Source organism: Pseudomonas sp. SDI (genome assembly GCF_003105155.1).
In the GTDB taxonomy this organism is placed as follows: domain Bacteria; phylum Pseudomonadota; class Gammaproteobacteria; order Pseudomonadales; family Pseudomonadaceae; genus Aquipseudomonas.
This window is the reverse complement of record NZ_QETK01000027.1, coordinates 1-56,064: the sequence shown is the minus strand read 5'-3', so window position 1 is coordinate 56,064 and position 56,064 is coordinate 1. Positions and strand designations below refer to the sequence as shown.

Below are 56,064 nucleotides of genomic sequence, written 5' to 3'. Positions count from 1 at the left end.
ACTCGGTGTCGGCGTTCATTGCGCTGTTTCAGCGGCATTATGGAAAGACGCCGGGGGTGTATGCGGCGGGGTTGGCCGGGCAGGCCTGAAAACCAAAAAACCGCGCATCGGCGCGGTTTTGTTTGAAGCTGGTGGGCCCACACGGACTTGAACCGTGGACCAAAGGATTATGAGTCCTCTGCTCTAACCAACTGAGCTATAGGCCCCAGTGGTGGCGGATTATAACGAGGGTTTCCAGGCTGTGCTATCCGAAAGATCCGAAAGTGCTATGCGCAAAAACGTCGCGGCGAACTCCTGAGCCGGCAGTGGCAGGCTGACGATATACCCCTGGATCTGCTCGCACCCTTCGGCCGCCAGGAAGCGCTGCTGCGCCTGGGTTTCCACGCCTTCGGCAATGATCGTCAACTGCATGCTGCGGCCCAGGGCAATGATCGCCCGGGCAATCGCTGCATCGTTGGGATCGTCCGGCAGGCCGCGGATGAACGACTGGTCGATCTTGAGGATATCCAGCGGCAAGCGCTTCAGGTAACTGAGCGAAGAGTAACCGGTACCGAAGTCGTCGATCGCCAGTTGCACACCCAGCCGCTTGAGTTGGTGCAGGATCGCCAGGCCTTCCTCGGCCTGGCTCATGATGAAGTTTTCGGTAATCTCCAGCTGCAGGTCGCCGGCCCGCAGTTGATAGGCTCGGAGCAACTGCTCGATGCGTCGCACCAGCCCCGGCTGACTCAACTGCGCTCCGGCCAGGTTCACCGACAGCGGGCCGAAGGCATGGTACTTCTGCTTCCACGCCTGCATCTGCCGGCAGGCCTGATCCAGCACCCAGTCGCCCAGTTGCAGGATCATGCCATTCTCTTCGGCCAGGGGAATGAAGCGTTCGGGCGGCACCTCGCCGAAGATCGCGTTGTTCCAGCGGATCAGCGCCTCGGCACCGACCAGGCTTTGCGTCTTCAGGCTGAACTTGGGCTGGTAGCTCAGGCTCAGTTCGTTGCGCTCGATAGCCCGGCGCAATTCATGTTCCAGGGCAATGCGTTCGCTGGCCTGGGCGGTCAGGTCGCGGGTGTAGGACTCAACCCGATTGCGGCCCTTGGCCTTGGAGCGGTACATCGCCGCGTCGGCGTTACGGATCAACGACGCGACATCGCAGCCATCCTGTGGATAAAGGCTGGTACCGATGCTGGCGCTGGTGAAAAACTCGTGCTCGCCAGCCTGGAATGGCGCACTGAAGCAGGCCAGCAACTTGTTGGCGATGTGCTCGGCATCGCTGGCTTCATGCAGCCCAGGCAGGAGGATGATGAATTCGTCGCCACCCAGCCGCGCCACGGTGTCGATATCGCGTACCTGCTCCTTGAGCCGATGGGCGATCGCCTTGAGCAGCAAGTCGCCGACCGGGTGGCCGAGGCTGTCGTTGATGTGCTTGAAGCGGTCGAGGTCGAGGAACAGCACGGCGCCCTGACGGCTCGGCTCCTGCGGGCAGTTCAGCGCCGCCTGCAAGCGGCTTTCGAATAGTGTACGGTTCGGCAGGCCGGTCAGCGGGTCGTGATGTGCCTGGTAATCGAGCTTGGCCTGGGCATGCTTGAGGCTGGCGATATCGGCGAACACGGCGACGAAGTGACTGATTTCGCGTTCGACATTGCGCACCGCACTGATGGTCAGCCAGGCCGGGTACAGTTCGCCGTTTTTACGCCGGTTCTGGATCTCGCCCTGCCAGTGGCCTTCGGCCGTCAACTGATGCCACATGGCCGCATAGAAGGCACTGTCGTGTTGGCCGGAGGCGAGCAGGCGTGGCGTCTGGCCCAGGGCTTCCAGCTCGCTGTAGCCGGTGATTTCGCTGAAGGCCCGGTTCACTGCGCTGATGTGCTGCTCGGTGTCGGTGATCAGCACGCCTTCGGCGGTGTTCTCGAACACGGTGGCGGCCAGTTGCAGTTTTTCCTGCATCAGGTGGCGTTCGGTGATGTCGCGGGCAATGGTCAGTATGCAGTCGACGCCGCCGATCGGTAGCGGCCGCGCCGACAGTTCGCAGAGGCGGATCTGGCCGTCGCGGCGACGGATATGGCAACTGTAGTCGCGCACGAAACCGTCGCGCTTGAGCAGTTCAAGCATGCGCTTGCGCTCGTTGAGGTCGACCCACATGCCCATTTCCAGCGTGGTCTGGTCCAGCGAGCTTTGCGTGTCGAAGCCACTCAGGCGGCCAAAACCTTCGTTTACTTCCAGCAGCAGCCCGTCGCTCTGGCGTGACAGCAGCAAGCCGTCAGGCGAGGCGTGGAAAGCCTTGGCGAACTTTTCCTCGGAGATCTGCAACTGTGCCTGGGTTTCCTTGAGCTGGCTGATGTCGCGCACCGCCACCACCAGTGCCGGGGTGCCGTCGAGGTCGAAGGTTTCCGCCGAGGTCAGCCCGGTGAACACCTGGCCGTTACTGCGCCGGAAGGGCATCTCCAGGTTGCGGATGCTGCCGGCTTGCAAGCGCTCCAGCGTGCTCGGGCCCATGCCCTCGACGCCCCAGATGTTCAGCTCGGTGGCCGTGCGGCCGATGACCTCGGCCGGGCTCAGGCCGATCTGCTCTTCGAAGGCTTCGTTCACTTCCAGCAGGCAACCGTCGCTGACCCGGGCGATGACCAGGATGTCCGGGCATTGCTCGAACACCGAGGCGAATTTTTCCTCCGACAGGCGCAAGGCCTGCTCGGTGTGCTTGGCCTCGCTGATGTCGATCATGATGCCGCGCATCACCGGGCGGTGCCCATGCTCGATCAGGCTGACGATGTCGCGCACCCAGATCGTCCGACCATCGGCATGGAGCACCCGGTAATCCAGACTGTGATCGCGCCCGGCGGCGGTTTCGCTGTCGCAATAGGCCTGGGCCCAGAGCGCGTCGTCGGGGTGCAGGATGGTGCGCCAGAAGCCGGGCGTGAGCCACTGGCTCAGTGGATAGCCGAGCAGGTCTTCGGCGTGCGGCGACACATAGCTGTAGGTGAAGTCGTTGGCGTCGGCTTCCCAGGCAATCGCCGACAGGCTCTCGACCAGGCCGCGGTAATGGTATTCGCTGCTGCGCAGCTCCTGCTCCAGGGCAATGCGCCGGGAGATTTCCGAGCTCAGCCGGCGGTTGACGCGAATCATCGCGGCGAGGATCGCCACCAGCAACAGTACCGCCGGCAGGCCGTAGATCAGCAAGTCATACCACAGGGTACGGTGATCGAGCACCTTGCCAACCCAGCGCTCCTGAATATTGCTGACTTCCTCGGGGCTCATGTCGGCCAGTACCTTGTCGAGGATGCCGACCAGCACTTTCTGTTCGCGCGGCACGCCCATTGCCAGTTGATAGCGATAGGGCGTCTCGCCGCTTACATACAAGCCTTCCAGTTTGAGCTGGCGCAGGCTCCAGACGCTGGAGGCAAGGTCACCGACCACCGCGTCGACCTCGTCGGTAGCCAGTGCCTGCAAGGCCGAGCTGACGTTGGGCAGGGCCACCAGGTTCAGGTCCGGGTGATGGGTGCGTAGCAGTTCATGCGGCGCGTAGTTCTCGACCACGGCCACCTTCAGCCCGTACAACCCATTGAGCGTGCGCGGCTGCGGGCCGCCCTCATGGGCAAGGATGACAATCGGGAAGTCCAGGTAGGGACGAGTGAACGCCAGGTAACCCTGGCGTTCCGGGGTCGACATGATGCCGGGCAGCAAGTCGAGCTTGTTCTGTTTCGCCTGTTCAAGCACGACGGTCCAACTGCTCGGCTCGATCGGCTTGAAGGCCACACCCAGGCGTTCCTGGAGCAATGCGATGTAGTCGGCGGCCAATCCCTGGTAGCGGCCCTCCTGATCCCGGTATTCGAAAGGGGGCCAGGAGGCATCGACGCCCAGGCGCAGCTGCGGGTGGGCGCTGAGCCAGGCTTGTTCTTCGTCGGTCAGGGTCAAGGCGCCGGCCGTTGTGCTGCACAGCATCAGCAGCAACAACATGAGGGCCGGCAGTCTGGGCATAGCGGCCTCGTCACACAGGTGGATTGCTTCGAGTGTAGACGGGCCTTTCACCCATGGGCCAGTGGCGAAAGTCTTAAAGATGGGCGGCCAGAAAAGAAAAACCCCGGCGGCTGCCGGGGTTTGTCGTTACTCGTCGAGGAAGGAGCGCAGATGCTCGCTTCGCGTCGGGTGACGCAGCTTGCGCAGCGCCTTGGCTTCGATCTGACGGATCCGCTCGCGGGTCACGTCAAACTGCTTACCGACTTCTTCGAGGGTGTGATCGGTGTTCATGTCGATGCCGAAACGCATACGCAGCACTTTGGCTTCGCGGGCGGTCAGGCCGGACAACACGTCACGGGTTGCTTCCTTCAGGCTTTCAACCGTGGCCACATCGATTGGCGACTGCATGGTCGAGTCTTCGATGAAGTCGCCCAGGTGCGAATCTTCGTCGTCACCGATCGGGGTTTCCATGGAGATCGGCTCTTTGGCGATCTTCAAGACCTTGCGGATCTTGTCCTCAGGCATCTCCATGCGTTCACCCAGCTCTTCCGGGGTCGGTTCACGGCCCATTTCCTGCAGCATCTGCCGGGAAATACGGTTGAGCTTGTTGATCGTTTCGATCATGTGCACCGGAATACGGATGGTGCGCGCCTGGTCGGCGATCGAACGGGTGATGGCCTGACGGATCCACCAGGTGGCGTAGGTCGAGAACTTGTAACCACGACGGTATTCGAACTTGTCCACCGCCTTCATCAGGCCGATGTTGCCTTCCTGGATCAGGTCGAGGAACTGCAGGCCGCGGTTGGTGTACTTCTTGGCGATCGAGATCACCAGACGCAGGTTGGCCTCAACCATTTCCTTCTTGGCACGACGAGCCTTGGCTTCACCGATCGACATGCGACGGTTGATGTCCTTGATCTCGGCGATGGTCAGGCCGGTTTCGTCCTGCAGGTCGATCAGTTTTTGCTGGCAAGCGACGATGGCGTCGTTCTTCTCGCCCAGTGCGGCAGCCCACTTGGTGCTGCGCTTGGACAGATCGCCGCTCCAGGTCTGGTCAACTTCGTTGCTCGGGAACAGACGCAGGAAGTCGGCACGCGGCATGCGTGCATCACGCACACACAGCTGCATGATGGCGCGCTCTTGCTGGCGCAGACGATCGAGGGCGCCACGAACGCGCTCTACCAGTACTTCGAACTGCTTCGGTACCAGCTTGATCGGCATGAACAGCTCGGCCAGCTCAAGCATCGCCTTGAGGCTGTCCTTGTGCTCGCGACCGTTCTTTTTCAGGATCTTGAGGGTGACGTTCAGTTGATCCTGGACGGCACCGAAGCGCTGACGCGCCACTTCCGGGTCGGGACCGCTCTCGGTCTCTTCCTCTTCGTCGTCGCCTTCTTTCTCTTCTTCGTCGTCGTCAGCGTCGGCAGCGGGAGCCGCTTTGGTGTCGACAGGCGGTGGCACTTCGGCCGGCGGTGCAATACCGTCGTCCGGGTCGATGTAACCACTGAGAACGTCCGACAGACGGCCGCCTTCGGCGGTGACGCGGTCGTATTCGCTGAGAATGTATTCGACAGTACCCGGGAAGTGGGCAATAGCGCCCATGACTTCACGAATACCTTCTTCGATGCGCTTGGCGATTTCGATTTCGCCTTCGCGGGTCAGAAGCTCGACGGTACCCATTTCACGCATGTACATGCGCACTGGGTCGGTGGTACGACCGATATCGGTCTCCACAGCCGCCAGCGCGGCCGCAGCTTCTTCAGCTGCAGCTTCGTCGGTATCGGCTTCGGCCAACAAAAGGGCATCCGCATCCGGAGCACTCTCGAATACGTTGATCCCCATGTCATTGATCATGCGGATGATGTCTTCCACCTGCTCCGGATCTGAAATATCCTCAGGCAGGTGGTCGTTGACCTCCGCGTAAGTCAGGTAACCCTGCTCACGACCACGGGTGATCAACTCTTTGATGCGAGACTGCTGTTGCGCTTTTCCGGACATAACACCCTATCCACTGAAGGTCTTGGCGGGCAAAAAACAAGCCGAGGATTATACCCGAGCATGGACCTCACGCGCCAGTTGAGGTCGGGGTTTGTGCGGGAACATTTCGGCTTAGCAGGTCGCGCAGCTGATTTTTTTCCTCTGCGCTCAACTCACTTTGACGTGCTTTCCTGAGCAGATGTTCCAGGCTGCGCTCGCGTTGGCGAGCGGACAAGCTAGTTATAGTGTCGAAAAACTGTTGTTCAAGGTTGTCGGCATCGATCAACCATTCCTTTTCCGCCAGTGCCCGCAGCAGGCGCCCTTGCTCGGTGCCGTGCCAGCGTGCGATCAGCTGTAGTGAGCGTAGCTCAGGATTCTTCTGCAACGCCTCGAGCAGGGCGATCAACAGCTGGGCGTAGACGTGTTCTTCAGCCGCAAAGTGGCTGGCATCCTCGACCTTCTTGGCCAACTGCGGATGGTGCAGCAGGGTGCGCAGGGCGCTGAGCGTTGGCGGCTCGACCGAGGTCGGCACGCGCGGTGGATGGAACTCCTGGCGCTTGCCATTCTTGTCCCACGGCTTGCCCTTGCGGTTCTTGTCCCAGGGTTTGTCTTCCCACTTTTTCTTCTGCCCACCCTGCGCGGGCGTCCACGCCTGTTGCTGTGGCTGGAACGACTCGCCGTGGTGGAAATCGCTGTAGTCCGGGCTGTAGTCGGGGATCGCGTCGTAGTCGATACCCGGGTCGTAGGCCGGCGGCATGTCGCTCGGTGCGCTGTGGCTCAGTTGCTCGACCTGCTGGTTATCCAGCCCGGTGATTTCCTTGAGACGGTTGCGCATCAGCGCGCGCAGGTTGGCGCCGGGGACCTTTTCGATCAGCGGTGCCGCTAGCGTGGCCATGTGCGCCTTGCCTTCGAGCGAGCGCGGGTCGGCCTCTTCGGTGAGCTGCTGGAAGAAATAGTCGGCCAGCGGCTGCGCATGCTGGTTGATCCGGGCGCGGAAGGCATCGGTGCCTTCCGCGCGAACCAGGGTGTCCGGGTCTTCGCCTTCGGGCAGGAACAGGAAGCGCGCCTTGCGCCCGTCCTGCAGGTTCGGCAGGGCGGCCTCCAGCGCGCGCCAGGCGGCGTTGCGGCCAGCCTGGTCGCCGTCGAAGCAGAACAGCACACTGGGCACTACGCGGAACAGCCGCTTGAGGTGTTCTTCACTGGTGGCCGTGCCGAGGGTCGCCACGGCATTGCGCAGGCCCTGCTGGGCCAGGGCAATGACGTCCATGTAGCCTTCGACGACGATGATCTCGTCGAGGTTGCGGTTGAACTTGCGCGCCTCGTACAGCCCGTAGAGCTCCTGGCCCTTGTGGAATACCGGGGTTTCCGGGGAGTTCAGGTATTTGGGCTTGTCGTCGCCGAGCACCCGGCCGCCAAAGGCGATGACCCGGCCGCGGCTGTCGCGGATCGGGAACATCACCCGGTCGCGGAAACGGTCGTAACGCTTGCCGCTGTCGGCGTTCTCGATCAGCAGGCCGGCATCGATCATGGCCTTTTGTTGCAGGGTGTCGCTGCTCAGGTGCTTGAACAGGTTGTCCCAGCCGGGCGGAGCGAAACCCAGGCCGAAATCGCGGGCGATCTCGCCGGACAGGCCGCGGCCCTTGAGGTAGTCGACCGCCGATTTGCGTGTGGGGTGGCTTTTCAGCGCTTGCCGATAGTACTCGGCAGCGGCTTCCAGGAGCGGGTACAGCGGCGAGTCGGTCGGTTGGCGGGGCTTGTGCCCGCGCCCGCTTTCCTCGCGCGGCACTTCCATGCCGGCGGCCTTGGCCAGCTCCTCGACGGCCTGGGGGAAGTCCAGGTTGTCGTGGTCCATGATGAAGCCCAGCGCGTTGCCGCCGGCGCCGCAGCCGAAGCAGTAGTAGAACTGCTTGTCGGGGCTGACGCTGAAGGAGGGGGTTTTCTCCTTGTGGAACGGGCAGCACGCGGTGTGGTTCTTGCCGGCCCTTTTCAGTTGAACGCGCGAACTCACCACATCGACAATGTCGGTACGGTTGAGGAGGTCGTCGATAAAACTTTGGGGGATTAGCCCGGCCATGGCTCTCTCATCATCAGGCGAACAGAAAGTGTAATCGCTAATGCTGCGGGAACGGCTGCGCATTCGAACGGTGTCGAATGGCGTAACACAGAATTCGGAAGGGTGTGCTCGTCTGCAGCCGGTTAAGGCTCGTCAGGGTGACGTGCACTGCTGGCGTTGAGGCCAGTTCTGACGATTTAGGCAGGCTTGTCCTTGCTGGCAAGCAGCATGGACGTCTCTGACAAGCGACCCGAAGGTCAGTTGTCGGAGAAAACAGCAACATCTGCCGGCAGCCCGGCTTTGGGCCGGGCAAGGCAGAAGCTTGCGACGCTAGTCTGTATTAGTACAGACGAACGGCGCGGCGCTGTTCGCGCTGAACTTTCTTGGCGTGACGCTTAACAGCAGCTGCTGCTTTGCGCTTACGCTCAGAAGTTGGCTTCTCGTAAAATTCGCGGCTACGAACTTCAGCCAGTACACCGGCTTTTTCGCAGGAGCGCTTGAAACGACGCAGAGCTACGTCGAAGGGTTCGTTCTCTTTAACTTTGACGGCTGGCATCCAGAGCTACCTTCATTCATTACCGGGGTCAACGAACTCGTGGCAAAAATGTGCACTGGAGAACGTCGGTTTTTAAGGGTTGCGGATGTTAACCCTTAGCCAGCCGGAATGCAAAGCCTCTGATCGAAAACCGCTGGTCGGCACCGGGAGCGAGGACTATCATGCGCGCCTTCGAATTCAGCCTAAACAAGGCGCAGACCCATGCTAGTACTGGGATTGGAAACATCCTGCGACGAAACCGGCGTCGCATTATACGACAGTGAACGCGGCTTGCTGGCCGACGCATTGTTCAGCCAGATCGACCTGCACCGCGCCTATGGCGGGGTGGTGCCGGAGCTGGCATCGCGTGATCACGTCAAGCGCATGCTACCCCTGATTCGTCAGGTGCTGGCCGAGGCCGACTGTGTCGCCACCGAGATCGACGCAATCGCCTACACCGCGGGCCCCGGCCTGGTCGGGGCGCTGCTGGTCGGTGCTTCGTGTGCCCAGGCGCTGGCGTTTGCCTGGGGCATTCCAGCCCTTGGCGTGCACCACATGGAAGGCCACCTGCTGGCACCGATGCTGGAAGAGACGCCCCCTGAGTTTCCGTTCGTCGCATTGTTGGTGTCGGGCGGTCATACCCAGTTGGTGCGCGTCGACGGCATTGGTCAATACGAGCTCCTCGGCGAGAGCCTCGACGACGCCGCCGGCGAAGCGTTCGACAAGACCGCCAAGCTGATGGGTCTGAATTATCCGGGCGGGCCGGAAATCGCCCGCCTGGCCGAAAAAGGCGTGCCGGGTCGGTTTGTGTTCCCGCGGCCGATGACCGACCGTCCGGGCCTGCAATTCAGCTTCAGTGGCCTGAAAACCTTCGCCTTGAACACCTGGCAGCAGTGCCAGCGTTCTGGCGACGACGGTGAGCAGACCCGTTGCGACGTGTCGCTGGCCTTCCAGCAGGCGGTGGTGGAGACTCTGACCATCAAGTGCAAGCGTGCGCTCAAGCACACCGGCCTCAAGCGCCTGGTGATTGCCGGCGGCGTCAGTGCCAACAAGGCGCTGCGTGCTTCGCTGGAAGACATGCTCGCCGGGCTCAAGGGCAATGTGTACTACGCGCGGCCACAATTCTGCACCGACAACGGTGCGATGATCGCCTATGCCGGCTGCCAGCGGTTGCAGGCCGGGCAGCAGGAAACCCTGGCCATCAGCGTCCAGGCGCGCTGGCCGATGGAGCAGTTGCCGGCGCTCTGAAGCTGAGCTCGGTTCCTGCGTACGCATCAGAAATGCCGTTCGCGTCCGGCAAAAAGGTCGCGTAGATTGCCGCGATGACGCCAGACGATGAGCACCGTCAGCACGCTCATCGGCAGTAGTGCTTCCGGCTCGCGCCAGGCCAGCAATGGCAGGGTGAGCGGCGTGGCGATCAATGCGGCCAGTGAGCTGGTGCGGGTCAGGTAGAAGGTCAGCAGCCAGGCGCCGATGGCCAGCAGTGCGGCGGGGGGATACAGGCCCAGCAGCATCCCGGCGGCAGTGGCCACGCCTTTGCCGCCACGGAAACAGAAGTACAGTGGGAACAGGTGGCCGATGACGGCGCACAGGCCGATCCAGGCTTGCTGTTGTTCGTCGAGGCCGACCAGGCTGGCGACCAGTACCGGCAGCAGGCCTTTGAGCAGATCGCCGAGCAGGGTCATGACTGCCAGTTTCTTGCCTGCCAGGCGCAACATGTTGGTCGCGCCGGCATTGCCTGAACCGCTCATGCGCGGGTCGGGGCTGCCGTTGAGGCGGCTGAGGACAATGGCGAAGGACAGCGAGCCAAGCAGGTAGGCGAGCAGTGCCAGTAACCAAAACATGCTAACTATTCCGGGCGAGGACGCCCTGATTCTAACGGCGCTCAGCGCCCTTGTCGTGCTGTGGAGAGAAGTGCTTGGACAGAGTGTTCATCGAGGGGCTGGAAGTCGACACCGTGATCGGCGCCTACGATTGGGAGCGCGGTATTCGCCAGTGCCTGCGGCTGGACCTGCGATTCGCCTGGGATAACCGCCCGGCTGCGGCCGGCGATGACCTGACCCTGGCGCTCGACTATGCCAGCGTTTCGGCGCGGGTCCAGGCGTTTGCCGAGCAGGCGCAGTACCAGTTGGTCGAGACCTTCGCCGAGCGCCTGGCGCAGGTGCTGATGGACGAGTTCCAGATTCCCTGGCTGCAGTTGAAACTGACCAAGCCGGGCGCCGTGCCGGCCGCCAGCGGTGTGGGCGTGGAGATCGAGCGCGGATGTCTCTGACCCGGGTTTACCTTGGCCTCGGTAGCAATATCGAGCGTGAGCAGCACCTGACCGCCGGGCTCGATGCGCTGGCCGGGTTGCTGCAGGACATGCGCTGTTCGGCGGTGTTCGAAAGCCAGGCGGTGGGGATCAAGAGCGGTCCGTTCTTCAATCTGGTGGTCACCGGGCTGACCGCGCTACCGTTGATCGAGCTGGACCGCCGTCTCAAGTTCATCGAAGCCGACAACGGCCGCTACGCACCGGAGCGCAAGGGCTTGCCGCTGGACATCGATGTGCTGCTGTATGGCGATCTGCATGGCAATTTCGATGGGCTGGTGCTGCCGCGCGCGGAAATCCTGAAGAACGCCTTTGTGCTTTGGCCGCTGTCGTTGATTGCGCCGACGCTGCTGCACCCAGGCGTGAACAAGACCATGGCGCAACTGTGGCGCGACGCGCAGATCGAGCAGGTGTTGGCGCCGGTGCCGTTTGAGTGGCGCGGCCAGCAACTGACGGCGGATGATTTTTAGAGCGGTGGCGGCCTCATCGCGGTACGCGTCGCGGCGCCGCATCGCCGCTCCCACGATGGAGTCGCCACCGAATCACTCGGCCTGTGCCGCCTTGTAAGCTTGCAGTGCCTTCAACCGTTCGCGTTTGATCGCCTCGCCCAGTGCCTGGCCGGTGAGGCCTTGCTGTACCAGTGGAGGCACCGCCACGCTACGTGCCGCCTGCGCCGCGCCGCGCAGGTAGTCGGCCTGTGGATAAAGCCGCTCCTCCAGCCCCAGGCGCCCACGCGCATCCATTTCGCAGGCAGCGATGAACGCTTCAAAGCGCTCCGGACGCCGGTACACATCGAAGCTTTGTAGCAGCTCCAGCAGGGTCGAGGCTTTCAGTTCCAGCGCCCGATGGCCATGGGTGTGGTACTCGCCGACCAGCAACGCCAGCTCCTGGCAGTCGCGCGGCACCTTGAAACGCTGGTTCACCGCGCCAATCAGCTTCAGCCCACGCTGTTCATGGGCGATGTGTCGTGGCCATTCTGTTTGCGGGGTCAAGCCCTTGCCCAGATCGTGCAGCAGGCAGGCCCAGCGTACGGTCAGCGGTTGCCCATGCTGCGCCGCCTGCGCCAGTACCGCCAGGGTGTGCGCGCCGGTGTCGACTTCCGGGTGATGGGCCACCGGCTGCGGCACGCCGAACAGTGCATCGAGCTCCGGCAGCAGCTCTTTCAGCGCGCCGCAGTCGCGCAGCACCTGGATGAACACCTGCGGGTGATCCGCCATCAGCGCACGGGCAATTTCCCGCCAGCTGCGCTCAGGCGTGAGCGCTTGCAACTCGCCGGATTCGCTTAACTGCCGCATCAGTTCCAGCGTCTCTGGCGCCACCGTGAAGCCGAGCCCGGCGAAACGGGCGGCAAAACGTGCAACCCGCAGCACGCGCAGGGGATCTTCGGCGAATGCCGGCGATATGTGGCGCAAAATGCGGTCTTTGAGATCTTGCTGGCCGTTGAAGGGATCGGTAATCCGCCCGTCGTCGTCCTCGGCCATGGCGTTGATGGTCAGGTCGCGACGAATCAGGTCTTCCTCGAGGGTAACCTCGGGGCTGGCATGGAAGGTGAAACCGCCGTAGCCGCGCCCGCTCTTGCGTTCGGTGCGTGCCAGGGCGTATTCGTCGCCGGTTTGCGGGTGCAGGAACACCGGGAAATCCGCGCCCACCGGGCGATAGCCCAAGGCGAGCATCTGCTCGACCGTGGCGCCGACCACCACGCGGTCGACATCGGCATCGGCCAGCCCGAGCAAGCGGTCGCGTACGACTCCGCCGACTTTATAGATCTGCATGAAATACCTCCGTTGAGGCCACAGGATACCCTGTCTGGCCGCAACGGAGGTCGTGGCTCACAAGTGCACGACAGCCAGATCCAGGCGCCCGTAGTCGCCGTCGCTGCCGTGTTCACCCTTTGGGGGGACGTGGAAAGTTTTCATCACCTGTTCGCCTTGTACCGTTTCCAGGTGAATGTCGAAGCCCCACAGCCGGTGCAGGTGCTTGAGTACCTCCTCGGTGGAGTCGCCCAGTGGTTTGCGGTCGTGCTGTTGGTGGCGCAAGGTCAGCGAACGGTCGCCACGGCGGTCGATGCTCCAGATCTGGATGTTCGGTTCCCGGTTGCCCAGGTTGTACTGGGCGGCCAGGGTTTCGCGAATGATCCGGTAACCGCTTTCGTCGTGGATGGCCGGCACCAGCAGGTCGTCCTTCTGGTCGTCGTCGAGGATGCTGAACAGCTTGAGGTCGCGGATCACCGTGGGCGAAAGGTACTGCAGGATGAAGCTCTCGTCCTTGAAGCTGCTCATGGCGAACTTGAGGGTCGACAGCCAGTCGCTACCGGCAATGTCCGGGAACCAGCGGCGGTCTTCCTCGGTGGGATGCTCGCACATCCGGCGGATGTCGCGGTACATGGCAAAGCCCAGTGCATAGGGGTTGATGCCGCTGTAGTAGGGGCTGTCGAAGCCCGGTTGGAACACCACGCTGGTGTGCGACTGGAGGAACTCCATCATGAAGCCCTCGGTGACCAGGCCTTCGTCGTACAGGTCATTCATCAGGGTGTAGTGCCAGAACGTTGCCCAGCCTTCGTTCATCACCTGGGTTTGCCGCTGCGGATAGAAGTACTGCGCAATCTTGCGCACGATCCGCACAATTTCCCGCTGCCAGGGTTCGAGCAACGGCGCGTGCTTCTCGATGAAATAGAGGATGTTCTCCTGCGGTTCGGCGGGGAACCGGGCGTTGTCCTTCTCGCTGTTCTTGTCGGTGCCTTTGGGGATGGTCCGCCAGAGGTCGTTGATCTGCTTCTGCAGGTGCTCTTCACGGTCCTTCTGCCGCCGGCGTTCCTCCTCGGCGGAAATCGGGTAGGGCCGTTTGTAACGGTCGACACCGTAGTTCATCAGGGCGTGGCAGGAGTCGAGCAGGTCCTCCACCGCATCGATGCCATGACGTTCCTCGCACTGGGTGATGTACTGCTTGGCGAACACCAGATAGTCGATGATCGAGCTGGCGTCGGTCCAGGTGCGGAACAGGTAGTTGCCCTTGAAGAAGCTGTTATGCCCATAACAGGCGTGAGCCACCACCAGTGCCTGCATGCAGATGGTGTTTTCTTCCATCAGGTAGGCGATGCACGGGTCGGAGTTGATCACGATCTCGTACGCCAGGCCCATCTGGCCGCGGCTGTAGGACTTCTCGGTGCTGAGGAAATGCTTGCCGTAGGACCAATGGTGATAGCCCAGCGGCATGCCGACCGACGCGTAGGCATCCATCATCTGCTCGGCGGTGATTACCTCGATCTGGTTGGGGTAAGTGTCCAGGGCATAGCGCTCGGCCAGGCGGCTGATCTCACGGTCATAGGCCTGGATGAGCTCGAATGTCCACTCGGACCCGGTAGAAATAGGGTGGCGCTTCTGCTCTCTAGCGGTCATGTCACTAACCTGCGCTGGAAGAGTTCACGGAAGACCGGATAGATATCGCCGGCCGACACCAGCTGCTGCTGGGCGAACGTGTCGGGGAAGCTTTCGCCGATGCGCTCGTACTCGTACCACAAGGCCTGGTGTTCGCGGGGGGTGATTTCCACGTAAGTGTAGTACTGGACGAACGGCATGATCTGCTTGCTGAGGATCTCGCGGCAGATCGGTGAGTCGTCGTTCCAGTTGTCGCCGTCGGAAGCCTGGGCGGCATAGATGTTCCATTCGTTGGCCGGATACCGTTCGGCCATGATCTCCTGCATCATTTTCAGTGCGCTGGAGACGATGGTGCCGCCGGTCTCGCGGGAATAGAAGAACTCCTCTTCGTCGACTTCGCGGGCACTGGTGTGGTGGCGAATGAACACCACCTCGATGCGGTCGTAATTGCGCTTGAGGAACAGGTACAGCAGGATGAAGAAGCGTTTGGCGATGTCCTTGGTGGCCTGGGTCATCGAGCCGGACACGTCCATCAGGCAGAACATCACCGCCTTGGAACTGGGGTTGGGCTGTTTCACCAGCAGGTTGTACTTGAGGTCGAAGGTGTCGAGGAAGGGCACGCGGTGGATGCGCGCGCTGAGGCGCTCCACTTCGGCCTCCAGCGCCTGGATGTCACCGAAGTTGTCGGGTTCTTCACGCTTGAGCCGGGCCAGTTCTTCCTGCACTTCACGCAGCCGGGCACGGCTGCTGCCGGACAGGGCGATACGCCGGGCGTGCGCCGAGCGCAAGGTGCGGATGATATTGATGCGCGACGGGTTGCCTTCGTTGCTGATGCCTGCCCGCACGGTCTTGAAGGTGTCGGTGCCGGTCAGGTGACGCTTGACCAGGTTGGGCAGCTCAAGGTCCTCGAACATGAATTCGAGGAATTCTTCCTGGGTGATCTGGAAGACGAATTCGTCCATGCCTTCGCCAGAGTTGCCGGCCTTGCCGCGGCCGCCGCCACCGCCGCCACCTTGCGGGCGGGCGATGTGTTCGCCGGCGGTAAATTCCTTGTTGCCGGGGTGCACCACGGTCTGCTTGCCACCGCGCCCATGGTGCAACACCGGTTCGTCGATATCACGCCCCGGGATGCTGATCTGCTCGCCGTGTTCCATATCGGTAATGGAGCGGCGGCTCACGGCTTCTTCGACGGCTTTCTTGATGTGGTCGCGGTAGCGCCGCAGAAACCGCTGGCGGTTTACCGTGCTCTTGTTCTTGCCGTTCAGACGTCGGTCGATCACATAGCTCATGACTGCTCCTTATGAAGCCGTCTTGGAAAGGCAAGGGGCGGGTAGGCCGCGCCCCGGCTGCCCAGGCACGGGCAACAGGGGCAAGCCAGGACAGGTTGAGCCACGCCGCCAGCGTTTCCGACAACTTCCCTCAAGCCGGTGTAGCAGATATTGCCGACACAGGCTCTTGGCTAACGACAACCGGTGCATCGGTTGCGGGTTATTGGGATTTCCTGACCCGCAGGTACCATTCCGAGAGCAGCCGGACTTGCTTGTCTGTGTAACCGCGTTCCACCATCCGTGTGACGAAGTCGTTGTGCTTCTGTTGATCCTCTTTGCTGGCTTTGGCGTTGAAGCTGATGACGGGCAGGAGGTCCTCGGTGTTGGAGAACATTTTCTTCTCGATGACCACGCGCAGCTTCTCGTAGCTGAGCCAGGTCGGGTTCTTGCCGTTGTTGTTGGCGCGGGCGCGCAGCACGAAGTTGACGATCTCGTTGCGGAAATCCTTCGGATTGCTGATGCCGGCCGGCTTCTCGATTTTCTCCAGTTCTTCGTTCAAGGCGATACGGTTGAGGATTTCGCCGGTTTCCGGGTCGCGGTATTCCTGATCCTGGATCCAGAAGTCGGCGTACAGCACGTAGCGGTCGAAGATGTTCTGTCCGTACTCGCTGTAGGACTCCAGGTACGCGGTCTGGATTTCCTTGCCGATGAACTCGATGTAACGCGGCGCCAGGTATTCCTTCAGGTAGCGCAGGTAGCGTTCGCGCACTTCGGCGGGGAACTGTTCCTGCTCGATCTGTTGTTCCAGTACATACAGCAGGTGTACCGGGTTGGCGGCGATTTCATGCGGATCGAAGTTGAACACCTTGGACAGGATCTTGAAGGCGAAGCGCGTCGACAGGCCGTTCATGCCTTCGTCGACCCCCGCCGAATCGCGGTATTCCTGGATCGACTTGGCTTTCGGGTCGGTGTCCTTGAGGTTTTCGCCGTCGTAGACCCGCATTTTCGAGTAGATGTTCGAGTTCTCCGGCTCTTTCAGGCGCGACAGCACGGTGAACTGGGCCAGCATCTTCAGGGTGTCGGGTGCGCAGTGGGCCTTGGCCAGCGAACTGTTGAACAGGAGTTTGTCGTAGATCTTGATCTCGTCGCTGACGCGCAGGCAGTACGGCACCTTGACGATATAGATCCGGTCGATGAACGCCTCGTTGTTCTTGTTGTTGCGGAAGCTGTGCCATTCCGATTCGTTGGAGTGCGCCAGCAGGATCCCGGAGTAGGGGATCGCGCCCAGCCCTTCGGTACTGTTGTAGTTACCTTCCTGGGTGGCGGTGAGCAGTGGGTGCAGGACCTTGATGGGTGCCTTGAACATCTCGACGAATTCCATCAGGCCCTGGTTGGCCCGGCACAGTGCGCCCGAGTAGCTGTAGGCATCGGCGTCGTTCTGCGGGAATTCTTCAAGCTTGCGGATATCGACCTTACCGACCAGGGCGGAAATATCCTGGTTGTTCTCGTCGCCCGGTTCGGTCTTGGCTACGGCGATCTGGTTGAGGATCGAGGGGTAGAGCTTGACCACCTTGAACTGGCTGATGTCACCGCCGAATTCGGCCAGGCGCTTGGTTGCCCAGGGTGACATGATGGTGTTCAGGTAGCGCCGGGGTATACCGAAGTCTTCTTCCAGGATGGCGCCGTCCTCGGTGGCATTGAACAGCCCCAGGGGCGATTCGAACACCGGCGAACCCTTGATGGCGTAGAACGGCACTTTCTCCATCAGTTGCTTGAGCTTCTCGGCCAGCGACGATTTACCGCCACCTACCGGGCCCAGCAGATAGAGGATCTGCTTCTTCTCTTCAAGGCCTTGCGCCGCATGGCGGAAGTAGGAAACGATCTGATCGATGCATTCCTCCATGCCATGGAAGTCTTCGAAGGCCGGGTAACGGCGGATCACCTTGTTGGAAAAGATCCGCGACAGCCTGGAGTTGTTCGAGGTATCCACCAGCTCCGGTTCGCCGATAGCCATCAACAGGCGTTCGGCCGCTGAAGCGTAGGCACTGCGGTCCTGCTTGCAGAGCTCAAGGTACTCCTGCAGCGAGAGCTCTTCCTGGCGGGTGGACTCGAAACGTTGTTGGAAGTGGCTAAAAATACTCATGACGTCACCTCGCTCGATACGTGGAGCCGACGCCGGATCAGTCAGCTGATGCTGGCATGCAATCGACATTGCCGACTGCTGTTTACCCCCCAGAACACCTTGATTCGCTACCGATGACCCGCACGCCGGTGTACCGGCTCTCCCCTTTTTGGATGGCCTGGGCTTAAGGATAGTTGGTAATCGGGGAGGTCAAGGTCGGTTGACCATGAAGTTCGCCACGACCGTTCGTCTGGTCGGGCGGAAGCCCGCGCGGGACGCGGGCTGCGGCAGATGAAAAAAATTATTCGGCGGTGCCCTGAGCCGTTTCGCCAGGGTAGGTGGCACGCCACAACTCGAAGCCGCCATCAAGGCTGTAGACCTCGGAAAACCCCTGGCTGACCAGATAGGCGGCGGCATTCTGGCTGGAGTTGCCGTGGTAGCAAACGACGACGGTCGGGGCGTCCAGATCGGCACCGCGAATGAAGTCGGCGACGCTGGTATTGTCCAGGTGTTTGGCGCCAGTGATATGGCCGTTGGCAAAGGTAGGCTGGTCACGAATATCGACCACGACCGCACCTTGCTCACGCAGGGCCTGGGCCTGCTCGGGAGGGATGCGTTTGAATTCGCTCATGGGTACGGTTTCCTTCAGGACTGATCGGGCATTCTAGCCGTTTGTGCGGGCGCCGGCTGCGGGCGCAGGTTGCCTTGCTCGGAGCATTCGCAGCGCTGGAACTGGCCGCTGTCGACGTTATACAGGGTCATCGCCCCGCCCCATACGCAGCCGGTGTCCAGGGCAATCACCTCGGGCTCCTTGCATTTGCCTTCGAGGGCGGCCCAGTGGCCGAACAGAATCTTCACGTGCCGGGTCCGACGGCCCTTGTGTGCGAACCAGGGCTTGTAGCCGGGCAGCGCGGTGTCGACGCCTTCCTTGCCCTTGAGGTCGAGCTTGCCTTCGCTGGTGCAGAAGCGCATGCGGGTGAAGTAGTTGGTGATGACCCGTAGTCGAGTGACGCCGCTCAGGTCCTTGCTCCACTTGCTCGGTTCGTTACCGTACATACCGTCCAGGTAGAGCTTGAGGCGGTTGTCGTCGCGCAGCACCTCCTCGACTTCGGCGGCATATTCCAGGGCCTTGCCGAGGGTCCATTGCGGCGGGATGCCAGCATGCACCAGCACCATCCCACGGGCCTCGTCGTAATGCAGCAGCTTTTGCCGGCGCAGCCAGTCGAGCAGGTCGGTGGCGTCCGGTGCGTCAAGGATCTCGCGCAGGGTATCGCTTTTCTTCAGGCGCTCGATGTTCTGCCAGGCGGCCAGCAGGTGCAGGTCGTGGTTGCCCAGCACGCACACCAGCGCATCGCGCATGCCGTACAGGAAGCGCAAGGTTTCCAGCGATTCGGGGCCGCGGTTGACCAGGTCGCCGACCAGCCACAGGCGGTCGACGGCCGGGTTGAAATTGACGCGTTCGAGCAGGCACTTGAGCGGTTGCAGGCAACCCTGGAGGTCGCCGACGGCGTACGTGGTCATCAGTGCAGCGCCCCCGGCACGGCCAGGCGGAACGGTGCGATCACGGCATCGAAGCGCTTGCCGTCCTCGGCAAACATCTTGTAGCTGCCCTGCATGGTGCCGACGCGGGTATTGATGACCGCGCCGCTGCTGTAGGTGTGGCTCTGGCCCGGGGCGAGCAGTGGCTGCTGGCCGATCACGCCATCACCGCGCACTTCCTCGACGCCGCCGTCACCGTTGGTGATCAGCCAGTGGCGTGACATCAATTTGGCTGGTAGCGAGCCATTGTTCACCACGGTGATGGTGTAGGCGAACGCATAGCGGTCGTTTTCAGGGTCGGATTGGTCTTTCAGGTAGCGGGTCACGACGCTGACGTCGATCTGGTAGCGGGGATCAGACATTCAAAGGGGCCTTGGCAACTGACGCAATTACGGCGATTGGGCTCAGTCTAGGCTATCGGCGGGGGCGCCGGCCAGTCGTGCGGACACGACGTGCCGGCCAGGCGGCTCAGTTGCTGCCTTGTTCCGCCAGCTTGTCGGCCAGGCGCACGAAGGCGGCCAGGTCGAGCTGCTCCGGGCGCAGGCTGCCGTCGACGCCAGCGGCTTCGATGGCTTCGCTGCTGAGCAGGGCCTTGAGGGTGTTGCGCAGGGTCTTGCGGCGCTGGTTGAAGGCTTCGCGAACGATGCGTTCCAGCAGGCGGTGGTCCTTGGCCGGGAACGGCAGGACCGCGTGCGGCACCAGGCGCACGATGGCCGAGTCGACCTTCGGCGGTGGGTTGAACGCGCCCGGGCCGACATTGAACAGGTGCTCAACGCGGCAGTGGTACTGAACCATGATCGACAGGCGTCCCCAGTCACCACCACCCGGGCCGGCGGCCAGGCGCTCGACCACTTCCTTCTGCAGCATGAAGTGCATGTCGCGGATCAGTTCGGCGTTGGACAGCAGGTGGAAGATCAGCGGGGTGGAAATGTTGTACGGCAGGTTTCCGACCACACGCAGACTATTGGGCGCGGCGCCGAGGCTGGTGAAGTCGAACTTCAGTGCATCGCCCTGGTGCAGGCGGAAGTTGTCGCGGCCGGCGAACTGCTGGTTGAGGATCGGCACCAGGTCCTTGTCCAGCTCGACGACGTCCAGCTGCGCACCGCTGCCCAGCAGGCCTTCGGTCAGGGCGCCCTGGCCCGGGCCGATTTCCAGCAGGCGCTCGCCCGCCTTGGCGTGGATCGAACGCAGGATGCGGTCGATGACGCCGGCGTCGTGCAGGAAGTTCTGGCCAAAGCGCTTGCGCGCCTTGTGTTGGTATTGCTCGGTCATTTTCGGGTCTCGGCCATCTGGTAGGCTGTTTCCAGGGCGACCTGCAGGCTGCCGGTGTCGATCCTGCCGGTGCCGGCAAGGTCCAGGGCGGTGCCGTGATCCACGGAGGTGCGGATGATCGGCAGGCCGAGGGTGACATTCAGTGCTGCGCCAAAGCCCTTGTACTTCAGCACGGGCAGGCCCTGGTCGTGGTACATCGCCAGCACTGCGTCGCAGTGCTCCAGATATTTGGGGGTAAACAGGGTATCGGCAGGCAACGGGCCGCGCAGGTTCATGCCTTCGCTGCGCAGGCGCGCCAATGTCGGTTCGATGATGTCGATTTCTTCGTGGCCCAGGTGGCCACCTTCGCCGGCATGCGGGTTCAGGCCGCAAACCAGGATGCGCGGGTTGGCCAGGCCGAACTTGTGTTGCAGGTCGGCGTGCAGGATGCGCGTAACCCGCTCCAGGCGCTCGACGGTGATGGCGTCGGCCACCTCGCGTAACGGCAGGTGGGTGGTCACCAGGGCCACGCGCAGGCCGCGGGTGGCGAGCATCATGACCACCTGCTCGGTGGCCGTCAGCTCGGCAAGAAATTCGGTGTGTCCGGAGAACGGGATCCCGCTTTCGTTGATGACGCCCTTGTGCACCGGGGCGGTGATCATCCCGGCGAACTGCCCGTCGATGCAGCCCTGGCCTGCACGGGTCAGGGTCTGCAGAACGAAGGCTGCGTTGGCGCTATCCAGCTGGCCGGCTACCGCCGGCACTGCCAGTGGCGTATCCCAGACATACAGGCTGCCCGCTGCGGCGGGTTCGTCGGGGAAGGCGTCGGGGCTGACCGGGACCAGCGTGACGGCCACGCCCAGCTGCGCGGCCCGCTCGGTGAGCAGGTCGCGGCTGGTAATGGCAATCAGGGGGTAAGGCTGGGCTTGCGCGGCGAGCAGCAGGCACAGGTCGGGACCTATGCCGGCCGGCTCGCCGGGTGTGAGGGCAAAGCGTTGGCGTCTCACTGGGCGGCCTGATCGGCGCCAGGAAGCTTGATCTCAACGTAGGCTTCGTCGCGGATCTGACGCAGCCAGGTTTGCAGCTCTTCGTCGTACTTGCGGTTACGCAGTACCATTTGCGCCTGCTGCTCGCGAGCCTGTTCGGTGCTGTCGGTGGCGCGACGGCCAAGGACTTCCAGAACATGCCAGCCGTACTGGGTCTTGAATGGCTTGGTAACCTGACCCTGCTGGGCGTTGGCCATTTCTTCGCGGAACTCCGGTACCAGCGAGTTCGGGTCAACCCAGTTCAGGTCGCCGCCGTTGAGGGCCGAACCCGGGTCTTCGGAGAAGCTCTTCGCCAGTTGGGCGAAGTCTTCGCCATTCTGGATACGCTCGTAGAGTTTCTCGGCGAGGGCCTGGGTGGCAGCTTCGCTGCGGATCTCGCTAGGTTTGATCAGGATATGACGAACATGCACTTCGTCACGCACCATGGCCTGGCCGCCGCGTTTTTCCTGCAGCTTGAGGATGATATAGCCGCCTGGGGTACGAACCGGCTCGGTGACATCACCCACCGACATGTTGCTGAGCATCCGGTCGAACGGTGGTGGCAGTTGAGCCGCTTTACGCCAGCCCATCTCGCCGCCTTCCAGTGCGGTTTCACTGGCCGAACGGGCGATGGCCAGTTGAGCGAAGTCGGCGCCTTGCTTGAGCTGCTTGTACACCTCGTCGGCCTGGCGCGCGGCGGCCTGAATCGCCGTCGAGTTTGCGCTTTCCGGGATTGGAATCAGGATGTTGGCCAGGCGGAATTCTTCCGACAGTTGCATCTTGCCCAGGTCCGAGGCGAGGAAGTTCTTCACTTCCTGTTCGGTGACCTGAATACGCTCGGCCACCCGGCGCTGCCGTACACGGCTGATGATCATTTCGCGACGGACCTGCTCGCGAGCATCATCGAACGACACGCCGTCGCGGGCCAGGGCTGCACGGAACTGCTCCAGGCTCATGCCATTGCGCTGGGCAATGGTGCCGATGGCCTGGTTCAGTTCTTCGTCGGTAATGCGGATACCGGAGCGGTCGCCGATCTGCAATTGCAGGTTCTCGACGATCAGGCGCTCCAGAACCTGCTGGTCCAGTACGCCGGCAGGAGGCACCGCACCACCGCGCTTGGCGATGGTTTGCTGCACTTCATGCACGCGCTGGTCGAGTTGGCTTTTCATGACCACGTCGTTGTCGACGATGGCCACGACGCTGTCCAGGGTCTGCACCGCGGCGTGCGCGGTGCTGCTCAGCAATACAGCGCCCAGCATCAGCGGGCGCAGACAATCAATAAGCTTGGTCTTCACGTGTACGATAACCTTGAATGCCCTGGTCGAGGAACGACTCGACCTTGTTGCCCACGACGCCACCGAGGCCTTTCAGCACGATCTGCAGGAAGATGCCGTGGTCGCCTTTTTCGTTTTGCGGTGCTTCCTGGCTGAACTCGTCGTAGTCGACCCAGTAACGGTTGATCAGACGCAGTTTCCAGCAGCAGTTGTCGTACTCGAAACCACCAAAGGCTTCCAGGGTGCGATTGCGGTTGTAGTCGTGCTGCCAGCGGGCAATCGCGGTCCACTGTGGAACGATTGGCCACATGACCGAGAAGTCATGCTGCTGGATCTTGTAGTAGTCCTTGATGAAGCCGGGCTGGCCTTCTGTGCCGTAGTTACCGCCGCCTACCGACCACTTGCCGGTTGTCTGGTCGTAGCGAACCAGGTCGTTGCGGTAGCGATAGCCGAGGTTGACCACCTTGTTCACGTTATCTTCAGGCTGGTAGTGGAACATCGCGCTGCCCGAACGGGTGCTGTGGGTGTCCGGGTCCCAGTTGAAGTCGGAGTTGAAGCGCCAGTCGCGGTTGAAGCGGAACTCGTATTCCAGCGCATAAGGCGACACATCGGCGAGCGAGTCTTCGCGGGTGCGGTAGTCGATGCCTGGCAACTGGACCTTGCGGTCCTTGAAGTACAAGGCCTGGCCAATGCTGAAGCGCTGACGCTCGAAGCCGTTTTCTTCGATCCAGCGGTTGGTCACGCCCAGCGAGAGTTTGTTCTCGTCGCCGATACGGTCGCCACCACTGAAGCGGTTTTCACGGAACAGCGACGAGTAGTTGAAGGTGCTTTCGCTGGTATCGAAGATCGGAATGTCCTTCTGGTCTTCGTACGGTACGTACAGATAGAACAGGCGCGGTTCCAGGGTCTGGCGATAGTTCTTGCCGAACCACTGGGTGTCGCGGTCGAAGTACAGGCCGCTGTCGACGCTGAAGATCGGTACGTTGCGATTCTGGGTACCCTTGTAGCGACCTTGCAGGTCGAGGGCAGATTCGCTGGCCTCGGCCAGGTCAGTTTTGCCCTTGCCATCCAGGTCCAGCTCATAGCGGGTGTAGGAATTCCTCACAGACGGCTTAAGGTAGCCGTAACTCCATTCCAGCGGCAGGCTGACACCGGGCGTCAGGTTCAGGCGGTCGCCGTTGGCGCGGGCCAAACCGTACACATTGGTGTCGTACCAAGGTTTGGCAACACCGTTCTCGTCTGTGAACTCGCCTTTGCGCAAGTCGCGGTTGAAGCGGACGAACTCGGTCGCGTAGGTCAGGTCCAGGCCGCCCGGATGGTACGGCAGCGCGCCGCCAACGTAGAGTTGTGGCAGGCGATCGTACGGGGTGATCTGGGTAATGGTCGCCAGCTTGTAGGCATGCAGGTTCAAGCCCGCGGTATAGGTGTCACCACGGTACGTGAGGGCACCACGCTGGTTGATGTAGTCCTTGCTTTCGACGCCGATCTGCCCGGATTCGAGATCCTGGAAGTAGTAAGGGTCGCTGATGTCGGTGTAGTCGACTTCGTTGGTCAGGCGCGAGTCCAGGCCACCCTTGTGCTGCCAGTTGACCATCCAGCGCTGGTCTTTGTAGTCGGACTGCAGCTTGCGGTCGTCGTCCTTGTCGTTCAGGTACGCCCCACCGAACTGGCCTTCGCTGGACTTGGTCAGGTAGCGGAACTCGCCTTCCATCAGCAAACCGCGTTTGGCCATGTAGCGTGGGTACAACGTGGCGTCGTAGTTTGGCGCCAGGTTGAAGTAGTACGGCGTGACCAGCATGAAGCCGGTGTCGCTGCTGGTGCTGAACGATGGCGGCAGGAAGCCCGACTGGCGACGGTCGTCGATCGGGAAATAGATGTACGGCGTGTAGAACACCGGGAAATCTTTAACCCGCAGGGTGACGTTGGTCGCGGTGCCGAAGCCGGTAGCCGGGTTCAGGGTGATGTTGTTGCCCTTGAGCTGCCAGGCGTTGCTGTTCGGCTCACAGGTGGTGTAGGTACCGTCCTTGAGGCGAATGATGGCGTTCTCGGCGCGCTTGGCGTAGAGGGCGTTACCGCGGATGCGCGATTTGTGCATCACGTATTCGGCGTTGTCGACCTTGGCTTCGCCGGTGTCGAGCTGGATGTCGGCATGGTCGCCGACCACCAGCGAACCGTTGTCGCGGATCTTCACGTTGCCGCTCAGTTCGCCACGGTTCTCGGCCTGATACAGGTTCGCTTCGTCGGCTTCGACCTGCATGCTGCCCTGGCGCATGACCACGTCACCGGCCAGGGTCGCGATCTGCTGCTCCTGCTGGTAGCGCGACGCCTTGGCGCCAATGAAGGTCGGCGCCTCGTCTTTGGGCGTGTTGTCGTTCATGCCCGGACGGGTCGGCTCGATGTAGGCACCGGCGCAGTAAGGGCCGGTTTCCGCGAGCTGGGCAGGGGTCAGTTGGTCGCGCGGAACCCAGTCGAGATGGCTGTAGTCTGCGCTGCGTGCCTTCAGGCCACGGCCCTTGGCTTCGGTGACGAGCATCGGGCCTTGGCCTTTCTCCTCGACCACGCCTTCGGCGCTCTCCTGCGGCGTCGCATTGGCCGAGCTGACGGCCGCACCATCATGCACCGGACGCGGTGGCAGATTGCTGGTGCTGGTCTTGGGCTTGCAGTCCCAACCTCCGGAAGCGGACACTTGGCAGTCAAACTGCTCGGCGGCCACCACGTACGACGTGGCCAGAGGTTGCATGGCCAGCAGACCGCCGGTTACCAGCAACGGGAATTTTTTACGAAACGCGGGGGATTTCAATGCCATCTTATTAGTCCGGGCTTCCTGCGTGCCATCTGCCCGCGTGTGGGGCCGCACGCCTCTCGATGGTCTGAAAAAGATGCTGGATAATAAAGCATGACCCGCTTGACGGCTAGGGCCGTCGGAGACCCTTGTAATGCCCGATCACGATGTACGCCTGCAACACCTGACTGTCTGGCTCGACGAGCAACTGGCAAAACTTTTCCACACGCAGGGCTGGGGCGCGGTTCCAGCGGGTACGCTGACCGCCGCCAGCAGCGATGCGAGCTTCCGCCGCTACTTCCGCTGGGAGGGCGAAGGCCGCCGTTTTATCGTCATGGATGCGCCGCCACCGCAGGAAAACTGCCACCCATTCGTGGAAATCGACCGTTTGCTCGCCACGGCGGGGGTGAATGTGCCGGTGATTCATGGCCAGGACCTGGAGCGTGGCTTCCTGCTGCTGAGCGATCTGGGCCATCAGACCTACCTCGATGTGATCGACGCCGATAACGCCGACGCGCTGTTTGCCGACGCCATCGACGCGTTGCTGGCATTCCAGCAGTTGCCGATGAGCGCGCCGCTGCCCAGCTACGATGTCGCCTTGCTGCGTCGCGAACTCGAGTTGTTCCCCGAGTGGTACGTGGGGCGCGAGCTGGGCCTGGGGTTCACCGATGCGCAACTGGCAGCCTGGCAGCGGATCAGCGCGCTGCTGATTGAGAGTGCCCTGGCCCAGCCCAAGGTGCTGGTACACCGCGACTACATGCCGCGCAACCTGATGCAAAGCGTGCCCAACCCTGGCGTGCTGGATTTCCAGGACGCGGTCTACGGCCCGGTCAGCTACGACATCACCTGTCTGTTCAAGGACGCTTTCCTCAGCTGGCCACGCGCGCGGGTCGAGGGCTGGCTCAAGGACTACTGGCTGAAAGCCAAGGAAAAGGGCGTGCCGGTCCAGGCCGATTTTGCCGAGTTCCATCGTGCCAGCGACCTGATGGGCGTGCAGCGTCACCTCAAGGTCATCGGGATCTTCGCGCGCATCTGCCACCGCGACGGCAAGCCGCGCTACCTGAGCGATGTGCCACGCTTCTTTGCCTATATAGATGAAGTGATTGCCCGACGTCCCGAGCTGGCCGAACTCGATGAGTTGATCGAAAGCCTCCAGGCCAGTGCCGGGGCGCGTCCATGAAGGCCATGATCCTCGCTGCCGGCAAGGGCGAGCGGATGCGCCCGTTGACCCTGACCACGCCCAAACCGCTGGTGCCGGTCGCCGGTGTGCCGCTGATCGAGTACCACCTGCGTGCGCTGGCTCAGGCCGGCTTCACTGAGGTGGTGATCAACCATGCCTGGCTTGGTCAGCAGATCGAGGACTACCTGGGCGATGGCGCGCAACTGGGTCTGCGCATCCGCTATTCGGCGGAAGGCGAGCCGCTGGAAACCGGTGGCGGTATCTTCAAGGCGCTGCCACTGCTGGGCGATCAGCCGTTCCTGCTGGTCAACGGCGACATCTGGACCGACTTCGACTTTGCTCGCCTGCGTTCGCCGCTCAACGGCCTGGCTCACCTGGTGCTGGTGAACAACCCCGGTCACCATGGCGCGGGCGACTTCCGTCTGGCGGGCGAGCGCGTTGCCGATGGCGCCGGTGCGACCGACACCCTGACCTATAGCGGCATTGCCGTGCTCGATCCCAAGCTGTTTGCTGGTTGCCAGGCGGGGGCATTCAAGCTTGCGCCATTATTGCGTGAGGCCATGAGCCGTAACGCGGTGAGCGGTGAGCACTTTGCCGGGCACTGGGTCGATGTTGGCACGCTGGAGCGACTGGGCGAAGTCGAGCAATTGCTCGCTGGGCGCCGCTGACATGTTGTGGCCAAGCACAGTGATCGGTGCGGGTGCGGGTTTCGCCATCGCCAGTATTCCGGGCGCCTTGCTCGGGGCGTTGCTCGGTCAGGCGATGGATCGCCGGTTGCAACTGCACAGCTGGGCGCAGTTGCGCGAGCGTCTGGGCGGCAAGCCGGCTTTGCGCGACGACGAGGTACTGTTCGTTCTGCTCGGGCGCCTGGCCAAAAGCGATGGGCGGGTGGCCGAGGGGCATATTCAACAGGCGCGGATCGAGATGCAGCGGCTGGAACTGAGCGAGCCGGCCCGACGCCGGGCGATCAGCGCGTTCAACCGTGGCAAGGGCGGGCGTGAACGGCTGGATGGGCACCTGCGGCGGCTCAAGCAGCAACCGCACGCTGCCGAAGGCATGTTGCGTGCTTGCTGGCGAATGGTCTGGGCCGATGGCCGGGCTGGCCGTCAGGAGCGCGAGCTGTTGTTGCGGTGGGGTAAGCAACTGGGCTGGAGCAGCGCCAAGGTGCAGGCCCTGGCCAGCGACTACGAACCGTACCAGCCGGCGCTGGGCAACGCCGCCACCGGCTACCCGGATGCTTTGCGTCTGCTCGGCGTGGCGGTAGACACCGAGCCGGCCCAGATCAAGCAGGCCTATCGCCGGCTACTCAGCCGCCACCACCCGGACAAGCTGGTCGGCAGCGGCGCGAGCCCGGTCCAGGTGCGCGAAGCGACCGAGCGAACCCGCGAACTGCACCAGGCCTACTCGATCGTGCGCCAGCGCCGCGGCTTCTGATCAGTCGGCCTGTGCGGGGCTCAACCAGCCGCGGATGCGCCGGAACAACTGTTCTTGTTCGGCGCTCTGGTTGGGCAGGGCGTTGAGCGCTACCTGACGGTAGTTGCTGTCCTTCAGGCGTTTGCTCGCCTTCAGGCGCGCCTCGGCAGCGCGGCGAACCTGTGGCAGCGAGGTATAGAAGAAGTCACCGGTAGGCAGTTTGAGCGTCGGGGTCAGGCTCTCCAGGCTGTGCTCGACGTTTGCCGGGGTCTGCGCCGAGACCATCACCAGCTTCTGCACGTTCGGCGGCTGCCGCTCGCTGAGGAAACGTGCCGCCCAGTAGGCGCCACTGCCATGGCCGAGCAGGACGATGCTGCGCGCATTCTGCTGCTGGGCGTAGGCAATGCCGGCCTCGATGCGGGCGAAGATGCGTTCGGCGTCGGCCTTGTCGTCGGCGCCGGGGGCGGGCGCCGCCTCGGCGCTGTCGGTGCTTTCGGTTTCCGCAGCGGTAGCTTGAGCAATATTGGCGTTGGCGTCGGCTGGGGTGTCCTTGGCCGGGGCCGCCTTGCCGTCTTCGGCCGGTGGTTTGGCCGGGGCCGGCGCCGGGGTCTCGGCGCGTGCCAGCGGGGCGTCGGCCAGCAGGTCGGGCAGGCTCAGGCTCAGGGTCGACCATTGTGCATCGGGAAACTTGCGCCGCAGCGGGCCGACGCCCTTGGGCCAGTCGGCGCTTTCACCGGCACCCGGGACGATCACCAGTGCGCCTTCCGGGCGCGGCGTATTGGCCGGTTTCCACAGGGCGAGGAAGCTGTCGCTGCCGGCTTGCAGGGTTTGCTGTTCCTCCTTGGGCACCTGGCGTTCCAGCGCCTGGGCGTCCTCCAGGCTGCGCTCGGCGAGGGCTTGGCGCTGAACTGGCGCGGCGGCTGCGGCATCGCTGGGAGCTGCTGGCGTTTCGCTGGCCAGTGCTTGTGCGGTACAAGGGATTAACAAGGACAGGCATAACGCCGGCAGCGTCGTGCGATAAAGTGCGAGCATTGATCGATCCAGGCCAGAGAGATACCGGCAGCCTAATGGTATTTGTCCGCGACAGCCACGCTCTGCGGCCGTCCGTTGATTGACGAGATTCTAGATGAAGCGTTTGCGCGGTCTGTTGGTTATCGGCGGTTTGTGCCTGTCCTTGATGGCGCAGGCTGCCCCTGTGGTATCGGCCCCGGCAGCGCGCCTGGAGCCCGAGCAGCAAGAATGGCTCGAACAGCACCGCAGCCTGCGGGTGGGGCTGGTGTTGCAGGCGCCGTTTGCCCAGTTCGACCGGCGCCTGCAACAGTTGTCCGGGGTCAACGTCGAGCTGATGAACTGGCTGGCACGCCAGCTCGGGCTGGACCTGACCTGGCGCAACTTCAACGACCAGGCGGCGCTGGAACGGGCGTTGACACGCGGCGAGATCGACCTGGCGCCGGGCCTGACCCAGACCCCGGCGGGCTTGCGCCTGTGGTTGTTCAGCGACCCGTACATGCGCGTGCCGCAATTGATCGTCGGGCCACGCAGTGGCGCGGTGGCGGTGGACCTGGAAAAGCTCGGCAGCCTCGACCGGGTCGCCGTGCGCATGCCCAGTGTGGTCGCCGACTACCTGCGCGCGACCTATTCCAACCTCAACCTGCAAGGCGTGCCGGGCGAGCGCCAGGCCTTGCAGTTGCTGCTCAGCGAGCAGGCGCGTTACGCCGTGGTGGACGAGGCGCAACTGAGCCGCTTGTCCCGCGAGAACGAATTCAGCGAGTTGGTAGTGGTCGGCGACATCGGCCTGCCGCAGCTGTTGCGGGTCGGCTCGCGGCGCGACTGGCCGCAGTTGGCCGAGATTATCGAGCGTGGCCTGCAGGCGATTCCCGCCAAGGACCTGGAACAGCTGCACAGCCGCTGGCTGCAACCCAAGTACCCGCGGCTGAGCGAGTCGCCCGGTTTCTGGCAGAACCTGGCCCTGCTGCTGGCAGCCTTATTGTTCAGCAGCATGGCGATCGTGATCTGGCAGCGTCGCCAGCAGCATCAGTTGGAGCACAACCTGCTGGCTGCCCGCGAAACCATTGTCCAGCGTCAGGTGCGCGAGGAAGCCTTGCGCCTGAGCCAGTTTTCCATCGACCAGAGCACCGTGGGTATCCTCTGGGTGCACTGGGACAGCCATGTGCGCTACGCCAATCGCGCCGCCGAAAGCATGCTTGGTTATCCGGCGGGGGCGCTGATCGACCGTCCGTTGATCGACTTCGAACCGAACCTGCACATGGACCGCTGGCTCGACCTGTGGAAACGCGCCCGGGCCAGCAACGAGGTGGCCCAGCATATCGAAACCGAGTGCCTGCGCGCCGACGGCAGTCTGATGCCGGTGGACGTCTCGCTGAGTTTCCTGCGCTTTCGCGATGCCGAGTACCTGGTGGTGTTCCTCACCGACATTACCGAGCGCCGCCGCGCCCTGGCTGCCTTGCGCGAAAGCGAGGCACGCCTCAAGGGCATTGCCGGCAACGTGCCGGGGCTGGTATTCCGCCTGGAGCGCGACCCGGCAGTGGGCGAGCTCGAATTTCCCTATATCAGTGAGGGCAGCGAGGCGTTGGTCGGCTATTCGCCGGCCGAGCTGCAGCACCCGGACGTTGGCCTGCGTAGCCTGGTGCATGAGCAAGACCGTGCCGACTACCACCAGGTTCAGGACCGCGCGCTGGAGACCGACAGCGACTGGTCGTGGCAGGGGCGCATTCTCACCCGCCAGGGCGAGCAGCGCTGGGCCGACATCAAGGCCAGTACGCGGGTGCTCGGCGATGGTCGGGTGGTCTGGGACGGGATTGTCTGGGACATCAGCCAGAGCAAGCGCGCCGAACTGGAACTGGCCCGTTCCCAGGAGCAACTGCGCGAGCTGTCGGCACACCTGGAGAGCGTCCGCGAGGAAGAAAAAGCCCGCATCGCCCGCGAGGTGCACGACGAGCTGGGGCAGATGCTCACCGTGCTCAAGCTGGAAACCTCGATGTGCGAGCTGGCCTATGCCGAGCTCGACCCTGGCCTGAACGAACGCCTGGGCAGCATGAAGCGTCTGATCGCCCAGCTGTTCCAACTGGTACGCGACGTGGCCACCGCGCTGCGCCCGCCGATTCTCGATGCCGGCATCGCCTCGGCTATCGAATGGCAGGCCCGCCGGTTCGAGGCCCGCACGCAGATCCCGTGCCTGGTGGAGGTGCCAGACAACCTACCGCCGCTGAGCGACGCCAAGGCTACCAGCCTGTTCCGCATCCTGCAGGAGGCGCTGACCAATGTGATGCGTCACGCCCAGGCTCATACGGTGCAGATCAGCCTGAGCTTGGAGGATGAGATGCTCTGCCTGACGGTGAGCGATGATGGCGTAGGCTTTATTACCGATGACAGCCGGCCGACGTCGTTCGGCCTGGTCGGCATGCGTGAACGGGTGCTGATGCTGGGTGGCAGCATGGGCCTGGACAGCGAGCCGGGCGAGGGCACCAGCCTGAGTGTGCGTATTCCTCTGGACCGAAACAGGAGCTGAACCGTGATACGAGTACTGGTGGCCGAAGACCACACGATTGTCCGCGAGGGCATCAAGCAGTTGATCGGCCTGGCCAAGGACATGCAGGTGGTGGGTGAGGCCGGCAATGGCGAGCAGTTGCTCGATGCGTTGCGGCACACCGAATGCGAAGTGGTGTTGCTGGATATCTCCATGCCGGGGGTGAGCGGCCTGGAGGCGATCCCGCGGATTCGCGCGTTGAGTGCGCCGCCGGCGATCCTGGTGCTGTCGATGCACGACGAGGCGCAGATGGCGGCGCGGGCGCTGAAGGTCGGGGCGGCCGGCTACGCGACCAAGGACAGCGACCCGGCGCTGTTGCTCACGGCGATTCGTCGGGTGGCCGGAGGCGGGCGCTACATCGATCCGGACCTGGCCGACCGGATGGTCTTCGAGGTGGGCCTGACCGATTCACGACCGCTGCATTCGTTGTTGTCGGAGCGCGAGTTCTCGGTGTTCGAGCGTCTGGCCCAGGGTGCCAACGTCAACGACATCGCCCAGCAGTTGGCCCTGAGCAACAAGACCATCAGCACGCACAAGGCGCGGCTGATGCAGAAGCTCAACGTGAATTCGTTGGCCGAGCTGGTGAAGTATGCGATGGAGCACAAGTTGCTCTGAGTGTTCTCCCCGCGACATCGGTAGAGACCTCATCGCGGGACGAGCCCGCTCCCACAACAGCCCGGTGCTGCCTTTCCCAGTGGGGGCGGGCTCGTCCCGCGATAAGGCCGGCCCATCTCATACATATCTATTCGCGCCATCCGTGTAGGGCAATCCCTACCCCCAACGTTCCACCCGGCTGATATCAATCTCTCAGCACCCCCGATTTGCTTGGCTGCGCGCCTTCACTAGGCTTGAAACACAGCAGTCATCCAACAAAAAGGTACGGGTATGAGTGAGGTGAATTCGAGCGCTGCAACCGGCGAAGTGCTGGTCAGCTTCCGCGGTGTGCAGAAGAGCTACGACGGCGAATCGCTGATCGTCAAAGACCTCAACCTGGATATTCGCAAAGGCGAATTCCTCACCTTGCTCGGTCCTTCGGGCTCCGGCAAAACCACCAGCCTGATGATGCTCGCCGGCTTCGAAACGCCGACCGCCGGCGAGATCCAGCTGGCCGGCCGTTCGATCAACAACGTGCCGCCGCACAAGCGCGACATCGGCATGGTGTTCCAGAACTACGCACTGTTCCCGCACATGACCGTGGCCGAGAACCTGGCCTTCCCCCTCAGTGTGCGCAACCTGAGCAAGACCGACATCAGCGAGCGGGTCAAGCGCGTGCTGAACATGGTCCAGCTCGATAGCTTCGCCCAGCGCTACCCCGGTCAGCTCTCCGGTGGTCAGCAACAGCGGGTGGCCCTGGCCCGGGCGCTGGTGTTCGAACCGCAACTGGTGCTGATGGACGAACCGCTCGGTGCGCTCGACAAGCAGTTGCGCGAGCACATGCAGATGGAGATCAAGCACATTCACCAGCGCCTGGGCGTGACCGTGGTCTACGTGACCCACGACCAGGGCGAAGCGCTGACCATGTCCGACCGCGTCGCGGTGTTCCACCAGGGCGAGATCCAGCAAATCGCCGACCCGCGCACCCTCTACGAAGCGCCGAGCAACACCTTCGTCGCCAACTTCATTGGCGAGAACAATCGCATCAACGGCCGCCTGCTCAGCCAGGACGGCGACCGCTGCCAGGTGTTGCTGGCGCGCGGCGAGAAGGTCGAGGCACTGGCGGTGAACGTCGGCCAGCCTGGTGAGCCGGTGACCCTGTCGATTCGCCCGGAGCGGGTCCGTCTGAACGGTCACAGCGAACACTGCGCGAACCGCTTCTCCGGCCGGGTGGCCGAATTCATTTACCTGGGCGACCACGTGCGGGTCCGCCTGGAAGTTTGCGGCAAGGCCGATTTCTTCGTGAAGCAGCCGATTGCCGAACTCGACCCGGCGCTGGCCGTGGGCGATGTGGTACCGCTGGGCTGGGCGGTCGAGCATGGACGTGCGCTCGATCCGATCCTGGAAGCCCATTGAGGTTTGCTTCACCAACCCTGCACTGTGGAGAGAATAATAATGCTCAAACACTTGAAGTTGACCGCCCTGACCCTCGGCCTGTTCGCGGCCTCCCAGGCCATGGCTGCCGACCTGACTGTGATTTCCTTCGGCGGCGCGAACAAGGCGGCGCAGGTCAAGGCGTTCTACGAGCCGTGGGAAAAGGCAGGCAGCGGCAAGATCGTCGCCGGTGAGTACAACGGCGAGATGGCCAAGGTCAAAGCCATGGTCGACACCAAGAGCGTGTCGTGGAACCTGGTCGAAGTCGAATCGCCAGAGCTGGCCCGCGGTTGCGACGAAGGCATGTTCGAAGAGCTCGACCCGGCGCTGTTCGGTGACGCGGCCGATTATGTGCCGGGTGCCATCCAGCCCTGCGGCGTTGGCTTCTTCGTCTGGTCGACGGTCATGGCCTACAACGCCGACAAGCTGAAATCGGCACCGACCAGCTGGGCCGATTTCTGGGACACCCAGAAATTCCCGGGCAAGCGTGGCCTGCGCAAGGGTGCCAAGTACACCCTGGAATTCGCCCTGATGGCCGACGGCGTTGCGCCGAAGGACGTCTACAAGGTGCTCGGCACCAAGGAAGGCCAGGACCGTGCCTTCAAGAAACTCGACGAACTCAAGCCAAGCATCCAGTGGTGGGAAGCCGGCGCTCAGCCACCGCAATACCTGGCCTCGGGTGACGTGGTGATGAGCTCGGCCTACAACGGCCGGATCGCTGCCGTGCAGAAAGAAAGCAACCTGAAAGTGGTGTGGAACGGCGGCATCTACGACTTCGACGCCTGGGCCATTCCAAAGGGCGCGAAGCATGCCGAGGAAGCGAAGAAATTCATCGCCTACTCGGTCAAGCCTGAGCAGCAGAAGATCTACTCGGAAAACATTGCCTATGGCCCGGCCAACGCGAAGGCGGTCGCGCTGCTCTCCGACGAGATCAAGAAGGACATGCCGACCACCCCGGAAAACATTGCCAACCAGGTGCAGATCGACGTGGCCTTCTGGGCCGACAACAGCGAGCAGCTGGAGCAACGCTTCAACGCCTGGGCGGCCAAGTAAGCCGTGCCTGATGGGGCGTCAGCGTCCTGCTGACGCTCCCTGTTTCCAAGATTTTCGGAGTTCGCTATGGCCATCGCAGTGCCCCTGAACGAAGGCGCCGGTCCAAATCTCAAGCAGCGCCTGGCGCGCGCCGAGCGGGTCAACCGCTGGAAGGCGCAGGCGTTGATCGCGCCGCTGGCGCTGTTCCTCCTGCTGGTGTTCCTCGTGCCGATTGCCGCGCTGTTGTTCAAGAGCGTCGGCAACCCTGAAGTGGTCAACGGCATGCCGCGCACCGTGGTCGCCGTGACCGAGTGGGATGGCAAGGGGCTGCCGGGCGAACCGGTGTACAAGGCGCTGAGCGACGACCTCGCCGAATCGCGCAAGAATCAGACCCTGGGCGATCTGTCCAAGCGCCTGAACATGGAACTGGCCGGCTACCGCAGCCTGCTGGCGAAGACCGCCCGGGCGCTGCCGTTCAAGAGCGAACCGGCCTCTTATAAGGAAGCGCTGCAGGAACTCGACGAGCGTTGGGGCGACCCGGCCTACTGGCAGGCGATCCGCCGCAACACCAGCAGCGTTACGCCGTTCTACCTGCTGGCCGCGCTCGATCACCGTATCGACGACCTCGGCGAACTGGCCCGCGCCACCCCCGACCAGGCAATCTACCTGGACATCTTTGCCCGCACCCTGTGGATGGGCGTGGTGATTACCGCCATCTGCCTGCTGCTGGCCTATCCGCTGGCGTACCTGCTGGCCAACCTGCCGACCCGGCAGAGCAACCTGCTGATGATTCTGGTGTTGCTGCCGTTCTGGACCTCGATCCTGGTGCGGGTGGCGGCGTGGATCGTCTTGCTGCAATCGGGCGGGTTGATCAACAGTGCGTTGATGGCGCTGGGCATCATCGACAAACCGCTGGAGCTGGTGTTCAACCGCACCGGGGTCTACATCTCGATGGTGCACATCCTGCTGCCGTTCATGATCCTGCCGATCTACAGCGTGATGAAGGGCATCTCGCCCACCTACATGCGCGCGGCAATCTCGCTGGGTTGCCATCCGTTCACCAGTTTCTGGCGAGTGTACTTCCCGCAGACCTATGCCGGCGTCGGTGCGGGTTGCCTGCTGGTGTTCATCCTGGCTATCGGCTACTACATCACCCCGGCGCTGCTTGGCAGCCCGAACGACCAGATGGTCAGCTACTTCGTCGCCTTCTACACCAACACCAGCATCAACTGGGGCATGGCCACTGCGCTGGGCGGGTTGTTGCTGCTGGCGACTGTGGTGCTGTACCTGATCTATAGCTGGCTGGTCGGCGCCAGCCGCCTGCGTCTGAGCTGAGGAGCGTATTCATGCTGAGCCCCTACATGTCGCCCGTCGAGCGGGTATGGTTCTACACCCTGCGCATCCTCTGCGGCTTGATCCTGCTGTTTCTGGTACTGCCGGTGCTGGTGATCATCCCGCTGTCGTTCAACAGCGGCAGTTTCCTGGTGTACCCGCTGCAGGGCTTCTCGCTGCAGTGGTACCACGACTTCTTTGCCTCGGCGGAGTGGATGCGGGCACTGAAGAACAGCATCATCGTCGCCCCGGCGGCAACCGCGCTGGCGATGGTCTTCGGTACCCTGGCCTCGATCGGCCTGACCCGTGGCGACTTCCCGGGCAAATCGCTGGTAATGGCCCTGGTGATTTCGCCGATGGTGGTGCCGGTGGTGATCATCGGCGTGGCCAGTTACCTGTTCTTTGCACCGCTGGGCATGGGTAACAGCTTCACCTCGCTGATTCTGGTGCATGCGGTGCTGGGTGTGCCGTTCGTCATCATCACCGTGTCGGCGACCCTGCAGGGCTTCAACCATAACCTGGTACGGGCCGCGGCCAGCCTGGGTGCCTCGCCGCTGACGGCGTTCCGCCGGGTAACCCTGCCGCTGATCGCGCCGGGGGTGATTTCCGGGGCGCTGTTTGCCTTTGCCACCTCGTTCGACGAAGTGGTGGTGACGCTGTTCCTCGCCGGCCCGGAGCAGGCGACCCTGCCGCGGCAGATGTTCAGCGGTATCCGCGAGAACCTGAGCCCGACGATTGCGGCGGCAGCTACCTTGCTGATTGCTTTCTCGGTGATCCTGCTGCTGACCCTGGAATGGCTGCGCGGGCGTAGCGAGAAGTTGCGCACTCAGCAGCCGGCTTAAGGGCCTCAGCGCCGGCAAGGCCGGCTCCCACAGGAGCAGCTGTGCTGCCAACCCTGTGGGAACCGGCCCCTGCGGTTTGCCGTCGCAGCCATTGATACCGGTCAGCCCCAGACCGGCAGCCTGAGGTACAATGCGCGCCACTGTGATTCTGCCTACAGGTGCGCCATGCAGCCCTACGCTATTGCCCCCTCCATTCTGTCTGCCGATTTCGCTCGCCTGGGCGAGGAAGTCGACAATGTCCTGGCCGCCGGTGCCGACATTGTCCACTTCGACGTGATGGACAACCACTACGTCCCCAACCTCACCATCGGCCCGATGGTCTGCACCGCCCTGCGCAAGTACGGTGTGACGGCGCCAATCGACGTGCACCTGATGGTCAGCCCGGTCGACCGGATCATCGGCGACTTCATCGACGCTGGTGCCAGCTACATCACCTTCCACCCGGAAGCCACCCTGCACATCGACCGCTCGCTGCAACTGATTCGCGACGGCGGCTGCAAGGCCGGCCTGGTGTTCAACCCGGCCACCCCGCTGGACACCCTGAAATACGTGATGGACAAGGTCGACATGATCCTGCTGATGAGCGTCAACCCAGGCTTTGGCGGGCAGAAGTTCATCCCCGGCACCCTCGACAAGCTGCGTGAAGCGCGTGCGCTGATCGACGCCAGCGGGCGTGACATCCGCCTGGAAATCGACGGCGGCGTGAACGTCAACAACATCCGCGAAATCGCCGCGGCTGGCGCCGATACCTTCGTTGCCGGCTCGGCGATCTTCAACACCCCTGACTATCAGGAAGTGATCGCCAAGATGCGCGCCGAACTGGCCCTGGCCCGCCCATGAGTGGCTTCGAGCAGCTGTTCCCCGGCACCCTGCCGAGGCTGGTGATGTTCGATCTGGATGGCACCCTGATCGACTCCGTCCCCGACCTGGCTGCGGCCGTGGATAAAATGCTGCTCGAAATGGGTCGACCTGCGGTCGGCCTGCAAGCTGTCCGCGAGTGGGTCGGCAACGGCGCCCCGGTGCTGGTGCGCCGGGCCCTGGCCGGTCAGCTCGACCACTGCGCGGTGGATGACGACGAGGCCGAGCGCGGCCTGGAAATTTTCATGCAGGCCTATGCCGATGGCCATGAGCTGACGGTGGTCTACCCCGGTGTGCGCGACACCCTCAAGTGGCTGCACAAGCAGGGCATCGAGATGGCCCTGATCACCAACAAGCCGGAACGCTTCGTCGCGCCATTGCTCGATCAGATGAAGATCGGCCGCTATTTCCGCTGGATCATCGGTGGCGATACCCTGCCGCAGAAAAAACCCGACCCGGCGGCGCTGCTGTTCGTCATGCAGATGGCCAACGTGCCGGCCGCGCAGGCGCTGTTCGTTGGCGACTCGCGCAGCGACGTGCTGGCGGCCAAGGCGGCCGGGGTCCAGTGCGTGGCACTGAGCTACGGCTATAACCATGGCCGGCCGATCAGCGAGGAATCCCCGGCGCTGGTGATCGACGATCTGCGCGCGTTGCTGCCTGGTTGCTTAGAGGCAGCCAGTGAGCTAACGTTGGCGGACGTTAATTCCCCCCCTCATCGAGATTCCATCGTGGTGGCAACCGGCAAACTCTGGATGAAAGTCATCAAGGCCCTGGCCCGTTGGCGTTGGCGCGCCTGACTTCTATCTGGCCGGCCTGACCCGGCACGTTTGCTCGTCCGACCTATTGCCCCAATGCCACGAGGCTATCATGACCCGCGAAGAATTCCTGCGCCTGGCCGCTGCCGGCTACAACCGTATTCCTTTGGCCTGCGAGACCCTGGCCGACTTCGATACGCCGCTGTCGATCTACCTGAAACTGGCCGACCAGCCCAACTCCTACCTGCTCGAATCGGTGCAGGGCGGCGAGAAGTGGGGCCGTTACTCGATCATCGGCCTGCCCTGCCGCACGGTGCTGCGCGTGCATGACCACCAGGTGCGAATTACCCATGACGGCGTCGAGATCGAGCGCCACGAGGTGGACGATCCGCTGGCCTTCGTCGAGTCGTTCAAGGAACGCTACAACGTCCCGAGCATCGCCGGTCTGCCGCGCTTCAACGGTGGCCTGGTGGGTTACTTTGGCTACGACTGCGTACGCTATGTGGAAAAGCGCCTGGGCAAATGCCCGAACCCGGATCCGCTGGGCGTGCCGGACATCCTGCTGATGGTCTCCGACGCGGTGGTGGTGTTCGACAACCTGGCCGGCAAGATGCACGCCATCGTGCTGGCCGATCCGTCGCAGGAGCAGGCCTACGAAAAAGGCCAGGCGCGTCTGCAAGCGCTGCTTGAGCAACTGCGCCAGCCGATCACCCCGCGCCGCGGCCTCGACCTGGCCGGCCAGACTGCCGCCGAGCCGAACTTCCGCTCCAGTTTCACCCAGGCGGACTACGAGCGCGCGGTCGACACCATCAAGGAATACATCCTTGCCGGCGACTGCATGCAGGTGGTGCCGTCGCAGCGAATGTCCATCGATTTCAAAGCCGCGCCGATCGACCTGTACCGGGCATTGCGCTGCTTCAACCCGACGCCGTACATGTACTTCTTCAACTTTGGCGACTTCCATGTGGTCGGCAGTTCGCCAGAAGTGCTGGTACGCGTCGAGGACAACCTGGTCACCGTGCGTCCGATCGCCGGCACTCGGCCACGCGGGGCCAGCGAAGAGGCCGACCGCGCGCTGGAAGAAGACCTGCTGTCCGACGACAAGGAAATCGCCGAGCACCTGATGCTCATCGACCTGGGCCGTAACGACACCGGTCGGGTGTCCGAGACCGGCACGGTGAAGGTCACCGAGAAGATGGTCATCGAGCGTTATTCCAACGTCATGCACATTGTTTCCAACGTCACCGGCCAGCTCAAGCAGGGCCTCAGCGCGATGGACGCACTGCGCGCGATTCTGCCGGCCGGCACCCTCTCGGGAGCGCCGAAGATCCGCGCGATGGAAATCATCGACGAGCTCGAACCGGTCAAGCGCGGCGTCTATGGCGGGGCGGTGGGTTACCTGGCGTGGAACGGCAACATGGATACCGCCATTGCCATCCGTACCGCGGTGATCAAGGACGGCGAGCTGCACGTGCAGGCCGGTGGCGGCATCGTCGCCGACTCGGTGCCGGCGCTGGAATGGGAAGAAACCCTGAACAAGCGTCGTGCGATGTTCCGTGCCGTGGCGCTGGCCGAGCAGACCCCGCGTAGCTGAGCCCGTCAGGGCGAAGTTCACGGCGCTTGTCCTGAGCGCCGTTTCCCTCCGAGCAGAAGTCCAGGCTTAACGCCAGGTTGCTCTGCCGGTTGTTGCCGGTCAGGGTCAGGTCCTGGCGGTCATCTTGGTGCTAGCGGGCGGGCCTGCCTGGTCGGGAAATTGTCCGGCATCGGCGAGGCTGTCGCCAAATACGATCATGGTCGAGTAAGGGAAGGGGGCGCAAACGCCTGGCGGCACGGCAGGGCCAGGCTGGCGAGGGCAAAGCGGGCGCACTTCTGCATCGAAAAGATCCTTTTTCTTTATTTTTATCGGACGAAGCCAGAAGACCTCCGCAAAGTTGCGCCTATCTGGAAGATTTCGTTGGGCGGCTGGCGGCCTTGGCCATATTGCACCCGCCGCGTCGGTAGGCTACTGTGCGGACACGTATGAACGAGACCTTCCCCGTGTTGATCGTCAGCAAACTCTTGATGCGCGTTATCAAGGCCCACGCCCGTTGGCGTTGGCGCGCCTGACTTTATCTCTAGCCGGCCCGACCGGCCCGTTACCGTTTTGCCTTTCCGAGTGGTTCCACCTGATGTCGCTGTCGGCAGTTGCCGCGTCGTGCAGGGCTGGTGCGCATGTTGCCAGCAACGGAAGGCGTGAATTCAAAGTCAGTAGATTCAAGAGGTAGACCCCCGATGTTACTGATGATCGACAACTACGATTCCTTTACCTACAACGTCGTGCAATACCTTGGCGAGCTGGGTGCAGCGGTCAAGGTCATTCGCAACGACGAACTGACCATCGCCGAGATCGAAGCCCTGCAGCCGGAACGCATCGTCGTTTCCCCGGGCCCTTGCACCCCCAGCGAAGCCGGGGTGTCCATCGACGCCATCCTGCACTTTGCCGGCAAGCTGCCGATCCTCGGCGTTTGCCTGGGCCACCAGTCCATCGGCCAGGCCTTTGGCGGTGACGTGGTGCGTGCCCGCCAGGTGATGCACGGCAAGACCAGCCCGGTGTTGCACCGTGACCTTGGCGTTTTCGCCGGTCTGAACAACCCGCTGACCGTCACCCGCTACCACTCGCTGGTGGTCAAGCGCGAAAGCCTGCCCGAGTGTTTGGAAGTGACCGCCTGGACCACCCTTGAAGACGGTTCGGTCGACGAGATCATGGGCCTGCGCCACAAGACGCTGAATATCGAAGGGGTGCAGTTCCACCCCGAGTCGATCCTCACCGAGCAGGGCCACGAGCTGTTCGCCAACTTCCTCAAACAGACCGGCGGCCACCGCTAAGGATCGATCATGGATATCAAGAGCGCGCTGGCCCGGATCGTCGGTCAGTTGGACCTTTCCACCGAAGAAATGCGCGACGTGATGCGCCAGATCATGACGGGCCAGTGCACGGAGGCGCAGATCGGTGCCTTCCTGATGGGCATGCGCATGAAGAGCGAGAGCATCGACGAGATCGTCGGTGCCGTCTCGGTGATGCGTGAGCTGGCCGACAAGGTCGAGCTGAATACCCTCGATGGCGTGGTCGACGTGGTCGGCACCGGCGGCGATGGTGCGAACATTTTCAACGTTTCCACCGCTTCGGCGTTCGTCGTTGCCGCCGCCGGCTGCACCGTGGCCAAGCATGGCAACCGCGCGGTATCAGGCAAGAGTGGCAGTGCCGACTTGCTCGAAGCGGCCGGTATCTACCTGAACCTGACCCCAGTTCAGGTTGGCCGCTGCATCGACAGCGTCGGTATCGGTTTCATGTTTGCCCAGACCCACCACAGTGCCATGAAGCATGCGGCCGGCCCGCGTCGCGATCTCGGCCTGCGCACCCTGTTCAACATGCTCGGTCCGCTTACGAATCCGGCCGGGGTCAAGCACCAGGTGGTCGGCGTGTTTGCTCAGGCCCTCTGCCGGCCATTGGCCGAAGTGCTCCAGCGTATGGGTAGCAAGCACGTGCTGGTGGTGCACTCCAAGGATGGCCTGGACGAGTTCAGCCTGGCCGCGCCGACTTTTGTTGCCGAGCTGAAGCACGGCGAAATCAGCGAATATTGGGTCGAGCCGGAAGACCTCGGCATGAAAAGCCAGAGCCTGCATGGCCTGGCGGTGGAAAGCCCGGAAAAATCGCTGGAGCTGATCCGCGATGCGCTCGGGCGACGCAAAACCGAAATCGGTCAGAAGGCCGCCGAGATGATCGTGCTCAACGCGGGTGCGGCGTTGTATGCCGCCGACCATGCGATGACCCTCAAACAAGGCGTCGAGTTGGCCCATGACGCACTGCACACCGGCCTGGCCCGGGAAAAACTCGAAGAACTGGGCGCGTTTACCGCGGTATTCAAGCAGGAGAATGAAGGATGAGTGTGCCGACGGTTCTGGAAAATATCCTCGCCCGCAAGGTGCAGGAAGTGGCCGAGCGCAGCGCCCGGGTCAGCCTCGCCGAACTGGAGCGCATGGCTGCCGCGGCGGATGCGCCGCGCGGCTTTGCCAATGCCCTGATCGAGCAGGCCAAGCGCAAGCAGCCGGCGGTGATCGCCGAGATCAAGAAAGCCTCGCCGAGCAAGGGCGTGATCCGCGAGCACTTCGTGCCGGCCGAGATCGCCGTCAGCTACGCGAAGGGTGGGGCAACCTGTCTGTCGGTGCTGACCGATGTCGATTACTTCCAGGGCGCCGACATCTACCTGCAGCAAGCGCGCGCTGCTTGTTCGTTGCCGGTGATCCGCAAGGACTTCATGATTGACCCGTACCAGATCGTCGAATCCCGCGCCCTGGGCGCCGACTGCGTGCTGCTGATCGTCTCTGCGCTGGATGATGTGAAGATGGCCGAGCTGGCGGCTACCGCCAAGAGCGTCGGCCTCGACGTGCTGGTGGAAGTGCACGATGGCGATGAGCTGGAGCGCGCCCTGAAGACCCTCGACACACCGTTGGTAGGGGTCAATAACCGCAACCTGCATACCTTCGACGTAAGCCTGGAAACTACCCTCGACCTGCTGCCGCGTATCCCCCGCGAGCGTCTGGCCATCACTGAAAGCGGCATCCTCAACCGCGCCGATGTCGAGCTGATGGAAATCAACGAGGTGTATTCGTTCCTGGTCGGCGAAGCCTTCATGCGCGCCGAGCATCCGGGGCTGGAACTGCAGCGACTGTTCTTCCCCGAGCGCAGTGCGCCGAATGTGCTGCAAGGCCTGGACTGAAGCGTTCCTCCGAAAGCCGGCGTTGCCGGCTTTTTTGTAGCCAAGGATTGATGCAATGACCGATCACGCTGTTGCCGTCACCGTCGAAGCCGGCCTGCAGGCCGAGCAGGATCTGCTGTCTGCCGTGTGCAAGGGCGAAAAGGACTACGGCCTGTTGTTCTGGCAACCCACTGACCATGCCCTGGTGATGCCGCGGCGGATGAGCCGGCTGGACGGCTTCGAGGCCGCCTGTGCCGAGTTGGCCATTGCGGGCTGGCCGGTGCTGTTGCGCGAAACCGGCGGCGAGCCGGTGCCGCAATCGCCGGCGGTGATCAATGTGGCGCTGGTGTATGTGGCGCCGCGTAGCGAAGGCGACCACAACCGGATTGAAAATGCCTACGAGCGGCTGTGTCAGCCGCTCTGTGAGGTGTTGCGCGAATGGGGTGGGATGGCGTCGGTGGGCGAGATTGAGGGTGCGTTCTGCGATGGTCGCTACAACGTCAATCTCAACGGCCGCAAGCTGGTGGGCACGGCCCAGCGCTGGCGCCAGGGTCTGGGTGGCAAGCGGCCGGTGGTGCTGGTGCACGGTGCACTGCTGCTGGATAACGAGCGTGAGTCGATGGTCGCGGCGGTCAACCGCTTCAATGAGTGCTGCGCGCTGGAGCAGCGTTGCCTGGCCGACAGCCATATCGCGCTGCATGAAGTGGTGCCGGCGGCGCCACTGCTGGAGCGCCTGACCCAGGCCTACGCTACGGTGATCGCCGGTATCGCCCGCGATTAGCGGGTGCCGAACACCACCATGGTCTTGCCTTTGACGTTGACCAGGCTGCGCTCCTCGAGATCCTTGAGTACGCGGCCGACCATCTCCCGCGAACAACCGACGATGCGGCCGATTTCCTGGCGGGTGATCTTGATCTGCATGCCGTCGGGATGGGTCATCGCGTCCGGCTGCTTGCACAGTTCCAGCAGGCAGCGCGCCACCCGCCCGGTCACATCGAAGAACGCCAGGTCGCCGACCTTGCGCGTGGTGTTGCGCAGGCGCTGCGCCATCTGGCTGCCGAGGGCGTAGAGAATCTCCGGCTCCTGGCGGGCCAGCTCGCGGAACTTGTCGTAGCTGATCTCGGCCACTTCGCATTCGGTCTTTGCCCGCACCCAGGCACTGCGCTGGTGTTCCTGACCGTTGGGCTCGAACAGTCCCAGTTCGCCGAAGAAGTCGCCACTGTTGAGGTAAGCGATGATCATCTCGTGGCCTTCATCATCCTCGATCAGGATGGTGACCGACCCTTTGACGATGAACGACAAGGTTTCGGCGCGATCGCCGGCGCAAATGATGTTGCTCTTGGCCGGATAACGCCGGCGCTGGCAGTGGGCGAGCAACTTGTCGATATTCTTGATCTTGGCTGGAAGGCTTGAGGCAACCATGGCTAGTCCCGGAATGACGCGGCGCGTGAGCATTTTTATCGGCGGTCTGGCGCCAGGCGCCAGCGATTTGGCGTCAGCTTATCAGACACTTCTCGCTGTATCGGCAAATTTACTCGAACGCTTAGCCTTTTCCGACGTGCCCACAGGGTCTAAGCTGGCAACCTTTTTAGTGCAAGGGAGTCCGGGTGATGAAGGCGCGTATCCAGTGGGCGGGCGAAGCCATGTTTCTTGGCGAATCGGGTAGTGGCCATGTCGTGGTGATGGACGGTCCGCCGGAAAGCGGTGGGCGCAACCTGGGCGTGCGGCCAATGGAAATGCTGTTGCTCGGGCTGGGCGGTTGCAGCAACTTCGACGTGGTCAGCATCCTGAAGAAATCCCGTCAGGCGGTAGAAAGCTGTGAGGCTTTCCTCGAAGCCGAGCGCGCCAGCGAAGACCCGAAGGTGTTCACCAAGATTCACCTGCGTTTTGTGGTCAAAGGCCGTGGCTTGAAGGACGCCCAGGTCAAGCGTGCCGTCGAACTGTCGGCCGAGAAATACTGCTCGGCGTCGATCATGCTCGGCCGCGCAGGCGTTGAGATCACCCATGACTACGAGATCGTTGAACTCGGTTGAGCGATGCTGCGTGTGACAAGGGGCCCGATCGGGGCCCCTTTTTTATGCGTAGTCTGGGTACTTGCGGCCGGGCCAGCGCTCCAGCGCCAGCAACCAGATCAATCCGGGCAGCAACGCCAGCAGCAGCCAGGGCAACTGGTAAGCAAACAGCATGACGATTTCCACTGACGACCAGGTGGCGCCGGCGCTTTCGGCGAATAGCTGGCACAACAGGAACGCACTGGCGCTGGCCAGGCTGATGAACGCCGCGATGAGCGCCAGGTGGCGGCGCACTAGGCTTCCCAGCAGCACGAACAGCAGCATGCCGGGGGCGGAGAAGATCAGCAGTTCCACTGTGCTGCTCGATTGTGGTTCGCCCAGGTAAGGCAGCTCCAGGGTAAACGCCTCATTGGCGAGACGGGCGCTGGATAAACACACATAGAGATAGCCGACCAGTGCCAGGCCCAGGCTTTGCAGCACGCGGGTGAATAACCGGCGCATCAGCGACGCAAGCCCGGCAAGGCCCGTAGCAGCCCGTCTGGCAGCAGCGCGCGCAAGCGCGCGCTCAACGGCTCGCGATACTTCTGGTAGAGCAGGCCGAGGGCAATCACGCCCAGGCCGATCAACGTCAGCACCACCGGGAACAGCAACGAATCGGCAAACACGTCGTACGACAGGTAGCCCAGGTAGGCCGCTACCCCAAGCGCGCCGAAGACCATGAACATCGGCCGTCGCAACAGCACCGCCAGGGCCATCAGGCCCAGGTTGATCAGGCAATACATGGCCTTGCCGAATTCGTTGTCGCTGTTCATCGAGGTCAATGCGCCCCAGAACGCCAGCAGCCCGGCCAGGTAGCCCCAGAAGGCGTAATCCTTGCGGGTGCGGCCGTCGATGCCGAGAAACACCAGGAGCAGCGCCACACCGAACCACAGCGAAACCTGTTGGCGTTGCTCCCAGCCGAATTCGTTACCGTGCACCCATTCGGTCAGGTCCATCGACATGAACCACAACGCCAGGGCAATCGGCATGACGATGAACGGGAACGGGATCAGCCGCAGCATCAACAGCCCGACCAGCACGGTCGCCGCTTCCATCAGCAACCAGCCGCCTTGCACATAGGTGTAATAGTTGTGGTAGTCGCCCTGGCTGTCGTCCAGCGGCCAGACGCCGGTGAGGCGCTCGATGGCGAACACCGCCAACGGCACGATGCTGACGGCCACGGCACCGAGCACGCCGGCCGGGATAAACTGACCACGGCGCTGCAACAGCAGGCCGCCGAGGGTCAATGCGCCGATATAGAGCAGGGCGATCAGCAGCAGCGCCGTGTCGCCGACCCGCATCCAGGCCTCGCTGAGCAGCCAGCCCATGGCGGCCATGATCAGCAAGGCGCCGAAGTAGAACGCCACATGGGCCAGCTGGAAACTGGCCTGTTGTGCCGGCTGGCGCTTGAGGAACGCCAGCAGGGCCTGGTCCTGGCCGGGGTTCAGAACGCCTGCTTCGACGGCGCGGGCCAGGTCCTTGGCGTCAAAGCGTTCCGTCATGGCGGTCGGCCTCAGATGCGGTAGGTACTTTTGGTCATGACCTTGGCCATCAGGCTCATGCCGAACTTGACCGGGGCCGGGAAGCGGAAGCCGCCGGCGTCGAGGGCAGACTCGGCGTGGTGTGCTTCATCGATGCGCATTTGCTCGAGAATCGCCCGCGATTTTTCGTCTTCGGCCGGGATCTGCTCCAGGTGCTCGTCGAGGTGTTTGCACACCTGGTGCTCGGTGGCGGCGACAAAACCCAGGCTGACCTTGTCGCTGATCAGCCCGGCGACGGCGCCGATACCGAAAGACATGCCATAGAACAGGGGGTTGAGCACGCTCGGATGGCTGCCGAGCTGGCGAATGCGCTGTTCGCACCAGGCCAGGTGGTCGATTTCTTCTTCGGCGGCGTGCTCCATTGCCTTGCGTACCTGCGGTAGCTTGGCGGTCAGGGCCTGGCCCTGATACAGCGCCTGGGCGCAGACCTCACCGGTATGGTTAATGCGCATGAGACCGGCGACGTGACGGGTTTGCTGGTCGTCGAGTTCGGCATCGGGCTGGACGATGGCCGGCGATGGCCGGGCCGGTTGGCCACTAAAGGGCAGCAAGGTGCGCATGGCGGTGTCGGCCTGCAGCAACAAGCGGTCGAGCGGCGAGTATTGACGTTCGGTAGCCATCGGGCACCTCCGCAAGAATGTGCCCGACAGTTTAACCCAAACCTTATGACAGGGCTTGCGCTGGATCAGCCCGGCGGCCAGTGCATCTGGCGCTGACCGAGTACGTGCATGTGGATGTGGTAGACGGTCTGGCCACCCAGTTCGTTGCAGTTCATGACCACGCGGAAACCGTCTTCACAGCCCAGCTCCTTGGCCAGGCGCTGTGCGGTGAACAGGATGTGGCCGGCCAGGCCTTTGTCTTCCTCGGTCAGGTCGTTGAGGGTGCGGATCGGCTTCTTGGGGATAACCAGGAAGTGCACCGGCGCCTGCGGGGCAATATCGTGGAACGCCAGAACCTGGTCGTCCTCGTAAATGATCTTCGCGGGAATTTCCCGGTTGATGATCTTGGTGAACAGAGTTTCCACAACGCTAGCTCCATGGTAGTGGTCGGCTGAGTGTACTCAGCCCGTGCCGCGGCGCCCAGTGTCGATTGGCCTCAGCGCGGGCAATAGGCCTGGTTGATGGCGCCGGCCAGCTTGCGCGCGACCCAGCGCGACAGCAGCCGCGGGCTGAAGGCCAGCCAGCGGTTGCGTCGGCCGGGAATGATGACCGCACGGTTCTTGTCCAGTGCCCGCACCGTGTACAGGGCGACTTCTTCCGGGCTCAGGCAGCGTTTGCCCTTGCTCAGCCGCGCAATGTTGCGCTTGGCCGAGCGAACCGGACCGGGGCACAGTACCGAAACCTTGATGCCGGTGCGTTTGAGCTCTTCGCGCAAGCCTTCGGAGAAATGCAGCACGTAGGCTTTGCTCGCCGCATAGGTGCTCATCCACGGCCCAGGGGCAAAAGCCGCCAGCGAGGCGACATTGAGGATCTGCCCGCCGCCCTGGACGGCCATCGCGTTGCCCAGGGCGTGGCACAGGCGGGTGAGGGCGAGGATGTTGATTTCAATCAGGTCCTGCTCGTCGGCCCACTCTTGGGCCAGGAAATGCCCGTAGGAACGTATACCGGCGCAATTGACCAGCAGATCGATCTGGCGTTCGCCTTCCTCCAGTTCCAGCAGGAACCCGGACAGGCGCAGTGGTTCGCCCAGGTCGCAGGCCCGGAACAGCACCTCGACACCAAAACGTTGGGTCAGCTCGATGGCAATCGGCTCCAGCTCGTCGCGCTGGCGCGACACCAGGATCAGGTTACGTCCACGGCGCGCCAGGGCTTCGGCCAGTGCCAGGCCCAGACCGCTGGACGCACCGGTGATCATGGCGTAACGGGACATGCAGTTCTCCAGGTAAAGGGGCCGCTCATGGCATGGCGACTAGTTTACAGATTGGCCGCGTGAAAGGCTCTCCCCGGCTGGGTTCAGCGCGACCAACCTTGCTTGATGATTGCAGTGCGTTCGAATGCACGGCGGTACTCGGCATCCAGGCGGGCGATCAGTGCATCGACCGACAGTTCCCGGTCGATACCGCCAGCGCCCTGGCCCGCGGACCAGACGGTCTTCCAGGCCTTGGCTTCGTCGTCGAGCGGTTTGAGTTTGGTTTCGGCGCCTTTGCCCTTGAGCGCGGTCATGTCGTAGCCAGCCTGCTCCAGGCTCTGGCGCATGAAACTGGCCGGCACGCCGGAGACTGCCGGGGTATGGATGATGTCGGCGGCCTTGGCGGCCAGTAGCATTTCCTTGTAGGCGGGCGGCGCCAGGCTTTCGTGGCTGGCGATGAAATGGGTGCCCATGTAGGCCAGGTCGGCGCCCAGCAACTGGGCGGCGAGGATCTCGTGGCCGCTGTTCAGGCAGCCGGCCAGCAACACGGTCTTGTCGAAGCACTGGCGGATTTCGGCGAGCAGGGCGAACGGGCTCCAGGTCCCGGCGTGCCCACCCGCCCCGGCAGCGACGGCGATCAGCCCATCGACGCCCGCTTCGGCGGCTTTTTCGGCATGCCGGCGGGTCGTTACGTCATGGAATACCAGGCCCCCGTAGCTGTGCACCGCATCTACCAGTTCTTTCACTGCGCCCAGGCTGGTGATGACGATTGGCACCTTGTGTTCGACGCACAAGGCCAGGTCGGCCTGCAGGCGTGGGTTACTCGCATGCACGATCAGGTTGACGGCATATGGCGCCGGTTTGTCGAACGTGGCCAGGCCTGTCTCGATTTCCTCCAGCCAGGCCTTGAAGCCGGCGCTGTCACGTTGGTTCAGTGCCGGGAAGCTGCCCACCACACCGTTACGGCAACACGCCAGCACCAACTGTGGATTGGAGATCAAGAACATGGGGGCGGCCACCACTGGCAGTCGCAGGCGTTGTTCGAGCAGGGCAGGCAAAGACATGGAGGTTCCTCGAAGTGGGGGTACTACGATTAGAACGGCTTGACCACAACCAGAATGACGATGCCCAGCAGGATCACCACCGGCACTTCGTTGAACCAGCGGAAGTACGTGTGGCTGCGGGTATTTTCATTGCGGGCAAAGCGCTTAACGTTGGCGCCGCACATGTGATGGTAGCCGGTCAGCAACACGATCAGGGTCAGCTTGGCATGCATCCAGCCCTGGCTGAGGAAGCCGGGTGCCAGGCTCAGCAGCCAGATACCGAAGACAAAGGTGGCGATCATTGCCGGGCCCATGATGCCGCGGTAAAGCTTGCGCTCCATGATGACGAAGCGTTCGCGGCTGACGCGGTCTTCGCTCTGGGCGTGGTAGACGAACAGGCGCGGCAGGTAGAACAGCCCGGCAAACCAGCACACGACGCTAACGATGTGCAGGGCTTTGATCCATAGATACAGCATTTTTCTAGTTCCTTCAGGGTTCACAGTCGTCAGATAGTAGTGGCTAGAGCGCTCAGCCGTCATCAGAACGGTTGTTACCAACCGCGTGGGCCCATATTATCGGTGGCTTTCCAGTCGGTTCGTAGAAAGGGGCATGTTCATGGTCAAGGTCGGTATCGTCGGCGGCACGGGTTACACCGGTGTCGAGTTGTTGCGTCTGCTGGCGCAGCATCCGCAGGCGGAAGTTGCGGTCATTACCTCGCGATCCGAAGCCGGTCTGCCGGTTGCCGATATGTACCCGAACCTGCGCGGTCACTACGACAATTTGGCCTTCAGCGTGCCTGACACGAAAACCCTGGCCGCTTGCGATGTGGTGTTCTTCGCCACCCCGCACGGGGTGGCGCATGCCTTGGCCGGTGAGCTGCTGGCTGCCGGCACCAAGGTGATCGACCTGTCGGCCGACTTCCGTCTGCAGGATGCCGATGAGTGGGCCAAGTGGTACGGCCAGCCGCACGGTGCCCCGGAGCTGCTCAAGGACGCCGTGTATGGTCTGCCCGAAGTGAACCGGGAACAGATCCGCCAGGCACGTCTGATTGCCGTGCCAGGTTGCTATCCGACGGCGACCCAGCTGGGCTTCCTGCCACTGTTGGAGGCGGGTATTGCCGATGCTTCGCGCCTGATCGCCGACTGCAAGTCCGGGGTCAGCGGTGCCGGCCGTGGTGCGGCGGTGGGGTCGCTGTTCTGCGAGGCGGGCGAGAGCATGAAAGCCTATGCCGTGAAGGGCCATCGTCACCTGCCGGAAATCCGCCAGGGCCTGCGCCGTGCCGCCGGCAGCGATGTGGGCCTGACCTTTGTGCCGCACCTGACGCCAATGATTCGTGGCATCCACTCCACGCTGTATGCCACGGTTGCCGATACGTCGGTCGACCTGCAGGCGCTGTTCGAAAAACGCTACGCCAATGAACCGTTCGTCGACGTCATGCCGGCCGGCAGCCACCCGGAAACCCGTAGTGTGCGCGGTGCCAACGTCTGCCGTATTGCTGTGCATCGGCCGCAGGGCGGCGACCTGGTGGTGGTGCTGTCGGTGATCGACAACCTGGTCAAGGGCGCGTCGGGCCAGGCGGTGCAGAACTTGAACATCCTCTTTGGCCTGGACGAGCGCCTGGGTCTGTCCCACGCGGGTCTGCTGCCTTAATCCGTGGCTCGGGCGGCAGGTCCTGTGCCTGCTGCTCGACTAACGTCGGCGCTTCTATTGTTGACCGATTTTCTCGGAGAAGCGGATAATGCACGCCATCACGCATTATGGCGGCATAGCGCCGGGAGATAGTCAGCATGAGCGTCGAATCCTTCACCCCTACGGCTTTGCAATTCACGCAGGGTGCCGCGCACAAGGTGAAGACCCTGGTCGATGAAGAGGGCAACGAACGCCTGAAGTTGCGAGTATTCGTGACAGGCGGCGGCTGCTCGGGCTTCCAGTACGGCTTCACGTTCGATGAAGACGTTGCTGAAGACGACACCATTGTCGAGCGCGAGGGCGTGGCCCTGGTGGTCGATCCGATGAGTTACCAGTATCTGGCAGGCGCCGAAGTGGACTACCAGGAAGGTCTGGAAGGCTCGCGCTTTGTCATCAAGAACCCGAACGCTACTACCACCTGTGGTTGTGGCTCGTCGTTCTCGATCTGAGGTCGGGGCTTTACAGCAAAACGCCGCGCTTATGCGCGGCGTTTTGCTGTGTGCGATCAGGCCGGGTAGATAGCGCCGAGTACCCGTAGGCCCTTGGCGCCGGTGACGCTCGGCCGGTTGCCGGCGATGCCCTCCAGGCAGCAATGCGCAAGCCAGGCGAAGGCCATGGCCTCGACCCAGTCCGGGTCGACCCCGCTGACTGCCGTACTGCTGACGCGGGCGTTGGGTAGCAACTGGGTCAGGCGGCTCATCAATGCCGTGTTGTGCGCGCCACCGCCGCAGACCAGCAGCGCCTGAGTGTCCTGCTGAGCCGCTTGCAGGGAACTGACGATGCTGCGTGCGGTGAGTTCGAGCAGCGTGGCCTGCACATCCTCATCGGCGTAGGCCGGCTGCCGGGCCAGGTGTCGCCGTAGCCAGGGCAGGTTGAACACTTCACGGCCGGTGCTTTTCGGGCCGGTGCCGGCAAAGAATCGGTCGCCGAGCAGGCTGTTCAGCAGCGCGGGGATCACCTTGCCGCTGGCAGCCCAGGCGCCACCGGCGTCGTAGCTGCGGCCGTGCTTGTCGTTGATCCAGGCATCGAGCAGCACATTGCCCGGACCGCAGTCGAAGCCCCTGACCGGATGGTCGCGCTCAATCAGACTCAGGTTGCTGAAGCCGCCTACGTTCAATACCGCCAGGCGTTCGCCCTGGGTTTCGAAAAGCGTTTCGTGGAAGGCTGGGACCAGTGGTGCACCCTGGCCGCCAGCAGCGACGTCACGTCGGCGGAAGTCGCCGACCACGCTGATGCCGGTAAGCTCGGCCAGTAGTGCCGGGTTGCCGATTTGCACGGTAAAACCGCGCGCTGGCTCATGACGGATGGTCTGGCCGTGGCTGCCGATGGCGCGGATGGCGCTTGGCGCGAGCTGCTGAGCCTGCAAGAGGTGTTCAATGCCCTCGGCGGCCAGCCTGACCCACTCGGCCTCGGCCAGCGCGGCCCTGGCGATTTCGTCCGGGCCGCTGACACACAGGCCGAGCAATGCCGCACGCAACGGCTCGGGCATTGGAATGTAATGGGTAGCGAGCAGCGTAAGACGCGCCCCCTGTTCGATCAAGGCGATGTCCAGGCCATCGAGGCTGGTCCCGGACATCACTCCCAGGTAGAGCGGCATGGCTCAGCGCTTGCTCGATGCGAGCAGGGTGGCCTTTTCCTGGTCCATGCGTGCCATCAGTGGTTGGCTCTGCTGCATGAAGCGCTGGCGTTCGGCCTTGGCGATCGGGTCGGCCATGGGAAGCTTCTGGCCTAGCGGATCGACGTGAACGCCATTGACCTGGAACTCATAGTGCAGGTGCGGGCCGGTCGACAGGCCAGTAGTGCCGATGTAGCCGATGATCTGGCCCTGCTTGACGCTACCGCCGGTTTTCACGCCTTTGGCGAAGCCCTGCATGTGCCCGTAAAGGGTCTGGTAGCTATTGCCGTGCTGGATGATCACGGTGTTGCCGTAGCCGCCACGACGCCCGGCAAGCAAGACCTTGCCATCACCCGCTGCCTTGATTGGGGTGCCGCGCGGGGCCGCGTAGTCGACACCTTTGTGCGCACGGATCTTGTTCAGGATCGGGTGTTTACGGCCGGCTGAGAAGCGTGAGCTGATGCGGGCAAAGTCCACCGGGGTACGGATGAACGCCTTGCGCATGCTGTTACCGTCGGCGGTGTAGTAACTGGTGTTGCCGGCTTTGTTGGTGTAGCGAACGGCGGTGTAGCTCTTGCCGCGGTTGGTGAAGCGCGCGGAAAGGATGTTGCCATTGCCGACGACTTTACCGTTGGCCACTTTTTGTTCGTAGACCACGTCGAACTCGTCACCCTGGCGAATATCCTGGGCGAAGTCGATGTCGTAACCGAAGATGCTGGCCATGTCCATGGTCAGGCTGTGGTTCAGGCCGGCACGCTGGGCCGAGGCCGACAACGAGCTTTTGATCACCCCATGGACATAGGCCGAGCGCACCACGGGCTTGGTGACTTCACGGTTGAACGCGTAACCGTTTGCGCCCTTGGTCAGGCGAATGGTTTCCAGGTCGCTGACCTTGCTGTGCAGGCTGGCCAGTTGGCCGTCCTTGTCCAGTTCGATTTCCAGTACCTGGCCATGCTTGAGCTGGCTGAACTGCTTGGCTTGCTTGTTGGCTGCCAGCACCTCATGCACGGCAGTGGCTGGCAGTCCAACCTTGGCGAACAAAGTGGACAGCGTATCGCCGCGTGCGACAGTCACTTCGCGATGGCTTGGCTCGGTTTTGGCGGTGCTGGGTGTTGCCGGTGTTGCGGTTTTGGCGGCTTCCTCGGTCGGCTCGGCGCTGTTGTCGATCTGCGCGAAAGGCGAAGGCGCGGACTCTTCGTTGGCCTGCTGGTGGGCGTTTTCTTGCTGTTTGAGTTGCTCGACCGGGGTTTCCAGCTCGAGGTTCAGGGTTGTTTTCTTGGCTTCTACTTCGCTGGAAGGAAATACCAGCAAGGCCAGACTGAGCAGGGCGGCTATGCCGCTCGCGGCCAACAGGTGGCTCTTCGGATAAAGCGGGGGCGCTTTAGGCGGTTCGTTGGTCATGGGCAAATTGACTTTGAAAAAGATGAAATGGATAAAGATGAATGACATGATGAAGATGAAATAACTGTATAAAATATAACCAAAACCCTTCCAAAGCAAGCGCGCAGACGTCATCAGTCGGGTATCGGGTCACATCGCGGCCCGGAACTTGTATTTGATGGCTGATCTTGTATGGTTGGAGCCCTTTGAATCTGAGCCTTACGGGTCTGTTATGAAGTCGGTTGAAGAGCAGCTAGCGCTGATCAAGCGTGGTGCGGAAGAGGTACTGGTCGAGTCGGAGCTGGTCGAGAAGCTCAAGCGTGGGCAGCCACTGCGGATCAAGGCGGGTTTCGACCCGACGGCGCCTGACCTGCACCTGGGCCATACCGTGCTGATCAATAAGCTGCGCCAGTTCCAGGAGTTGGGCCATCAGGTCATTTTCCTGATTGGTGACTTCACCGGCATGATCGGCGACCCGAGTGGCAAAAGTGCCACGCGTCCACCGCTTACGCGTGAGCAGGTGCTCGACAATGCCGAGACCTATAAACAGCAGGTGTTCAAGATTCTCGATCCCGCCAAGACCGAAGTGGCGTTTAACTCCACCTGGATGGACCAGCTGACGCCAGCCGATTTCATTCGCCTGGCATCGCAGTACACCGTGGCGCGCATGCTTGAGCGTGACGACTTCGACAAGCGCTACACCAGTAACCAGCCGATCGCCATTCACGAGTTCCTCTATCCGCTGGTGCAGGGTTATGACTCGGTTGCCTTGAAGGCCGATGTCGAGCTGGGCGGTACCGATCAGAAGTTCAACCTGTTGATGGGGCGTGAGTTGCAGCGCAGCTACGGCCAGGAAGCGCAGAACATTGTCACCATGCCATTGCTCGAAGGGCTGGATGGTGTGAAGAAGATGTCCAAGTCGCTGGGCAACTATGTCGGCATCCAGGAAGCACCCGGGGTGATGTACAGCAAGCTGGTCTCGATTCCGGACACGCTGATGTGGCGTTACTTCGAGTTGCTCAGCTTCCGCTCGATGGAAGAGATCGAAGGTTTCCGCGCTGATGTGGCTGCGGGTGCCAACCCGCGCGACATCAAGATCAAGTTGGCCGAAGAGATTGTTGCGCGCTTCCATGGTGAAGAGGCCGCGGCCAATGCGCACCGCGCAGCGGGCAACCGCATGAAGGGTGGCGAGTTGCCGGAAGATCTGCCGGAAGTGGAAGTGTTGGCGGCTGAAGATATGCCGATCTCCGCCATCCTTAATAAGGCAGGTCTGGTGAAGAACTCGGCGGCTGCGCGTGATCTGCTGGCGGCGGGTAGCGTGAAGGTCGACGGTGAGGTGGTCGATCGTGGCTTCATGTTCGCTATCGGCGCCACCCATGTCTGTCAGGCTGGCAAGAAGGCGTTCGCGCGTATCACCCTGAAAGCCGAGTAAGGCCTTCTTCTATATAGAGGGAGGGGCGTCGAAACTAATTTGAAGGTTTTTCAAATTAAGGGTTGACGGCCGATTTAATCTCTCTATAATTCGCCCCACTTCCGGCGCAGTCGAAACGGAAAACTCCTTGAGAATCAACGAGTTAGATGTTTCAGGTAGTGCCGGAATGCTTCGATCGAAAGATCGACAGCGGTGAAAAAAGGCAGTTGACAGCAACGTTAAGTTCTGTAGAATTAGCCTCCCGCTGACGAGAGATCGTAGCGAGTTAAGCGTTTGAAGTTAAACAGGAAATTCT

General features: G+C 62.6%; 51 protein-coding genes, 1 tRNA gene and 1 pseudogene (1 of these 53 only partly in view). 24 read left to right on the top strand and 29 right to left on the bottom strand.

Translation table 11 applies throughout. The features are described from left to right. Positions 1-89, top strand: partial view of a helix-turn-helix transcriptional regulator gene (locus DCO48_RS17735; protein WP_116551910.1) — the end only. Its footprint begins 709 nt before the window's first position; 89 of the gene's 798 nt are visible here — the last part of the coding sequence; its start codon lies beyond the left edge, outside the window; it ends in the stop codon at positions 87-89. A gap of 40 nt (positions 90-129) precedes the next feature. On the opposite strand, the gene DCO48_RS17730 is transcribed toward DCO48_RS17735, so the two are convergent. The 5 genes from DCO48_RS17730 to rpsU form a co-directional block, all read right to left on the bottom strand. Further along, positions 130-206, bottom strand: a tRNA-Ile gene (locus DCO48_RS17730). Positions 207-219: 13 nt separating this feature from the next. Beyond that, positions 220-3,963 (bottom strand): bifunctional diguanylate cyclase/phosphodiesterase, encoded by a 3,744-nt coding sequence (locus DCO48_RS17725; protein ID WP_116551909.1) that lies wholly within the window; start codon positions 3,961-3,963, stop codon positions 220-222. Between the two features lie 126 nt (positions 3,964-4,089). After that, a complete protein-coding gene (gene rpoD, locus DCO48_RS17720) occupies positions 4,090-5,937 on the bottom strand; it encodes an RNA polymerase sigma factor RpoD (protein ID WP_116551908.1) in 1,848 nt (615 codons plus the stop codon). Between the two features lie 67 nt (positions 5,938-6,004). Continuing rightward, positions 6,005-7,990 carry a DNA primase gene (dnaG, locus tag DCO48_RS17715; protein WP_116551907.1) on the bottom strand — a complete coding sequence of 662 codons (1,986 nt, stop codon included), beginning with the start codon at positions 7,988-7,990 and terminating at the stop codon, positions 6,005-6,007. A gap of 319 nt (positions 7,991-8,309) precedes the next feature. Continuing rightward, complete coding sequence (gene rpsU / locus DCO48_RS17710; protein ID WP_002551877.1) at positions 8,310-8,525, bottom strand: 30S ribosomal protein S21; 216 nt, start codon at positions 8,523-8,525, stop codon at positions 8,310-8,312. 201 nt (positions 8,526-8,726) lie between these two features. On the opposite strand from rpsU, the gene tsaD reads away from it, so the two are divergent. Beyond that, positions 8,727-9,752 (top strand): tRNA (adenosine(37)-N6)-threonylcarbamoyltransferase complex transferase subunit TsaD, encoded by a 1,026-nt coding sequence (tsaD, locus tag DCO48_RS17705; protein ID WP_116551906.1) that lies wholly within the window; start codon positions 8,727-8,729, stop codon positions 9,750-9,752. Positions 9,753-9,778: 26 nt separating this feature from the next. Here tsaD and plsY read toward each other — a convergent pair whose 3' ends face one another. Continuing rightward, positions 9,779-10,348, bottom strand: coding sequence for a glycerol-3-phosphate 1-O-acyltransferase PlsY (gene plsY / locus DCO48_RS17700; RefSeq protein WP_116551905.1), 570 nt, complete (start codon positions 10,346-10,348; stop codon positions 9,779-9,781). Positions 10,349-10,422: 74 nt separating this feature from the next. Between plsY and folB the strand changes: the two genes are divergently transcribed. Both folB and folK read left to right on the top strand, forming a co-directional pair. Beyond that, positions 10,423-10,776, top strand: a complete 354-nt coding sequence (gene folB, locus DCO48_RS17695; protein WP_116551904.1) for a dihydroneopterin aldolase — start codon at positions 10,423-10,425, stop codon at positions 10,774-10,776. Further along, on the top strand, positions 10,767-11,282 hold the full coding sequence (folK, locus tag DCO48_RS17690; protein ID WP_116551903.1) for a 2-amino-4-hydroxy-6-hydroxymethyldihydropteridine diphosphokinase: 516 nt from the start codon (positions 10,767-10,769) through the stop codon (positions 11,280-11,282). The genes folB and folK overlap by 10 nt, the downstream gene beginning before the upstream one ends. Positions 11,283-11,354: 72 nt before the next feature. Here the strand turns inward: folK and DCO48_RS17685 are convergent, their stop codons facing one another. The 11 genes from DCO48_RS17685 to DCO48_RS17635 form a co-directional block, all read right to left on the bottom strand. Beyond that, entirely contained in the window at positions 11,355-12,584 is a 1,230-nt protein-coding gene (locus DCO48_RS17685; RefSeq protein ID WP_116551902.1) for a multifunctional CCA addition/repair protein, read from the bottom strand. Between the two features lie 57 nt (positions 12,585-12,641). After that, the gene (locus DCO48_RS17680; protein WP_116551901.1) at positions 12,642-14,207 is read right to left on the bottom strand and encodes a SpoVR family protein; all 1,566 of its coding nucleotides are present in this window, start codon (positions 14,205-14,207) and stop codon (positions 12,642-12,644) included. Continuing rightward, positions 14,204-15,475, bottom strand: coding sequence for a YeaH/YhbH family protein (locus DCO48_RS17675; protein ID WP_116551900.1), 1,272 nt, complete (start codon positions 15,473-15,475; stop codon positions 14,204-14,206). Before DCO48_RS17675 ends, DCO48_RS17680 begins: the two co-directional genes overlap by 4 nt. A 199-nt stretch (positions 15,476-15,674) precedes the next feature. After that, positions 15,675-17,597, bottom strand: coding sequence for a PrkA family serine protein kinase (locus DCO48_RS17670; RefSeq protein ID WP_043863751.1), 1,923 nt, complete (start codon positions 17,595-17,597; stop codon positions 15,675-15,677). 280 nt (positions 17,598-17,877) lie between these two features. Then, a complete protein-coding gene (gene glpE, locus DCO48_RS17665; protein WP_116551899.1) occupies positions 17,878-18,207 on the bottom strand; it encodes a thiosulfate sulfurtransferase GlpE in 330 nt (109 codons plus the stop codon). A 14-nt stretch (positions 18,208-18,221) separates the two neighbouring features. Beyond that, entirely contained in the window at positions 18,222-19,097 is an 876-nt protein-coding gene (locus DCO48_RS17660) for a symmetrical bis(5'-nucleosyl)-tetraphosphatase (protein WP_116551898.1), read from the bottom strand. Continuing rightward, positions 19,097-19,477: a Co2+/Mg2+ efflux protein ApaG gene (gene apaG / locus DCO48_RS17655; protein WP_116551897.1), complete on the bottom strand. Its 381-nt coding sequence runs from the start codon at positions 19,475-19,477 to the stop codon at positions 19,097-19,099. Before apaG ends, DCO48_RS17660 begins: the two co-directional genes overlap by 1 nt. A 106-nt stretch (positions 19,478-19,583) precedes the next feature. Then, the gene (gene rsmA, locus DCO48_RS17650) at positions 19,584-20,387 is read right to left on the bottom strand and encodes a 16S rRNA (adenine(1518)-N(6)/adenine(1519)-N(6))-dimethyltransferase RsmA (RefSeq protein ID WP_116551896.1); all 804 of its coding nucleotides are present in this window, start codon (positions 20,385-20,387) and stop codon (positions 19,584-19,586) included. Beyond that, positions 20,384-21,373 (bottom strand): 4-hydroxythreonine-4-phosphate dehydrogenase PdxA, encoded by a 990-nt coding sequence (pdxA, locus tag DCO48_RS17645; RefSeq protein ID WP_116551895.1) that lies wholly within the window; start codon positions 21,371-21,373, stop codon positions 20,384-20,386. The genes rsmA and pdxA overlap by 4 nt, the downstream gene beginning before the upstream one ends. After that, a complete protein-coding gene (locus DCO48_RS17640; protein ID WP_116551894.1) occupies positions 21,370-22,686 on the bottom strand; it encodes a peptidylprolyl isomerase in 1,317 nt (438 codons plus the stop codon). The genes pdxA and DCO48_RS17640 overlap by 4 nt, the downstream gene beginning before the upstream one ends. Continuing rightward, positions 22,667-25,471 carry an LPS-assembly protein LptD gene (locus DCO48_RS17635; RefSeq protein ID WP_116551893.1) on the bottom strand — a complete coding sequence of 935 codons (2,805 nt, stop codon included), beginning with the start codon at positions 25,469-25,471 and terminating at the stop codon, positions 22,667-22,669. Before DCO48_RS17635 ends, DCO48_RS17640 begins: the two co-directional genes overlap by 20 nt. Before the next feature lie 130 nt (positions 25,472-25,601). Here DCO48_RS17635 and DCO48_RS17630 point away from each other — a divergent pair, with 130 nt between their 5' ends. From DCO48_RS17630 to DCO48_RS17620, 3 genes are read left to right on the top strand one after another with little or no spacing between them, the layout of a single operon-like run. Beyond that, on the top strand, positions 25,602-26,627 hold the full coding sequence (locus tag DCO48_RS17630) for an aminoglycoside phosphotransferase family protein (RefSeq protein ID WP_116551892.1): 1,026 nt from the start codon (positions 25,602-25,604) through the stop codon (positions 26,625-26,627). After that, positions 26,624-27,295, top strand: a complete 672-nt coding sequence (gene murU / locus DCO48_RS17625) for an N-acetylmuramate alpha-1-phosphate uridylyltransferase MurU (RefSeq protein ID WP_116551891.1) — start codon at positions 26,624-26,626, stop codon at positions 27,293-27,295. The genes DCO48_RS17630 and murU overlap by 4 nt, the downstream gene beginning before the upstream one ends. 1 nt (position 27,296) lies before the next feature. After that, positions 27,297-28,061, top strand: coding sequence for a TerB family tellurite resistance protein (locus tag DCO48_RS17620; protein ID WP_116551890.1), 765 nt, complete (start codon positions 27,297-27,299; stop codon positions 28,059-28,061). On the opposite strand, the gene DCO48_RS17615 is transcribed toward DCO48_RS17620, so the two are convergent. Continuing rightward, positions 28,062-29,072, bottom strand: a complete 1,011-nt coding sequence (locus DCO48_RS17615; protein WP_116551889.1) for an alpha/beta hydrolase family protein — start codon at positions 29,070-29,072, stop codon at positions 28,062-28,064. Positions 29,073-29,166: 94 nt separating this feature from the next. Here DCO48_RS17615 and DCO48_RS17610 point away from each other — a divergent pair, with 94 nt between their 5' ends. From DCO48_RS17610 to trpE, 9 genes are all read left to right on the top strand, one after another. Beyond that, positions 29,167-31,569: a PAS domain S-box protein gene (locus tag DCO48_RS17610; RefSeq protein ID WP_116551888.1), complete on the top strand. Its 2,403-nt coding sequence runs from the start codon at positions 29,167-29,169 to the stop codon at positions 31,567-31,569. Between the two features lie 3 nt (positions 31,570-31,572). Beyond that, positions 31,573-32,202 carry a response regulator transcription factor gene (locus DCO48_RS17605; RefSeq protein WP_116551887.1) on the top strand — a complete coding sequence of 210 codons (630 nt, stop codon included), beginning with the start codon at positions 31,573-31,575 and terminating at the stop codon, positions 32,200-32,202. Between the two features lie 270 nt (positions 32,203-32,472). Next, on the top strand, positions 32,473-33,597 hold the full coding sequence (locus DCO48_RS17600) for an ABC transporter ATP-binding protein (RefSeq protein ID WP_116551886.1): 1,125 nt from the start codon (positions 32,473-32,475) through the stop codon (positions 33,595-33,597). 39 nt (positions 33,598-33,636) lie between these two features. Further along, positions 33,637-34,668: an ABC transporter substrate-binding protein gene (locus DCO48_RS17595; protein ID WP_116551885.1), complete on the top strand. Its 1,032-nt coding sequence runs from the start codon at positions 33,637-33,639 to the stop codon at positions 34,666-34,668. A 66-nt stretch (positions 34,669-34,734) separates the two neighbouring features. Next, on the top strand, positions 34,735-35,982 hold the full coding sequence (locus tag DCO48_RS17590; RefSeq protein ID WP_116551884.1) for an ABC transporter permease: 1,248 nt from the start codon (positions 34,735-34,737) through the stop codon (positions 35,980-35,982). Positions 35,983-35,993: 11 nt separating this feature from the next. Continuing rightward, positions 35,994-36,821, top strand: a complete 828-nt coding sequence (locus DCO48_RS17585; RefSeq protein WP_116551883.1) for an ABC transporter permease — start codon at positions 35,994-35,996, stop codon at positions 36,819-36,821. 165 nt (positions 36,822-36,986) lie between these two features. After that, complete coding sequence (rpe, locus tag DCO48_RS17580; protein ID WP_116551882.1) at positions 36,987-37,661, top strand: ribulose-phosphate 3-epimerase; 675 nt, start codon at positions 36,987-36,989, stop codon at positions 37,659-37,661. Continuing rightward, the gene (locus tag DCO48_RS17575; RefSeq protein ID WP_116551881.1) at positions 37,658-38,476 is read left to right on the top strand and encodes a phosphoglycolate phosphatase; all 819 of its coding nucleotides are present in this window, start codon (positions 37,658-37,660) and stop codon (positions 38,474-38,476) included. The genes rpe and DCO48_RS17575 overlap by 4 nt, the downstream gene beginning before the upstream one ends. Positions 38,477-38,546: 70 nt before the next feature. After that, on the top strand, positions 38,547-40,028 hold the full coding sequence (gene trpE, locus DCO48_RS17570) for an anthranilate synthase component I (protein WP_116551880.1): 1,482 nt from the start codon (positions 38,547-38,549) through the stop codon (positions 40,026-40,028). 126 nt (positions 40,029-40,154) lie between these two features. Here the strand turns inward: trpE and DCO48_RS23015 are convergent. Next, positions 40,155-40,301, bottom strand: a pseudogene (locus DCO48_RS23015) (hypothetical protein); the annotation flags it as partial. Between the two features lie 404 nt (positions 40,302-40,705). Between DCO48_RS23015 and DCO48_RS17565 the strand changes: the two are divergent. Genes DCO48_RS17565 through DCO48_RS17550 form a run of 4 tightly spaced genes read left to right on the top strand, consistent with a single transcriptional unit; the run spans position 40,706 to position 43,951 of the window. Continuing rightward, positions 40,706-41,299, top strand: coding sequence for an aminodeoxychorismate/anthranilate synthase component II (locus DCO48_RS17565; RefSeq protein WP_116551879.1), 594 nt, complete (start codon positions 40,706-40,708; stop codon positions 41,297-41,299). Positions 41,300-41,308: 9 nt separating this feature from the next. Beyond that, complete coding sequence (trpD, locus tag DCO48_RS17560; protein ID WP_116551878.1) at positions 41,309-42,358, top strand: anthranilate phosphoribosyltransferase; 1,050 nt, start codon at positions 41,309-41,311, stop codon at positions 42,356-42,358. Beyond that, positions 42,355-43,191: an indole-3-glycerol phosphate synthase TrpC gene (trpC, locus tag DCO48_RS17555; protein ID WP_116551877.1), complete on the top strand. Its 837-nt coding sequence runs from the start codon at positions 42,355-42,357 to the stop codon at positions 43,189-43,191. The genes trpD and trpC overlap by 4 nt, the downstream gene beginning before the upstream one ends. 55 nt (positions 43,192-43,246) lie before the next feature. Continuing rightward, a complete protein-coding gene (locus tag DCO48_RS17550; RefSeq protein ID WP_116551876.1) occupies positions 43,247-43,951 on the top strand; it encodes a lipoate--protein ligase family protein in 705 nt (234 codons plus the stop codon). Here the strand turns inward: DCO48_RS17550 and crp are convergent. Then, positions 43,948-44,592 carry a cAMP-activated global transcriptional regulator CRP gene (gene crp, locus DCO48_RS17545; RefSeq protein WP_116551875.1) on the bottom strand — a complete coding sequence of 215 codons (645 nt, stop codon included), beginning with the start codon at positions 44,590-44,592 and terminating at the stop codon, positions 43,948-43,950. The genes DCO48_RS17550 and crp overlap by 4 nt on opposite strands. Before the next feature lie 188 nt (positions 44,593-44,780). Between crp and DCO48_RS17540 the strand changes: the two genes are divergently transcribed. Further along, entirely contained in the window at positions 44,781-45,203 is a 423-nt protein-coding gene (locus tag DCO48_RS17540) for an OsmC family protein (protein ID WP_116551874.1), read from the top strand. Between the two features lie 42 nt (positions 45,204-45,245). Here DCO48_RS17540 and DCO48_RS17535 read toward each other — a convergent pair whose 3' ends face one another. The 7 genes from DCO48_RS17535 to hemJ all read right to left on the bottom strand — a co-directional run bounded on the left by DCO48_RS17535 (position 45,246) and on the right by hemJ (position 50,129). Next, positions 45,246-45,683: a hypothetical protein gene (locus DCO48_RS17535; RefSeq protein ID WP_116551873.1), complete on the bottom strand. Its 438-nt coding sequence runs from the start codon at positions 45,681-45,683 to the stop codon at positions 45,246-45,248. Continuing rightward, a complete protein-coding gene (locus DCO48_RS17530; RefSeq protein ID WP_116551872.1) occupies positions 45,683-46,723 on the bottom strand; it encodes a DUF2157 domain-containing protein in 1,041 nt (346 codons plus the stop codon). The genes DCO48_RS17535 and DCO48_RS17530 overlap by 1 nt, the downstream gene beginning before the upstream one ends. An 11-nt stretch (positions 46,724-46,734) precedes the next feature. Continuing rightward, the gene (coq7, locus tag DCO48_RS17525) at positions 46,735-47,382 is read right to left on the bottom strand and encodes a 2-polyprenyl-3-methyl-6-methoxy-1,4-benzoquinone monooxygenase (protein WP_116551871.1); all 648 of its coding nucleotides are present in this window, start codon (positions 47,380-47,382) and stop codon (positions 46,735-46,737) included. 65 nt (positions 47,383-47,447) lie between these two features. After that, a complete protein-coding gene (locus DCO48_RS17520) occupies positions 47,448-47,786 on the bottom strand; it encodes a histidine triad nucleotide-binding protein (RefSeq protein WP_028942126.1) in 339 nt (112 codons plus the stop codon). Between the two features lie 71 nt (positions 47,787-47,857). Next, a complete protein-coding gene (locus DCO48_RS17515) occupies positions 47,858-48,631 on the bottom strand; it encodes an SDR family oxidoreductase (RefSeq protein WP_116551870.1) in 774 nt (257 codons plus the stop codon). Between the two features lie 83 nt (positions 48,632-48,714). Then, positions 48,715-49,674, bottom strand: coding sequence for a nitronate monooxygenase family protein (locus DCO48_RS17510; protein ID WP_116551869.1), 960 nt, complete (start codon positions 49,672-49,674; stop codon positions 48,715-48,717). Between the two features lie 29 nt (positions 49,675-49,703). Then, a complete protein-coding gene (hemJ, locus tag DCO48_RS17505; protein WP_116551868.1) occupies positions 49,704-50,129 on the bottom strand; it encodes a protoporphyrinogen oxidase HemJ in 426 nt (141 codons plus the stop codon). A 139-nt stretch (positions 50,130-50,268) separates the two neighbouring features. Here hemJ and argC point away from each other — a divergent pair, with 139 nt between their 5' ends. Then, positions 50,269-51,303: an N-acetyl-gamma-glutamyl-phosphate reductase gene (gene argC, locus DCO48_RS17500; RefSeq protein WP_116551921.1), complete on the top strand. Its 1,035-nt coding sequence runs from the start codon at positions 50,269-50,271 to the stop codon at positions 51,301-51,303. A gap of 137 nt (positions 51,304-51,440) precedes the next feature. Continuing rightward, positions 51,441-51,791 carry an iron-sulfur cluster insertion protein ErpA gene (erpA, locus tag DCO48_RS17495; RefSeq protein WP_116551867.1) on the top strand — a complete coding sequence of 117 codons (351 nt, stop codon included), beginning with the start codon at positions 51,441-51,443 and terminating at the stop codon, positions 51,789-51,791. Positions 51,792-51,847: 56 nt separating this feature from the next. Here the strand turns inward: erpA and DCO48_RS17490 are convergent, their stop codons facing one another. Beyond that, positions 51,848-52,939 (bottom strand): anhydro-N-acetylmuramic acid kinase, encoded by a 1,092-nt coding sequence (locus DCO48_RS17490; RefSeq protein ID WP_116551866.1) that lies wholly within the window; start codon positions 52,937-52,939, stop codon positions 51,848-51,850. A 3-nt stretch (positions 52,940-52,942) separates the two neighbouring features. Next, positions 52,943-54,358 (bottom strand): OapA family protein, encoded by a 1,416-nt coding sequence (locus DCO48_RS17485; RefSeq protein WP_116551865.1) that lies wholly within the window; start codon positions 54,356-54,358, stop codon positions 52,943-52,945. A gap of 211 nt (positions 54,359-54,569) precedes the next feature. Between DCO48_RS17485 and tyrS the strand changes: the two genes are divergently transcribed. Next, positions 54,570-55,769, top strand: coding sequence for a tyrosine--tRNA ligase (tyrS, locus tag DCO48_RS17480; RefSeq protein WP_116551864.1), 1,200 nt, complete (start codon positions 54,570-54,572; stop codon positions 55,767-55,769). Positions 55,770-56,064: the final 295 nt, after the last annotated feature.

What these genes read in the sequence shown, in the direction of transcription:
- DCO48_RS17485 (WP_116551865.1), bottom strand. Translation starts at nt 54,358, where the DNA reads ATGACCAACGAACCGCCTAAAGCGCCCCCGCTTTATCCGAAGAGCCAC.
- trpC (WP_116551877.1), top strand. Translation starts at nt 42,355, where the DNA reads ATGAGTGTGCCGACGGTTCTGGAAAATATCCTCGCCCGCAAGGTGCAG.
- DCO48_RS17615 (WP_116551889.1), bottom strand. Translation starts at nt 29,072, where the DNA reads ATGCTCGCACTTTATCGCACGACGCTGCCGGCGTTATGCCTGTCCTTG.
- hemJ (WP_116551868.1), bottom strand. Translation starts at nt 50,129, where the DNA reads ATGCTGTATCTATGGATCAAAGCCCTGCACATCGTTAGCGTCGTGTGC.
- DCO48_RS17725 (WP_116551909.1), bottom strand. Translation starts at nt 3,963, where the DNA reads ATGCCCAGACTGCCGGCCCTCATGTTGTTGCTGCTGATGCTGTGCAGC.
- DCO48_RS17540 (WP_116551874.1), top strand. Translation starts at nt 44,781, where the DNA reads ATGAAGGCGCGTATCCAGTGGGCGGGCGAAGCCATGTTTCTTGGCGAA.
- erpA (WP_116551867.1), top strand. Translation starts at nt 51,441, where the DNA reads ATGAGCGTCGAATCCTTCACCCCTACGGCTTTGCAATTCACGCAGGGT.
- DCO48_RS17590 (WP_116551884.1), top strand. Translation starts at nt 34,735, where the DNA reads ATGGCCATCGCAGTGCCCCTGAACGAAGGCGCCGGTCCAAATCTCAAG.
- DCO48_RS17620 (WP_116551890.1), top strand. Translation starts at nt 27,297, where the DNA reads ATGTTGTGGCCAAGCACAGTGATCGGTGCGGGTGCGGGTTTCGCCATC.
- rpe (WP_116551882.1), top strand. Translation starts at nt 36,987, where the DNA reads ATGCAGCCCTACGCTATTGCCCCCTCCATTCTGTCTGCCGATTTCGCT.
- plsY (WP_116551905.1), bottom strand. Translation starts at nt 10,348, where the DNA reads ATGTTTTGGTTACTGGCACTGCTCGCCTACCTGCTTGGCTCGCTGTCC.
- tsaD (WP_116551906.1), top strand. Translation starts at nt 8,727, where the DNA reads ATGCTAGTACTGGGATTGGAAACATCCTGCGACGAAACCGGCGTCGCA.
- murU (WP_116551891.1), top strand. Translation starts at nt 26,624, where the DNA reads ATGAAGGCCATGATCCTCGCTGCCGGCAAGGGCGAGCGGATGCGCCCG.
- DCO48_RS17510 (WP_116551869.1), bottom strand. Translation starts at nt 49,674, where the DNA reads ATGTCTTTGCCTGCCCTGCTCGAACAACGCCTGCGACTGCCAGTGGTG.
- rpsU (WP_002551877.1), bottom strand. Translation starts at nt 8,525, where the DNA reads ATGCCAGCCGTCAAAGTTAAAGAGAACGAACCCTTCGACGTAGCTCTG.
- glpE (WP_116551899.1), bottom strand. Translation starts at nt 18,207, where the DNA reads ATGAGCGAATTCAAACGCATCCCTCCCGAGCAGGCCCAGGCCCTGCGT.
- DCO48_RS17670 (WP_043863751.1), bottom strand. Translation starts at nt 17,597, where the DNA reads ATGAGTATTTTTAGCCACTTCCAACAACGTTTCGAGTCCACCCGCCAG.
- argC (WP_116551921.1), top strand. Translation starts at nt 50,269, where the DNA reads ATGGTCAAGGTCGGTATCGTCGGCGGCACGGGTTACACCGGTGTCGAG.
- rpoD (WP_116551908.1), bottom strand. Translation starts at nt 5,937, where the DNA reads ATGTCCGGAAAAGCGCAACAGCAGTCTCGCATCAAAGAGTTGATCACC.
- DCO48_RS17630 (WP_116551892.1), top strand. Translation starts at nt 25,602, where the DNA reads ATGCCCGATCACGATGTACGCCTGCAACACCTGACTGTCTGGCTCGAC.
- DCO48_RS17515 (WP_116551870.1), bottom strand. Translation starts at nt 48,631, where the DNA reads ATGTCCCGTTACGCCATGATCACCGGTGCGTCCAGCGGTCTGGGCCTG.
- trpD (WP_116551878.1), top strand. Translation starts at nt 41,309, where the DNA reads ATGGATATCAAGAGCGCGCTGGCCCGGATCGTCGGTCAGTTGGACCTT.
- tyrS (WP_116551864.1), top strand. Translation starts at nt 54,570, where the DNA reads ATGAAGTCGGTTGAAGAGCAGCTAGCGCTGATCAAGCGTGGTGCGGAA.
- DCO48_RS17600 (WP_116551886.1), top strand. Translation starts at nt 32,473, where the DNA reads ATGAGTGAGGTGAATTCGAGCGCTGCAACCGGCGAAGTGCTGGTCAGC.
- DCO48_RS17575 (WP_116551881.1), top strand. Translation starts at nt 37,658, where the DNA reads ATGAGTGGCTTCGAGCAGCTGTTCCCCGGCACCCTGCCGAGGCTGGTG.
- DCO48_RS17565 (WP_116551879.1), top strand. Translation starts at nt 40,706, where the DNA reads ATGTTACTGATGATCGACAACTACGATTCCTTTACCTACAACGTCGTG.
- DCO48_RS17610 (WP_116551888.1), top strand. Translation starts at nt 29,167, where the DNA reads ATGAAGCGTTTGCGCGGTCTGTTGGTTATCGGCGGTTTGTGCCTGTCC.
- DCO48_RS17635 (WP_116551893.1), bottom strand. Translation starts at nt 25,471, where the DNA reads ATGGCATTGAAATCCCCCGCGTTTCGTAAAAAATTCCCGTTGCTGGTA.
- DCO48_RS17490 (WP_116551866.1), bottom strand. Translation starts at nt 52,939, where the DNA reads ATGCCGCTCTACCTGGGAGTGATGTCCGGGACCAGCCTCGATGGCCTG.
- folK (WP_116551903.1), top strand. Translation starts at nt 10,767, where the DNA reads ATGTCTCTGACCCGGGTTTACCTTGGCCTCGGTAGCAATATCGAGCGT.
- DCO48_RS17680 (WP_116551901.1), bottom strand. Translation starts at nt 14,207, where the DNA reads ATGACCGCTAGAGAGCAGAAGCGCCACCCTATTTCTACCGGGTCCGAG.
- DCO48_RS17550 (WP_116551876.1), top strand. Translation starts at nt 43,247, where the DNA reads ATGACCGATCACGCTGTTGCCGTCACCGTCGAAGCCGGCCTGCAGGCC.
- dnaG (WP_116551907.1), bottom strand. Translation starts at nt 7,990, where the DNA reads ATGGCCGGGCTAATCCCCCAAAGTTTTATCGACGACCTCCTCAACCGT.
- trpE (WP_116551880.1), top strand. Translation starts at nt 38,547, where the DNA reads ATGACCCGCGAAGAATTCCTGCGCCTGGCCGCTGCCGGCTACAACCGT.
- DCO48_RS17685 (WP_116551902.1), bottom strand. Translation starts at nt 12,584, where the DNA reads ATGCAGATCTATAAAGTCGGCGGAGTCGTACGCGACCGCTTGCTCGGG.
- apaG (WP_116551897.1), bottom strand. Translation starts at nt 19,477, where the DNA reads ATGTCTGATCCCCGCTACCAGATCGACGTCAGCGTCGTGACCCGCTAC.
- DCO48_RS17675 (WP_116551900.1), bottom strand. Translation starts at nt 15,475, where the DNA reads ATGAGCTATGTGATCGACCGACGTCTGAACGGCAAGAACAAGAGCACG.
- DCO48_RS17535 (WP_116551873.1), bottom strand. Translation starts at nt 45,683, where the DNA reads ATGCGCCGGTTATTCACCCGCGTGCTGCAAAGCCTGGGCCTGGCACTG.
- DCO48_RS17530 (WP_116551872.1), bottom strand. Translation starts at nt 46,723, where the DNA reads ATGACGGAACGCTTTGACGCCAAGGACCTGGCCCGCGCCGTCGAAGCA.
- coq7 (WP_116551871.1), bottom strand. Translation starts at nt 47,382, where the DNA reads ATGGCTACCGAACGTCAATACTCGCCGCTCGACCGCTTGTTGCTGCAG.
- DCO48_RS17585 (WP_116551883.1), top strand. Translation starts at nt 35,994, where the DNA reads ATGCTGAGCCCCTACATGTCGCCCGTCGAGCGGGTATGGTTCTACACC.
- crp (WP_116551875.1), bottom strand. Translation starts at nt 44,592, where the DNA reads ATGGTTGCCTCAAGCCTTCCAGCCAAGATCAAGAATATCGACAAGTTG.
- DCO48_RS17595 (WP_116551885.1), top strand. Translation starts at nt 33,637, where the DNA reads ATGCTCAAACACTTGAAGTTGACCGCCCTGACCCTCGGCCTGTTCGCG.
- DCO48_RS17660 (WP_116551898.1), bottom strand. Translation starts at nt 19,097, where the DNA reads ATGACCACGTACGCCGTCGGCGACCTCCAGGGTTGCCTGCAACCGCTC.
- rsmA (WP_116551896.1), bottom strand. Translation starts at nt 20,387, where the DNA reads ATGACCGAGCAATACCAACACAAGGCGCGCAAGCGCTTTGGCCAGAAC.